This is a genomic window from Staphylococcus sp. HMSC055C03 (assembly GCF_001809385.1).
GTDB classification, from domain to species: domain Bacteria; phylum Bacillota; class Bacilli; order Staphylococcales; family Staphylococcaceae; genus Staphylococcus; species Staphylococcus simulans.
Genome location: NZ_KV797493.1, coordinates 57,672 through 115,342, shown reverse-complemented (window position 1 = coordinate 115,342; position 57,671 = coordinate 57,672). Strand labels below are relative to the sequence as shown.

Below are 57,671 nucleotides of genomic sequence, written 5' to 3'. Positions count from 1 at the left end.
GTTGTTTGATATCAATTTTTTCAATAGGTTTATCAAAGAAAGAACTTAAAGCTTTAAAAGGTGCTTCAATACGCTCTCGAATATCCTTTTCGAAATAATCTTTAGTCAAATTCGTAATTAAGTAAGATAACAAGTCATATTTATCGTAAAAGTGTTTATAGAATGTCGTACGGTGAACCAATGCTTTATCACATATCATATTGACTGTAATGGCAGAGAATAATTTTTCGCTTAATAAGTTGAATAAGGATTCGGATAAAGCACGTTTTGTTTTAATCACACGTAAATCATTGGGATTCATGTTTGGCACATCTCCTTTTGTTAAATATATATGATAACAACTCGATTTCAGTATAGAACTATCAGCATAAATAAACTACTATGTAGATTAAAGTATACTGTATGTTTGGTGGAAAGGCAAATATTTTAACTTGAGTATGAATAAATTTAATTTTTCTGTTTTACTTATTGTTTAAAGTGTAAATATAGAAATGATATAATTTTTTCTAACAAATTTTATGAAATGGGGTTTAGGGTTGATTTATACTGTTACATCAACTTTGCCTCCGAATCATGGAGGAAGAACGAAAGCATTGTTGAAGCGAATTCAATTTATTGACGACACATTAGGTATTAAACAAACTATTTTAACGACCAACTACAATATTGAGTATCCAGAAGTACTGGCTGATTTTAGAGAAAAGGGTATCTTAAACGAAGGTACACAAGTCATTAATCTCTATGATTGGCTTTCTGGCTATAATTTATTTAACATTCCAAAGTCGACTTTTAAGAAAGAAAAGAAATATAAAGCACAACCTGTGGCACTTTCTGATTACACAACACGTACGAATAAAAAAGGGGACGTTGTACGTTATTATGACAAGACTGATGAAACATATTTACTGTATCGTAAATTTTATGAGGATTCAGAAGTAGTCCATTTTGAAGATGTGATGACGCCTGGAGTTAAACATAAAGTCATCCGTTATGAATACAACACTTATGGTTATCTGCATAAGAAGACTTACTATGCAGCACGTAAAAACATGAAGTTGAGTGAGACGATGTATGATTTAGACGGAAATGTGTATTGTCAAAAATGGTTTGAAGAAAATAAGCAAGGCAAACCAGAAGCGACGTCCATTTTGATATACCGCGAGGGACGTATGGTAAGAAGTTTTACGCACGATAAAGCATTGTTTGCGTATTTTTATAATGAGATATTTAAAGATGGAGATATTGTGTTTAATGATGCACGTTTATTAGATGAACCATTAATTGACAATCAACATGCGATTAAACCTGTCATTGTCTTCCATAGTTCTCACTTATCCGGTGATAATATTAAAGGTTCATATCGCTTTGCGATAGATCATCACAAGCAAGTTTCAGCGTATATTGTGCTGACAACTCAACAAAAACAAGATATTTTAGCGCAATCAGATATTCCAGAACAAAAAGTTCAAGTCATTCCGCATTTCATTGAACCCAGTACGTTACCTGAACAAGAACGTAAAAATCAGTTTGTGTATTTAGGCAGGTTCTCAAAAGAGAAACGTATTGATCACATTGTGAAGGCATTTAAGTTATTTAAAGCTAAAGATTATGAGACGAAACTGAAATTATATGGCGGTGTTTCTGACTCACAAGAAGATGAACTTAAAGATTTAATTTCTAAAGAAGGTCTGTCAGAAGATGTAGACATCGAATCCTTTACTAATCATCCACAAGAAGTTTTCCGTGAATCACGTGCTTCTATTTTAGCAAGTACACATGAAGGATTCGGATTATCTATGATGGAAAGTATCAATGAAGGTTGTCCGGTTCTTGCGTATGATATTCGTTATGGGCCAAATGAAATCATTGAAGCGGGTGAGAATGGGTATTTAATACCTACAGGTGATATCGAGGCTTTAGCACAGGCGATGGAGCGTATCATCAACCATCCATTGAAGCATGTGCACACACGTCAATCATTAACACCAAAAGCCGCACAACATCATTTCGAACAGTTATTTAAAACGTTAATATAAATAGAGTAATACACCTTTTATTATTTTTCCAAATTAGTAAGACGATGATAAAAAAGTAGATTTAGTATATAATTGTTACGGTTTCTTATTTGGTTTGCTGAGAAATTAGCAGTACAATAAGAAAATGTGGAAAACAGAGATATAAAAAGTAAGGAGATCACAATCATGAATGAATTAACAGTCATTATCACATACTACAACTCAGAAGATTATATTCAAGCTTGTATCGAAAGCTTGAAGCAACAACGCAATCAAGATTTTAATGTGATTATAGTCAATGATGGATCAACAGATGGTTCTCAAGCACTTTTAGAAGACACCTTAAAAAACTATGATAAAAAGGTTGAAGTGATTAACTTTGAACAAAACCAAGGGCATGCGCATGCGCGTAACGTCGCAATGTCACATGTAGAAACACCGTATTTTATGTTTTTAGATGCGGATGATGAATTAGCTTCTTATGCGATTCAATTCTATTTAAAAACAGTGAATGGTCTAGATGCCTTAATTGCACCGATTAATAAGTTTACACTCAATCAACCGCAATACATCGATCAGAATAAAATTAGATTGGAATATATGAACGCTGAGACAAACCCTAATTCATTCTTAAGAAAAAATACGGCTTGTAACATTTTATTTAAAACAGCAATCGTACACGCGCATCAACTTCAATTCGATGAGGCATTGAAAACGTATGTCGACAATTCTTTTGTAGTGGATTATCTGACATATGCAGAACGCTTTGTGCGTATTTTAGGTTTCCCGTTCTATTTCAGAGGAGAGGTTTATGATCCTTTTGAAACAGAACAACTGACACAACAAGCGTTCGACCAATTATTTGAAGATTACGCTGATGCTTATCTGCATACCGTGCAGAAAGTGAAAAATAAAAAAGTCCGTCAATTTATGACGCATAAAATGGCAAGTATGATTCGTAACGGCTTTGACCCTGCGAATAAACAAAATGCTTACCACTATGCACAACATCAAGACACACTTATTCAATTAGCTCAAAAATTGAAATGGCATCTCTTACAAGAAACAGATGGCGGTTCATTGTTTAAAGTAGAAATGTTGGCGTTAATGTTTAATCAACCTGACGCCGCAATTGCGATCAACAAATACAGAGGCATGTTACGTCATGTGAAGAATGTTGTGATGCGTAATAAAAATAAAAACCGTTCTATGTATCAGTTAACAGATGCGCCAGAAAATGTTTCTAACAAAACAATTGTTTTTGAGACATTCGGCGGTAAAAACTATAGTGATAGTCCAAAATACATTTATGAATATATGCAGAAATATTATCCGTACTATAACTATATCTGGGTATTAAAGAACCCGGCTAAAACTTATGTTCCAGGTAATGCGACTAAAGTGAAAAAAGGTTCGAAAGCTTATTATGAAGCTTATTCAAAAGCACATTACTGGGTTACGAACGCTCGCACGCCGCTTTATATCAATAAGAAAGAGAATCAAACGTATATTCAAACATGGCATGGTACGCCGTTGAAACGTTTGGCGAATGATATGAAAGTGGTACGTATGCCAGGGACAACAACGCCCGCATATAAACGTAATTTCAGAGAAGAGACAGAACGTTGGGATTATTTAGTATCACCGAACCGTTATTCTACTGAAATTTTTGAATCGGCCTTTTGGATGGATAGAGACCGTGTCTTAGAAATCGGTTATCCAAGAAATGATGTGCTTGTTAATCGTCAAAATGATACTGAGTATCTTAAAGATATTCGAGAGAAGCTTAATATTCCTAAAGATAAGAAAGTCATTACTTACGCACCGACATGGCGTGATGATGAGTTTATTAAAAAAGGACAATACTTATTCAATCTTAAAATCGACTTAGATAATTTATATAAACAATTAGGTGATGACTATGTCATTTTATTACGTATGCATTATCTGATTGCGAATGCTTTAGATTTATCTGGTTATGAAAACTTTGCGATAGATGTATCTGATTATGATGATGTCTCAGAAATCTTCTTGATTTCAGATGCATTGATTACAGATTATTCATCTGTGATGTTCGACTATGGTATTTTAAAACGTCCACAGTTCTTCTTTGCGTATGATATTGAGAAATACGGTAAAGGTTTACGTGGCTTCTATATGGATTACCATAATGATTTACCAGGACCTATTTTCACAGATGCGCACAAACTTGCTGAAAGCTTAAAAGACTTACCGAAAGTACAAGCAGAATATCAAGATAAGATTGATGCATTCTACAATCGTTTCTGCAGCATTGAAAACGGTAAAGCATCAGAATATATCGGTGAATTGATTCATCAAGGTATTGAAGAAAAAGAATAATACGTTAACACGCAAAAGTAGCCTTTAAAGAGACTGTTTTTGCGTGTTTTTCTTTTAACAGGCTATAGTAAGAGAGAGGTGAACATTATGGGACAAACCAAACAAAAGGTGATTTATACTATCGGTCATTCTGATCATGATAAAGAAACATTTCTTGAAATGTTGAAACAATATCATGTTGAAGTCTTAATGGATATCAGAGCCTTTACGAAGAGCCGTAAACATCCGCAATTTAAAGACGACAATATGAAGTCATGGTTGAAAGAAGCGGGGATTGAGTATCAAACTGACCAATTTCTAGGTGGACGCAGACAACCCAGTGAAACAGTGGGACGCAGTTTGAATAGTGGTTGGCAAAATGAATCTTTCCATAACTATGCGGACTATACTTTAACAGACGACTTCAAAGAAGGGATTAAAAGATTAACAGAAACAGCCCAAAACCAAACGACAGCCTACATGTGTTCAGAACATCATCCAGCACGTTGTCATCGTCTGATTGTCAGTAATTATTTAGCTGCACATGGTTGGGACGTGTATCATATTATGCAAAATAATAAAGGTGACATTATTGCACAACCACATAAGTTAGGACAATGGGGTGCGATGCCAATTATTGAAGATGATGGGGAAATAGTATATCCGAAAAAACAGATTGACATATATAAATGAATGAGGTGTTTCTTTTATGAATCAGAACAACATATTGAATCAGCAACAAGTTAGAAGAAAATGAACAGACAGGCCGCGCCTGTCTATTTTTTATGAAAAAAATAAAAAATTGCTGCAATTGTGTGGCAATCTTTTATAAAAAATGAGATCCTGCTTATAAGTAATGAAATATTGATATGAGCGGAGGATACATATGAAAAAGTTAGTAAGAGTCGTAGGTGCAGTGATTGAACATCAAGGTAACATTTTATGTGCACAACGCAGTGAACAAATGAGCTTACCGTTATTATGGGAATTTCCGGGCGGTAAAATTGAACAAGGTGAAACAGATATTGAAGCGTTAAAACGTGAAATTCAAGAAGAAATGAAATGTGATTTAGCAGTGGGTGAGAAAGTCACGACGACTACACATGAATATGATTTTGCGATTATCGAGCTGACAACGTATCGTTGTACTTTACAAGAAACGATGCCGACATTAACTGAACATAGTCAAATTAAATGGTTAGCCCCTAAAGCGTTACACCAATTAGAGTGGGCACCGGCAGATATTCCGGCAGTCGACTTGCTTGTTGAACAAGGGTAATGCCTATGGAACATTTAATTGAAGACTTAACCCAGTCGCTTCATAAAGGCTTTATTGATCGTTCTATTGTGCATCAAGGGCACCATGTGCCGAAATTGTTGCTGAATAATCAAGAAGAAAATGTGCTCGCAACGCTCATCGATGAACTAGAGAAATGTCAGTCCTTTATGATTTCGGTCGCCTTTATTACGCCGAGCGGTCTCCAAAGTCTGAAGTCACATTTATATGATATGGCACAACGTGGTGTTAAAGGCAAAATATTAACTTCCAATTATTTAGGTTTCAACTCTCCAAAAGTGTATGAAGAGCTGATGAAGTTAGACAATGTTGAAGTCCGTGTAACAGATGTCTCAGGCTTTCATGCGAAAGGTTATATTTTTGATCATGACGCCTATTCTACGTTAGTTGTGGGGAGTTCGAATTTAACTTCTAATGCTTTGAAAGTTAATTATGAACATAATATTTTATTATCTTCTCATCAAAATGGTGATTTAGTCCATAAAGTGAAAGACCAATTCAATGGGTTATGGGAAGAGAGCACTCCTTTAACAGAAGCTTGGATTGAGGCGTATCGTGAGATTTATCAACCACAAATGACACAACGGTTGTTTGAAGAAAGTCAGAAACAAACGTTGTTGGAAAATAAAATACATGAAGCGGTTAAAATTGAACCGAATTTAATGCAGGTAGAAGCGTTAAAAGGTTTGGCAGAGATGCGTGCACAAGGTGAAAATAAAGCGTTGATTATTTCTGCGACAGGGACAGGTAAGACGATTATGTCTGCGTTAGATGTCCGTGCATTTAAACCTAAACGTTTTTTATTTGTTGTGCATAGTGAAACCATCTTAAATGATGCATTGGCAGCTTATCGTAAAGTGTTGGCAGATGAAAATGAAGCGGACTTTGCGAAGTTGACGGGGACTGAGAAGAATTTGGATGAGAAGTATCTATTCGCGACTGTACAAACAATGTCGAAGCCTGACATTTATCAACAGTTTGACCCAGCAGCTTTTGATTATATTGTCTTTGATGAAGCACATCGTTCAGCAGCACAAAGTTATCAAAATATCTTCCATTACTTTCAACCGAAATTTATGTTAGGGATGACCGCAACACCTGAACGAAGTGATGATCTCAGTGTCTTCGCGCAATTTAATCATAATGTTGCTTATGAAATTCGACTTCAAAAGGCATTAGAAAGTGATATTTTATGTCCATTCCATTATTTTGGTGTCTCAGATTATATTCAAGAAGGCCAAGTTGTGGATGATAACACACAAGACTTAAAATTCTTAGCGTCTGATGACCGTGTGAAATATATTTTAGAGAAAACGGATTATTATGGTTATTCTGGTGATGAATTAAAAGGGCTAATCTTTGTCAGTCGTAAAAAAGAAGCACAAGCTTTAGCACAAAAGTTAAATGACAAAGGCATACCGACACAAGCTTTAACAGGTTCAGCTTCACAAAAACAACGTAATGAAGTGATTCAACAGTTAAAAGACGGCAGATTAAATTATATTATCACCGTAGATTTGTTTAACGAAGGGATTGATATTCCTGAAATCAATCAAGTGGTGATGTTACGGAGCACACAATCAAGTATTATCTTTGTACAACAATTAGGACGTGGTCTTCGTAAGAGTGCGAATAAAGATTTTGTGACAGTCATTGATTTCATTGGAAACTATAAAAATAACTATATGATTCCGATAGCACTGTCAGGTGACCATTCCCATAATAAAGATAGTTATCGAAAATTCATTTCAGACTATGCACCATTAAAAGGCGTTTCAACAATTAATTTTGAAGAAGTTGCTCAAAAGAGAATTTTTGATTCGATTCAATCTGCGACTTTAAATAAGAAAGCTATGATTTTACAAGCATTCAATGAAGTGAAAGCACGCATTGGTCGCACACCAAGTTTAATGGATTTCATTCATCAACATTCGATTGATCCAGAAGTGATTCTTTCGAAGTATGGGAATTATGAACAATTTCTAGTGGAGAAAACAGATATTACGACAAGAATCTCTGAAAATGCCTCTAAGAATTTGACGTTCATTTCTCAAGAATTAGCGAAAGGTTTGAAGAATACTGATTATTTAGCACTAGAGTTGTTGATGAGCCAAGATGAAAGTTTTGAACGTTTAGTTGAAAAACTTCAACATAGAGATAGTGAAATTGAAGAAGCGGATGTGCGTACCAGTTTGAAGGTATTAGATGAAACTTTCTTCAGCAAGAATATAGATAAAAGATATGGCACACCGATGGTTGAATGGGATAAAGAGACTAATCTTATCGGTCTTACTGCACCGTTTAAAATGAACTTGAAAAATGAAGCCTTTCGTCATCACGTCCATGATTTGATCGAAGTAGCCCAATATAAGCATAAGTATGTCTATCAAAATCAAAATGACTTTATCTTGTATGAACGTTATTCGAGAAAAGATTTTGTGAAAGTGATGAACTGGGATAAAGATGAGTCTGCAGTTATTAACGGTTATAAACAAAAACATCATACATTGCCAATTTTCATTACGTATCACAAAAGTGAAGATATCAGCGACAATACAGCGTATGAAGATCAATTCATTAATCAAAATGAGCTGAAATGGTTCACGCGTTCACCAAGAAAGTTAAGTTCTGATGAAGTTCAAAAAGTAATGCGACACCAAGAACTCAATACACCAATGTATCTTTTCGTGAAGAAAGAAGATGGTGAAGGAACAGACTTCTATTATTTAGGTAAAGCTCGCTTTATGCCGGGTACTGAAGCACAAACGAAGATGCCGGATGGCAAAGATGTAGTCACAATGCATCTTGCTTTAGATACGCCGGTTCGAGATGATATTTACCGCTATTTAGTTGAGAAATAAACTGATTGCCTGACTCGAAAAAGAGTCAGGTTTTTTGTGATATATAGGTCAGAATAGAGATGAATCAGTCTTTTTGACCATAGATTTGCTTGTATGCGCATAGATGCATATAATCTTGATTAAACACATGACAACGATTCACTATTAAGAGGAATGAGGCGGATAATATGGCGGAAAGGATTCTGGTGATTGGCAGCCCTGGCACAGGAAAATCAACATTTGCTAAACAGTTAAGCCAGAAAATGAATATTCCAGTTTTTCATTTAGATAAACTGTTTTGGAAAAATGATCATGAAACAATTAATCAAGAAGAGTTTATAAAACAAATCGAAAAAGTAATTACTGAAAATGAATCTTGGATTATAGATGGGAATTATAGAGACACTTTACCTTTGAGATTAGAACAAGCAGAACTTGTCATTTGGTTGAAAGCACCACGTTGGAAATGTATTTTGAATATGGTTAAACGTTATTTTAGATTATTAAAGAATGAGGATACTGGCGGCAATCCGAAGTCACTGCGATTCGAATTTGTAAAATATATTTGGGACTTTCCAAGCAATCATTTTCCTTCTATGATTCAAGCTAAAACAAATAGTTTGAATCGGATAAAATGGATAGAATTAAATGGTTTTAAAGAAATGAAGCATTTTATGCGAGAAAGTGAATTTAAAATAAAACACTAGCCCAAATGATTATTTTGGACTAGTGGTCATAGACAATGAAAATAAACTTTAAGTGCTTACTGATGTATAGCAATACTTGCACGTGTCAGTTTACGTTTATTTTTATAATAAACAAGTGCGATGGTTGAATTGACCATAGCGGACGAAATAATCAAGACATCGTCGTATTGGACGAAGGTGATACTGATGATATAACCAGTAATAATCAACGATACGGATATGATGAATAAACGCAATTTTCGATAGTAATCATGGAAATAGGACATATTCATCCATAATCCGAAGAAGAATAAGAAAATGCTGGCATACATAAAGTGTACTTCAAATAATCGATTGATTTTACCACTGTTGCTGAAGATAATAGCCGCATTCACGCCGCCTAATGCAATATTAATGATAAGGTGTGAATAATTTAATTTAAACCCGATGGTGCGATGACGATGGTTAATATAAAACTCTGTAATTGCCCAATAAGCTAAGAATAATCCAATTAAAATCATGAATTGGAAAATATAAAGATAATCAAATGTCGTAATACTGAAGATACTTGCGATACCTACTAATAATTCTCCAAATACAATGATAGTCAAAAGAGCATAACGTTCTACTAAATGCATCATATTGACAGGAGATTCTTTTAAATATTTACGAAATGGTACTAAACCTATTGCAGCAATCATCAACCCTAAGTTCCCTGGCACAAAGCGATAAGGTGGCGGTGTAAATGAACCAATGATTGAAAAGATTGCAACAAAAGATGTGACAATGACATAAGCAATACATGTCATTCTATCGCCTTTTGATTTTGTATGGCGTATTTGTAATAAATATTGTAGACAAATACTTAAATAAAGTAATGACATATAAGTCATAAAGGGTACAAAGGTTTTATTGAAATCTGGATAGAAACTGTTGGATAAGAAAATCAAAAGAAAAATATTCACAATAGTGAAGCCTACATCTTTTGGTAATAGCTCACCAAAGCGGTTAGTGAAGACTGTTTGATGTGCCCATAATAGCCATAAAAATAGACTCATTAAAATATAAATAATAAAGGTATTTAAGGTTAAAGTGCCGTTACCTGTAAGTTGAAGTAATACATGTGCAATTTTCTGCAAAGCATATACGAAAATCAAGTCATAAAAGAGTTCATGAAAGTTAGCACGTTTATCTTGTAAGTAACGTGGTGTTAAATTAGACGCCATTTGTGTCATCTCCTGTTGTATTTAGTAGGCGACTTGTATTCTCTTTTTTTAAGTCTCTTGTATTTGAGTATGAATGGAATCAAAATAAAAGTGATTACATTTAGTGTTAACATGTAATCATTTAGATGATTAAATCAATATTAAGGCATAAAAAAAGCGAACCTCTTAGTAGAGATTCGCCTCAATAATTGAATGATTATTATGCTTTGTTTACTGATGCGTCGTAGATTGTATCAATCGCATCTTGTAATTTATTGTTAAATTCTTCATCTGATTGGTTAACGTTCAAGTCAGTTACTAATGCACGAGAGAAGCTTGCGATTAAGCCATCGTTTTCTTTTAAGATTTTGTTTGCTTCTTCACGGCTGTAACCACCAGATAATGCAACAACACGTACCACTTGAGGGTGTTCGATAAGTTCTTTATAAGTGTTTGCTTTTGTTGGAATTGTTAATTTCAACATAACATTTTGATCTTTATTTAAGTTGTCTAACTCAGCTTTGATTGCTGCTGCTAAGTTTTCTTCGATTGCTTCTTTATCTTCTGCGTGAATGTTAACTTCTGGTTCGATAATTGGTACTAAACCAGCCGCAATGATTTCTTTAGCAACTTCGAATTGTTGTTTAACAACTTTTTCGATACCTTCTTTGTTGTTTTCTAAAATGTTAGAACGCATTTTTGTACCGAAGATATGACGTTCGTTTGCGCGTTTCAATAATTCATCTAAATCTGGAATAGGTTTCATTAATTGAACGCCTTCATTTTGGTCAGCTAATCCTTTGTCGACTTTCAAGAATGGTACGACACCTTTGCTTGCTAGGAAGTCACCAGTGTATTGTCCTTCAATTTCACGATCCATTGTTTGCTCGAATAGGATAGCTCCTAGGATTTTATCTCCGTTGAAAGCAGGTGAAGTAATGATGCGTGTACGCATTTCGTGTACAAGGTCAAACATTTCATCATCGTTTGAGTATTCATTTTCTTCAATTCCGTAAGCTTTAAGCGCTTTAGGAGTACTACCACCGCTTTGGTCTAATGCTGCGATAAATCCTTTACCATTTTTAATTTTGTCAAATTGTTCTTGGTTCATTTATTGACACTCCTCTTTCCGCATTTTGCTATATCTCTTTCATCTCTAGTATGGTAAAAATGAAGTGATTTCGCAAATAGTTTAACTCATAAATGTAAAATAAATCACAAACGGAATTTTAGATGGATTATTGGCTTGAAACTAGGACATTAAACGTCTTGTTAGTATTCATTTGAAACTAAAATACGTTACAATAGTGTGAAAGGGATTTGTTGAAAGGGTGAAGACGGTGAGCAGAATAGAAACGTTATTTGTAGGCGGTGTGGAAACAGTAGGGCATCCGCACGCCGTTAATAAACTGGATCAGCAGTGGATGACTGCTGCGTATAAGAAAGCCATGCCGATACCTGTTTTTCTGACTAAAAGCGGTTTGGAAGGTGATGATGTGGGAGATAAGAAACATCACGGCGGACCAGAAAAAGCATTATTTGCGTATAGTGTCATTCATTATGATAAATGGGCAGAAGAATATCCAGATGCAGAATTCAAAGCCGGGACAAATGGTGAAAATGTATCTGTGACAGATATGGATGAAACGACTGTATGTATCGGAGATATTTATCGAGTCGGTGAAGCGTTAGTACAAGTCTCACAACCACGCAGACCTTGTTGGAAACCAGGCAGACGGGTGAAATGGATTGACTTCGGACAACGTATTCAAGATACAGGACGTACAGGTTGGTACTTCAGAGTGCTTGAGGAAGGTCGTATTCAACAAGGCGATGTGTTTGAGTTAGTAGAACGCCCATGTGAAACATGGACAATTGCGAAGATGAATGATGTATTATATCATCATACAGACCATCCGCAACTGATGCGTCAGCTAATGGATAATGACTATACACCGCCGTCTTGGAAAGAAGAGTTAAGTCAATTGCTTGAAGGAGAAGCGGTGGATCATACACCAAGACTCTATGGCCCGAACATTTAAAAAATACTTATTGTAATAAAAATAAAAGACACATGCACCGAAATGGCGACATGTGTCTTTCTTATTCATCTTATCTTATTGTCTGTCAGCCTCATGGCTGCGAAGGGGAGAAAACAGCCATGAGTGATTTATGACAGATTAACCTTTTACTTTTGTGGCAATGATTGGATAGGATTATTTAATCCAGTGTCGTTGCACGTTAACATCTTCAATATCGGTTTATTATTTTTATTATGTGCAACATTTCATATGCCAAGTGTTTGTATGGACATCAAGCATCATTCATTGAGGAGGGTATAACTCAACGTAGATGGATGTGCCTGGTTTAATTTTCAGTTGTAGGTTTATCGATCGCATGCAAATGGGCTGTATGTTTGTATGCGAATTTTATCATTTGTATGATGGGTATTCGATTTTTTTAGTATTGATTAGACCATCCAAGGACGGTTATGCGTATTTTGTTGTTTCGGTTTGTTTGGGAGTTTATCGTGCGAAACAACTTTTGGTTCTTGACCAGATTCAATTCTTCTTTTTAATTTTGAATCAATCTTTGAAGTATTGAATGGGACGAAGACGCGTTTTGCGTCTTGATTGCAGTCAGGGCAAACTGCATAATCATGATTTTTATTCATAGATTGATTTAGCGTAAATTCACCGTGTTTTGCGCATGCATAAGTGTAATTGGGCATTACTCATCAGGCTCCAAATTCGGAATGATATCATCTCTGAAGATTTCACGAGGTATTGCAATTGTACAACAAGCGTTTGGAACATCCACGATACCAGCAACTGTACCTTGGACGGGCGCTGTTCCAAGTAACATATAAGCTTGTTCACCTGTAAAGCCTCGTGTTTTTAAGAATTCAATCGCGTTTAAACAAGCGTTGCGATAAGCGGTATTCGCATTTAAATACTCTTGTTTTCCGCTGAACTCATCTACTGAAATACCTTCGAATACAATATAATCTGTATAGTTCGGCATTACAGGTCCTGGTTTGAAGGCTGGGTTCTTTTTAATTTGATATTTTTCCATGCCATTTTTAATCACATTGACGCGTAAATCAATCCAACCAGGCATTTCGATACCGCCGCAGAATGTAATTTCACCATCACCTTGTGAGAAATGCAGATCGCCGACAGATAACTTTGCACCGTCGACAAAGACTGGGAAATAAATGCGGGAACCTTTCGATAAGTTTTTGATATCGCAGTTACCGCCGTTTTCTCTAGGAGGAACGGTTCTGGCACCTTCTTTAGCGACGCGGTCGAAATCTTTTCCTTCTAAAGTGCCAAGCACTACAGCATCCGTATCAGGTAAATTTGCTAATACCGGCTCTCTGTTCGGATCTGTATCTACCAATGCTTGTTCACGTCGGTTCCATTCATCCAACATTTCTTGGGAAGGCGCAACCCCAATCAATCCTGGGTGAATCAATCCGACAAATTCTACACCAGGTACATGACGACTTGTCGCATAAATACCATTGAAATCCCAAATCGATTTTTGGGCATTCGGATAATGGTCGACGAGGAAACTGCCACCGTTTGTCACGTCGAAAATTCCGTTAAAGCCCCATTCGTGTTCTGGGAATGCGCCGATATCTAAGATGTCGACGACGAGTAAGTCGCCAGGCTCAACACTGTTGACATATACGGGACCACTCAGTACATGTACACGGTTCAAGTTGACATACTTGATATCGCTTGGGTCGTCATTGTTTGAGACTTGACCATCGGTCCAGTCTAAACATTCCATCCTAAATGATTCCCCGGGTTTAACTGAAAATGCAGCCGGAATGTCCGGGTGCCATCGGTTGTGTCCGGGATGTGCTTGCTGATCCATTTTCTTATTCAAATCCACACTAAATAATTTCTTAGGCATATGCCTACCCCCTTGCCGAAATAATTTGTGACTGAAGATTCTGACTAGAAATATTATTCCTCAAAAAGTTACATTTTAAACTTGTTTTCTGAATTTTTGTGAAAAATATTGATTTTTTGTTAAAAAGTTACAATTTGTGAAATAATAGAAAGGATGACTATAAAAAGAAGGTGACGAAATGCGTAAAGGATTACGTTTGGTTTTAGGAGCTCTATTCAGCCTAGCTGGAGTCATGCACTTTGTGCGTTCTGATGCTTTTACTCGCATCGTTCCGAAGTATTTACCCTTACGTAAAACAGCAGTAATTGTAACAGGTATTGTTGAACTAATCATTGGTGGCGTTCTATTCTGGAAACGCCCAAGCCAAGCATTTAAACGAGGTATCAATGCTTTTTTAATTTCGGTATTTCCAGCTAATATTTATATGGCACGCAAACAATTACCGTTAGGCGATTATCAACCACCTAAGTGGGCTTTATACAGCCGCTTGCCATTACAATTTGTCTTAATGGCATTTATTCGCAAACTATAAATAATATAAAAATAAAGCTTCTCCTTGTTTTGAAAATTAAACAAGAAGAAGCTTTTTTTAGTCTTTAATGATTCAATTAAAGAAGTCGACTGACTGCTTGTGCCACTTGTTTAGGTGACTGTGGATTTTGGCCTGTTACAAGTCGTCCATCTGTTTCAACTTCAGGTGTGAAAGGTAGCATGGCTTTTTGATAATCTGCACCACGACGTTTAATTTCATCTTCTAACATGAATGGAACAAGTTTTTTACGATTTGCGAGCAATTCTTCTGTATTAGAAAAGCCTGTCATTTGTTTTTGGTCAATGAAGTATCTGCCATTATTGTCTTTAACGTTTAATAACGCTGCGATACCATGACATACAGCTGCCACAATACCGTTGTGACCATAAACTTTATTAATCGCATTTTGAATGTATTTATTATTAGGGAAATCAAACATTACCCCATGGCCGCCAGTGAAGTAGATAACATCGTATTTTGATGGATCTGCTTCTTTAATCGATTTAGAGTATTTTAATTGTGCCATAAATTTTTCATCATCATAATAACGTTTTGTCACTTTATCTAAAAAGACAGGGTTCAAGCTAACTGGGTCTATTGGCGTTTCGCCGCCTTCAACACTGAAAATGTCGATTTCGTAATTGCCGTCGTTAAAATAATCATAAAAGTGAACAAGTTCTCCTAACCAAAGTCCTGTTGGTTTTGAAAATTCACCGAAATGATCTGTACTTGTGTTGACTATCATAATTTTTTTCATACTTTAACCTTCTTTCTATGGAAAAACCCACTTCTTCTTAAATACCCTGTTTAAGCATTAAATACTGTTTTAATTCCTTCATCGTAAGAAGTGATGTGGAATTCTGGGAAACGTTGTTTAAATTTATCTGAATTGAAAATATTATTGTATTTATATCTTGGCAGTAATTCCATCAGTTCTTTGACTTGATCATTGAATAAGCTGCCAATTTTAAAGCCCCACATTGGTAAGACATGGTAGCCGATTTTTTGATTGAGTACTGCTTCTGTTTTTTTGATGAGCTTCTCATAAGTCAGACTGCCGGCTACTGGTAAATGCCATGTTTGGCCATAAGCGTCTGGTGTATTGCCAAGTAACGCTAGCGCACGACTTGCATCTGGTGTCCAAATTAAAGTACGCAACACTGAAGCACTGACAGGAATAATCGCTTTTTTGCCAGCTTTAATACGATTGAATACTAAAGTATTGGTAATACTTTGTGTTTTATCAGGACCATAGAATTCAGGTGCACGACCAATTACCACTTGTAAATTTTGTTCATTCATCGCTTTGAGGACCATTTCAGCCATCTGTGCACGGACCACTGATTTGCGTCCTACAGGTACAAATGGGCTAGATTCTGTTTGTACATTTGCGTTTTTTTCATACATGTATGTGTTATCGAAGAAAGCCAGTTTAGCATTGGTTTCAAGGCAAGCTTTAATAACATTTTTCATCATGACAGGGAAGCGTTGTTCCCACATTTCAGAATTGGCAGGCAAGCCGACTGCGAAATAAACAACATCACTGCCTTCAATCGCATGGTATGCTTCTGCGTAGTTCATTAAATCTGCGGCAACGAGTTCATCACTATCATGAATTTTTTTAGGTTTTCTGCCGACTAAACGAATGTCTTTTGTGTAATTTTTATAAAGTTCTCTTGCAATTTCGTGGCCGATTTGGCCATTACTTCCTAGAACAGTTTGCATGCTTTATCACTCCAAATTTGTGTGTTTATTTTACTTTTTCCTTATGTTCAAGTTCGTAAACATAGTTGGTAAAAAATTAAGCAGTGACTTCTAAAATATCAACTGCTCCTTAAATGATCATCTAAGTAAAATTTATTTTACCTTGCTCAATGTGAAATAGGAATTGATATGCTCACAACAACTTAATTTTTTTCAGAACAATTAACAAGGGTAATGTAAGCGCTTAACTAATTGCGGTTCTAAGTCTTATATGAATTTGTTTAATTATGATGTTCACACAATCGTAACGAAATAAAATAAAAATATGTGTTTTTCATTTACTCCAAGTAAAAAATAGGATATTCTGTTTGTGAAATAATTCACAAAGTAATTCAGAAGCATTCATGTCGAGGAGGAAATAGAAATGACTACATCTACTCAAAATGAGAAACAACCAACAGAAGTACAACCTGAAATTAATCCCACGCAACAAATGATTGATGCACTTGCAGAAAATGGACAACATGCATTACGTGAATTAGCAAAGCTTGATCAAACACAAATTGATCACATTGTTCATGCGATGGCAATGGCAGCTGTAGACAAACATATGGAACTTGCGAAAGCTGCCTATGAAGAAACAGGCCGTGGTATTTATGAAGATAAAGCTATCAAGAATCTATATGCATCAGAATATATCTGGCAATCTATCAAATACAATAAAACGATTGGTGTCATTGATGAAGATGAACAACGTGGTTTGACGTATGTAGCTTCACCTGTCGGTGTAGTATGTGGTGTAACACCGACAACGAACCCGACTTCTACAACAATTTTTAAAGCAATTATCGCAATTAAAACAGGTAACCCGATTATCTTCGCTTTCCATCCAAGTGCACAACAATCTTCTGCACTTGCGGCGAAAGTCATTTATGAAGCAGCACTCAAAGCAGGAGCACCAGAACATATTATTCAATGGATTGAATATCCGTCATTAGAAGCAACTAAATTATTAATGAACCATGACAAAGTGGCATTAGTACTTGCGACAGGTGGTGCAGGTATGGTGAAATCTGCGTATTCAACAGGTAAGCCAGCATTAGGTGTAGGACCAGGTAACGTACCGGCATATATCGAAAAGTCTGCGAAAATCAAACGTGCAGTCAATGATGTCATTGTATCTAAGACTTTTGATAACGGCATGATTTGTGCTTCTGAACAAGGTGTCATTGTAGATAAAGAAATCTATGATGAAGTGAAAAAAGAATTTGAAGCACATCAATGTTATGTAGTGAAGAAAAAAGAATTATCTAAATTAGAAAGTATCGTGATGCGTGAAGACCGTTGTGCAGTCAATGCAGATATCGTAGGTAAACCAGCCACTGAAATTGCGGCATCAGTCGGAATCAAAGTGCCTGAAGGTACGAAAATGTTAATTGCGGAACTTGAAGGTGTAGGACCAGATTATCCGTTATCTCGTGAAAAATTATCTCCAGTACTCGCAATGGTGAAAGCAGAAAACCATGAACATGGCTTAGAATTATGTGAAGGTATGCTTAATTTAGGCGGCTTAGGTCATACTGCAGTCGTGCATACAGAAGATGAAGCTTTACAAAGAGAATTCGGTATTCGCATGAATGCTTGTCGTGTGTTAGTCAACTCTCCATCAGCTGAAGGTGGTATCGGTAATATCTATAATGAAATGATTCCATCATTGACGTTAGGTTGCGGCTCTTATGGACATAACTCAGTTTCTCATAACGTTTCAGCTGTCGATTTAATTAATATAAAAACAATCGCTAAAAGGAGAAATAATATGCAATGGTTCAAACTTCCACCTAAAATTTTCTTTGAGAAAAAATCACTTATGTATTTAACGCAAATGAAAGAAGTTGAACGCGTTGTAATCGTGACAGACGAAGGCATGGTAAATCTTGGTTATGCGAAACGTGTACAAGAAGTACTAGCACGACGTAATGATGCACCTGATGTGCGTATCTTTAGCGATGTTGAACCCAACCCATCAACTAACACTGTCTATAAAGGTTTAGAGTTAATGGTTGAATTCCAACCGGATATAATTATCGCAATCGGCGGCGGATCTGTTATGGACGCGGCGAAAGGTATGTGGGCATTCTTCGAACACCCAGATTTATCATTCTTTGGTGCGAAACAAAAATTCTTAGACATTCGTAAACGTGCTTATAAAATTATGCCAGCACAACGTGCGAAAATGGTTTGTATTCCAACCACTTCAGGTACAGGTTCAGAAGTTACACCATTTGCGGTTATCACAGATAGTGATACGCATGTCAAATATCCATTAGCAGATTATGCCTTGACGCCAGATGTAGCTATCGTAGATTCACAATTTGTATTAAGTGTGCCGAGAGGGGTCACTGCTGATACAGGTATGGATGTGTTAACACACGCAATTGAATCTTATGTATCCGTAATGGCGAGTGATTATACACGTGGCTTGAGCTTACAAGCGATTAAAATTGTTTTCGATGATTTAAAAGCTTCAGCGAATGATGGAGATCCAGATGCAAGAGAACGTATGCATAATGCTTCAACACTTGCAGGTATGGCGTTTGCTAATGCATTCTTAGGAATCAGTCACTCAATCGCACATAAAATCGGTGGAGAATACAACATTCCGCATGGTCGTACGAATGCGATTTTATTACCGCATGTCATCAGATATAATGCGAAAGATCCGCAAAAACATGCGATGTTCCCTAAATATGATTACTTCAGAGCGGATCAAGATTATGCAGATATTGCAAAATTCTTAGGCTTAAAAGGTAAAACAACAGAAGATTTAGTGGAAGCTTTGGCAGATGCTGTTTATGAATTAGGTCAAAGCGTAGGTATCGAAATGAATCTTAAAGCACAAGGTTTAACACAAGAAGTATTAGATAAAACAGTAGACCGTATGGCTGAACTTGCATACGAAGACCAATGTACAACTGCTAACCCGAAAGAACCATTAATCAGTGAACTAAAAGATATTATCATCACTGCTTATGATTATCAAAAATAAGTCGCTATGACCTTTCCAAATGACTAAAATTCAATCATCCATTCAAAACACGTCCTTGATATAAGGGGCGTGTTTTTTGATACATAGAAAAAGACCGATGCTTTTGACATCGGTCTTAAAGTGAATACTTTATTGTTCGTTTTGTTTGTTAATCCAATCTGTAGATAAATCCATTGCTGCACGTGTCGCATTTGTTTTGTCTAAATCGTTAACCATCACAAAGTCATGGATTGTACCTTGCATACGTGCGTGTGTTACATCATTACCAGCTTCTCTTAATTTGTGCGCATAAGCTTCGCCTTCATCGCGTAAGACATCTGCTTCAGCGTTAATAATCATCGCTTTTGGTAAGTCTTTTAGTTCTTCTAATGATGCACGTAATGGTGAAGCAGTAATTTCTGCGCGTTCATTTTCATCTGTTGTATATTGATCCCAGAACCACTGCATACCTTCTTTAGTTAAATAGTAACCTTCCGCAAATTCATTATAAGAATCTGTGTCAAACGAAGCATTTGTTACAGGGTAATAAAGTAATTGTTGATGAATTGGTAAGCCATTACGTTGTTTTGTCATTAAAGTCATTACAGCTGACATATTACCGCCGACTGAATCACCCGCAACTGTTAAACGGTTTAAGTCTAAGTTTTTATCCTCTGCGACATCTTTTAATTGTTGTAAGACATCGTAGTTTTGTTCAATTGCTGTCGGATATTTCGCTTCAGGTGATAAATCATAATCAGGGAATACAACGACTGAATTTGTACGTACCGCAAGTTCTCTGACAAGTTTATCATGTGTATGCGGGCTTCCGAATACCCAACCTGCACCATGAATATAATAAATCACTGGTAATTTTTCTTGGTTTCCTTTTGGACGAATGAATCGAACAGGAACTTCGCCATAAGATTTTGTTTCAAATGTTGTATCTTCAATATCTACATCATATTTTTTAATATCTGATGATTGTACATCTTCTAATAATTTTCGACCTTCTTCTGGAGGTAACTCATATATACGTGGATGTGGGTCATTGGCTTTCGCAAAGTCAAGTGCTGCTTGTTCTAAAATAATTTTTTGAGTCATAATCAAGCTCCTTCATATATAGAATGTCTCTTTCTCTGGTAAAAGTATACCACTATGTTTACGAACTTAAACATAGATATGCTCAAAAAATGTTATTTTTGTAAATCATCTTCAAGAGAAGCAGTTAAAGCCTTTAACCAATCCAGTGTCGGACCTAGGTCAGAGCGATAGTAACGTTTAAGTCCTTTTTGTTCAACAGAAAGTATTCCTGCATCTAACATCAACTTTAAATGATGTGAAACTGCAGGGCGTGAGATGGTTACTAGTTCAGTTAATTGATTTACAGTTAAAGGTCCTTTTTTACATAACAGTACTAATAGTTCTTGGCGTCGTCCATCTTGTAAGATGTTTAAAATCGGTGTGCCTTCATTAAAAAGTTGAAGTGTTTCTTTAATCATAGTCGGCCTCTTTTCTAGCATTAATGTGATATTACTGCCTATTGTAGCACGTCTATAAGGTGTAGTGGAGGTTTGAAAATAAAATTATTTTTGAACTTTCGTTACAAAAATACATATATTCAAGATTGATATTGTAATAGTATTACAACTATGTGATAATGTAAGCGATTACACATAATTGATTGCTTAATTTGATTCTCAGTCTTACATACTAAAAAGCAGTTGATTTAAATGAAAATAAAACTTTTAAAAGAGGTGGTTGGATTGGACTTAGGGTTTTCTGTCTATTTAGGAGAAGTGTTTGACGAAACATATATCGACAAAATGTTGAATCATGGATTTCGATATATATTTACATCACTTCAAATTCCAGAAGATGACCAAGATACGTATTTGACGCGGTTAAAACAGTTAGCCGTAATAAATGGGAATCGTGCCCAAATTATTGCTGATGTGAATGGACAAACACTGCGTCAACTAGGTTTGTCTTTGAGTGCACCAGAATCGATTCGTGATGTGGGCATTGATATTGTTCGTTTGGATGAAGCGGTCGATATAAATAGTTTGGCAGAGTATGTAGAAGCAAAATATTCAGTGATGTTGAATGCGAGCACAGATGCATTTCAAATTCTACGTGAGCTGAGTGATCGCGCAATTTCTCAAGAGAATATCTTAGTTGCACATAATTATTATCCTAGACCTGATACAGGCTTGGAATGTACTTTCTTTCAACATATAAACGAGCGATTAAAAGGAGCATTTCCTGAAATTCAAATCATGGCGTTTGTCCCTGGTACTCAATTAAGAGGACCTATCTATCGCGGTTTACCAACACTAGAAGACCATCGTCAGTATCATCCATTAGCCGCAGCAGTCGAGCTGGAAGAGGATTTGTGTGATATTGCTTGTGTGGGAGACAGTCAAATTGACGATTTTATGATTCATCAATTCGATACGTATTTCAGATTAAACCGTGTTGTTTTACGAACAAATTTAAGCTCAGACAGTAAATATTTAGGGACTTATCATAATCGACCAGATGTCGCACGTGATGTTGTGAGAGCCATTGAAGCACGAAAAACATTTACTGAAGAAGTATCGCCGCATAATGTAGTAGAACGTCGTAAAGGTGCTGTGACGATAGACAATGCATTATATGGTCGTTATATGAATGAACTTCAAATTGTAAGGTGTGATTTACCTAAGGATAAAGCGGTCAATGTATTAGGTTATGTCGACGCCCGTGATTTAAATTGTATAAATATGATTGGGTCGAATACCGCATTTGAATTCGTTTCAGTTGAGGAGGAAAGTCATGGACATTAATAAAATGACAACTGAGCAACGTAATGAGAAAACGATGCATCTAGATGAATTAAGCACTGAAGATTTTGTTGCTTTGATGAACCAAGAAGATCAAACCGTAGCACAAGCGATTGCGAAAGAAAATACGTCTATTGCACGTGTGATTGATATTGTTATTGAAGGATTTAAGCAAGGCGGCAGATTGATTTATATGGGTGCAGGTACGAGCGGTAGGCTAGGTGTGTTAGATGCTGCTGAGTGTGTACCGACTTTCGGTGTGACTCGAAATGATGTGATTGGTTTAATCGCGGGTGGTGCTAAAGCAATGACTGAAGCTGTAGAAGGTGCTGAAGATAGTAAAACACTTGGCAAACAAGATTTAAAGCACCTTAAACTTAATGAAACTGATACAGTGATCGGATTAGCAGCGAGTGGCAGAACGCCTTATGTCATTGGCGGTCTAGAGTACGCGAATACGATAGGTGCGAACACAGCAGCGATTGCTTGTAATAAAAATACAGCGATTGGTGCAGTTGTGGATATTGCGATTGAAATAGAGGTGGGTCCTGAAATTCTGACAGGTTCTACACGCTTGAAGTCTGGAACAGCACAAAAGTTAGTGTTGAATATGATATCAACTGGCGCAATGGTCGGTATTGGTAAAGTTTATGAAAACTTAATGGTAGATGTTCAACCGACAAATGAAAAATTGAGAAGACGTGCGTTAAATATCATTTCAGAAGTGGCTAATACTTCAGAATCTGAGAGTAAAAAGTTATTTCATGACAGTAGCGGTCATGTGAAAGCGGCAATTGTTATGGGATTACATGATATTACGTATGAAGAAGCTGTTGAACGTTTAGAAAAAGCGAATGGTTTTATCAGAAAAACATGAGGAGCTGAACAACAATGTCAAAAGAAAAAAAGATTGCCCAGGAAATATTAAATAATGTTGGCGGCAAAGCAAATTTAGAATGTGTGATTCATTGTATGACACGTGTACGTATGGATATTATTGATTACTCTAAAGTGAATCTAGAAGGACTCAAAGCAATAGACGGTGTCATGGGAGTAGTAGAAGACGAAACACTACAAGTTATTGTAGGTCCAGGTACTGTCAATAAGGTCGCAAATGAAATGAGCGAAATGATTGGCACACCATTAGGTGAAAAAATCGTTCATCATGAACCTTCGCAACAAACAGATAAAGAACATGTAGAATCAGAAGCACAACTCTTTAAAAGTCAGATGAAGGAAAAACAGAAAAAGTCTAAATGGAAAAAAGTACTGAGAGTAATCGCAAATATTTTTGTACCTTTAATTCCGGCATTTGTTGGTGCAGGATTAATCGGTGGTATAGCGGCAGTGCTGACGAACCTATTGTCTGCTGGTTATATTGAAGGTGCGATGTGGAAGCAGTTGACTTTAGTCTTTGATATTATCAAAAGTGGTTTGCTAGCATACTTAGTCATCTATGTAGGGATTAATGCGGCTAGAGAATTTGGCGCAACTCCAGGACTCGGCGGTGTGATTGGTGGTACTACCATGTTGACAGGCATGACACCTGAACAACCATTGCATAATATCTTTAACGGTGAAGCATTAGCGCCTGGACAAGGTGGGGTTATTGGTGTCATCTTTGCGGTTTGGTTACTATCAATTGTTGAAAAACGTCTGCATAAAATTATTCCGAATGCGGTGGATATTATTGTGACACCTACGATTACCTTATTAATTATGGGACTTGCGACGATATTCTTAATTATGCCGATAGCGGGTGTAATCTCAGAAGGTCTATTAGGTATTATTAACTGGGTGCTAGATATTGGCGGTGCATTTAGCGGATTTATCCTTGGTGCGACATTCTTGCCATTAGTTATGTTTGGTTTACATCAAGTTTTAACACCGATTCATATAGAAATGATCAACCAAGATCATGCAACTTTCTTATTACCGATTCTTGCGATGGCTGGTGCAGGTCAAGTTGGTGCGGCATTAGCACTTTGGGTAAGATGCCGTAAGAACAAAAAGATTATTCGCTTATTAAAAGGTGCATTACCTGCAGGAATATTAGGTATTGGAGAACCTTTAATTTATGGTGTGACTTTACCATTAGGCCGTCCATTCATTACAGCATGTATTGGTGGAGGTATCGGCGGTGCTGTTATCGGTGGTATCGGACACATTGGTGCTGTTGCGATTGGTCCGAGTGGTTTATCATTGATTCCTTTAATTTATGACAATATGTATTTAGGCTACATTGCAGGAATATTAGCTGCATATGCGGGAGGATTTATCGCAACATACTTCTTCGGAACAACAAAAGAAATGACTGCACCTCAAGATGTTGAAGAAGAGGTGTAAAACATATGGGAAATGAACAACTATTAATTTATATTGAAGAACAGATGGAACAACTGACTAAAAACGAACAACAAGTAGCACGATATTTGATTGAAGCCCCGGAAGCGATTTTAGAAATGAGTGCGCAAGCCTTAGGTAAAGAAACGCAAACAAGTTCAGCTACTGTTATCCGCTGTGTGCATAAATTAGGATTCAAAGGGCTAGTGGATTTGAAGTTAGCCATTTCGAGTTATTTACCTAATCATCAGGCTAGTGTGTATCAAGAAATGGAGCAAGATGAACCTGCTAATGAAATTAAAAGTAAACTGTTCAATCGAGCAGCGTATACTCTGAAAACAACAGAAACTTTATTAGATGATCAAACGTTAGAAACGATTGCTGAAAAATTAAGACAATGTAAGAAGTTAGTTGTGTTTGGAGTAGGCGCAAGTCATATTGTGGCAGAAGATATCTTTCAAAAATTTACAAGAGCTGGTATGAATGTTGTTCATAGTTCGGATGCACACATTATCGCTACAACGCTAGCTGGAAGTAACAATGAAGGTACTTTAATGATAGGTATCTCAAATTCAGGCCAAAACCGAGAAACATTAAAGTTAGCGCAAGTCGCGCGCCATTATCATGTTCCGGTTATCGGTATGACCAGTCGAAAAGATTCAGAACTCGCCAATGAAGCGGATGAGTGTTTGTTCCATGACGCAAGTTCAGATCGTAGTTTGCGATTAGCCGCAACAAGTTCGTTAATCGCACAGCTCATCACTGTTGATACTTTGTTTTACACATATCTTGCGAAAGACTATACAAATCATATCGCACATTTAAGTCAGACAAGAGATGCAGTTGATTTATATGTTGATGGAGATTAAGGTATGATGATAGTAATGATGGAGTTAAAGGAATGAGAGAAATGTATGCTTTAGAAACAAATAATGCAATCATTCGTTATGACATGATGGGACATGGACCGATTTTGTTATGTATTCCTGGCGCTAGCGGAATCAATGATAGTTATTTGGATTTAGCACATAAGCTAGAAGATTATTTTACTGTTGTCTTACCTGATAGACGAGGTTATGGAGCAAGTGAATTGTTAACGGCTTTACCAAGTTCTATCGCAAACACCAAAGATACGTATTGTTTAACCATGGATGTTGAAGATATTAAAACATTAATACAAACGCTTAGTAATCATCCTGTTTATCTTTTTGCGACAGACACAGGTGCTGTTCCTGCATTAGAATTTGCGTGTATGTATCCAGAATTGGTTAAGACATTACTTGTTCATGAGCCTTTAAATACTTCTGTACTTCCAAACAGAGAAGATTATGTGCCGCAAACTGAACAAATCGCACGTACTGCAATGATTGAAGGAGTGCCGGCTGCAATGCGTCAGTATGAACGTTTGATTAATCCTTCGCACTCAGATATGCAGGTGTTAGTAGAGAATACGATTGCTCCTTGCGCGGTTTGTTCACCGAGTACTTCACAAATACGCAGTAGTGAATCAACAAACATTTGGCTTCAATATGAACTCCGGCAATATTTGAATTATCAAATTGATATAGAAGCTTTGAAGGCCAAAAATGTTTCAATCAAGTTCTTGCAAGGTGAACAATCGAAAGAATCGCTAGGGTATGAAGCGGCTAAATATTTTGCGCATAGCTTAAATGCAAATCTGTTTCAAGTTACAGGTGGACATTACGGTTATGCACAACAACCTAAACAATTTGCGAAAGCTGTTAAAAAGATACTGCGTTCATAATGATAGAGTTCAAGACCTTCGTTATATGAAGGTCTTTTTATTATGACCTGTGATTTTAACTTTTAGAGTGTTATAATACATTCAAATTTATTTTTGAATGAGGTGACAAAGTGATACAGACCGCTTTGACTGCAGTCATACTTTATACAGCGACTGCTTTAGATTTATTAGTGATTTTGTTAATTTATTTCGCACGTGCACAAACCAAACGTGAGTATCGTGATATTTATATTGGACAGTTTTTAGGTTCAGGTGCCTTAATTGTCATCAGTTTGTTTTTTGCGTTTGTCTTACACTATGTACCTGAGAAATGGATGTTAGGTTTATTAGGTATCATCCCTCTATATTTAGGAATCAAAGTTGCATTATTTGATGACTGTGAAGGGGAAGCACGTGCAAAGAGAGAACTGGATAAAAAAGGATTGTCCAAATTAGTCGGCATTGTTGCGCTTGTTACCCTAGCAAGCTGTGGAGCAGATAATATCGGTTTATTTGTACCGTACTTTGTCAGTTTGACTTTAGCGCAAGTTATTGTGACATTAATTGTATTTGTAATCATGATTTTCTTATTGGTATTCTCTGCACAAAAATTAGCAAAAGTTCCGGGTATTGGTGAAACTGTGGAGAAATATAATCGATGGATTATGGCAATTATCTATATTGGCTTAGGTTTATACATTTTGATTGAAAACAAAACTATACAAACATTGTTAAGCTTTGTTTCATAGAAAGGATGGGAGATAGGTGTCTAATGAACAATGTGACATCATGTATGTGCATGAAGATAAAGTGAAAAATGCTTCTGACTTTTTAAGTGAAACACACACTATTAAGGCAATGAATACTTTAAACGCAATAGGTGATAAAAAGAAATTAACGATTTTATTTGCGTTGCTTGAAGAAGAGAAACTGTGTGTTTGCGACATTGCGAAATTGCTTCAAATGAGTATTGCCTCTACTTCTCATCATTTACGCATACTCTATAAAAAAGAAGTTATAGATTTCCGAAAAGAAGGGAAAATGGCGTATTATTTCATCAAAGATCCTCAAGTTGATAAATTGCTGCGCTTTATGCTGACAGAAGTAGAAAACGAAAATAGTTAAATATATAAATAACTGTTGTGAATCAATTTTGCAGAATGATAGCACAACAGTTATTTAAAAATATACAACGCTATTTGTTTTGTCTTTTACGATTAGTGTTATAAATGATAGAAGCAATTGCCACATAAATTAATGGACCGACAATTAAAATAATAGAAGCCATGTTTGCTTGGATATAAAATTTAAATAATAGTAAACCTAAAAAGGCAACCATTAAATACACAGGTATCATGAAAGGTTTCCAGAACATTGAGTCATTCATATTTAATGTACACACCTTTCTATTAGGGAGTATGTAGAAAAAAGAGGCGGATTTAACTCTGCCTCTTGTTTATGTTTTCAAGTTATAGCCCTAATTGCAACCAACGTTTTCGCGCAAAGAAAAGTACGACGAAGTTGATCGCAAAGAGTAAAAAGAAATAAACAATCAGTAATGTAATATCGTAAGAAGTCAGTGCTAAGGTATCTCCATTTAATGTAGCATCGACGTTAGGGTACATGACATTGCTTGCTTCAAAAGGCGCAAGGATGCCGAAGATGGTTGGATTAAGCATTACTAAGACAATAGAAATAACCCAATAGATTAGGCTGACAATAACACTGATTAAAATTTTGGAAATTAAAATACTGATTGTTCCAATGATTAAGATATACTGCAAGATTAATAAAGAAAACATGATGATTAAAAAGAAATAATGCGAGAAATTACCAAACATCAAAGAAATGGCAGTGATGCCAATACATACAAATACAAAGCATTCTAAGAAAATGACAAACATCTTTTTGTAAAAGAAGGTGAAGTCTGTATTTCCTAATAACTTATAAAATAAGATGTTTTGATCTGCATACTCTTTATTGAAGTAATAAGCGATGATGAATGAAAAGAGTATGAATCCAGTTTCTACCGCAATCGTATATGTGTTGAAGAAATATTCACCATATGACAAGCTTTGACCATCATTCATAAAGGTGGTAAAGCCATAACCTAAAACGAATAGTAATAAAAAAAGCGAACCAAGAATCAGTGTTATTTTGTTAAACGCTGTTTTTCTTAACTCTAACCTCATTTTGTACACCTCAAGTTTTTAGAAACAAATGTATTCATCGACAACTGCTTCTTTAGAATCATATTCTTCAATCGTCAGGTCTTTAAATAAAAAGTACTTACCAGGTAGGTATGTTAAATCTTTTGCGCTATGTGTAATATTGATAATTACTTTTTCAGGATTATCCGAAATATAGTTATTAAAGAAAGTATAGAAGTCGTGAACTGTTGTTTCGTCTAAGTCTTTTGTGATCTCATCTAAAATGATGATAGGTTTGTCTTCTGATAGAAAACTTAATAGCTTCAGCTTTTCTTGTTGTCCTTTGTTTAATTTTCGAATAGGGATGTGATCAGGAATAGTTTCAATCCCTAACAAGTCACCCAAGTAATCGATTTTGACGGTACAAATAAAATAACTCTTGAGTAATTGAATGAGAAAATCTTTAGTGATATCTCTTGGAATACATGATGCATTACTAATCAAAGTTGTGTTTTCTGTAATCTCTGGGCGCATATGACCGCTGTGATTAAGTACGAAATCTTTAGCTAATTGAGACTTGCCAACTTCATTTCTGCCAATAATATGATTGATTTCACCTTTGTGAAATACCAAGTCAGTCGGCTGTAATAGGATTTTGCTTTTGATACGCAATACATACTGTTTGATTTCCATTTAACTCGGCTCCCTCGCTAAAATTGTAAAGTTTTCGAGTGATACTATTTAACAAGTTTTAACAAAATTTTTAGGAATTCTTAAATATAGCGTATCATAAATATCAAATCATTATAATTTGTCTTTTGGTAATAATTTGTGAATTTTTTGTCATGCGTAAGAAAATTACAAAAAATAATTCGCTTACAAGACATACTGCTTATTTCATTTGATACTTAATTGGAGGTTAAAGCGTTTTGTATAGAAGTATTGATTTTAAGCGGTTTTAAGAGGTTCGGATGTCTGAACGCAGACAACCGTTAGGCTACCGTATGGGGTATAAGTAAATAAAAAAAGAAACCAAGATGTCATTGCATCTTGATTTCAATAGTTAGTTATTATCAGAACGTTCTTTGATTAGGGCTTTTCTCATTTGTTGTCTAGAACCATACGTACTTTCTCGTACCAGTTCTTCGTTACGCATACCTGCACCAATGGCACCCGCAATTGTTGAAAGAGAAGCTGCGAACCATGCGATAGACAGATAAAGAGTAAATGTGGCAGGATGTCCGAGTTCTAAAGTCTTTCCTAAGAAGGGCGCTGGTAATAATACAGAAGCCGCAATCAAATATATTGTAAAGAGTGTTACATAATAAATAATGACTGACGTTGTCAGTGTGGTCAGAGTTGTTAAATTATACAACCGCGTAATACGTTTATTAATACTGAAGCGTTCACTTTCCCATAAGTTATGCGCTAAGATAATCCATAAAATCATACCGAAAATCGCAAAGAGGGACATGACTGTTAATCTCCATGTGGTAAAGGTATTACTTAAAGACCACATGGTGGAGAAGATTAAACCGGATGCGCCGGTTGTAAATGCGATTGCGATTACACTATTCATACTTTGCATTAATCTTAATGGGTTATTCGCAAAGGTCATTCCACTGAGTAAACGGAAGTAACCAGATGTTTTAGATGCGACAATATAACGGATATGCATCGTATGTGTATCATCAGTGTAAGTACGGATTTTTCTTAGTTTTGAGAAAGGGAATATTTCTCGATAGGTTGCTTGATGATTTTCATCTTCATTGTTTTGATTTGGGTTGTCACTGAAAAATAGATTGATTTCATGAATAATCGTCAGCACTGTTCTTTCTAGACGTTTGGTAACAGGACGCCAACCATAAGCGGGAATTGAAATAATACTAGCCCCGTTTTCTTCGTTGATATCAACAGCGATGACTGACTCATTATCATGAAGTAATGGTAAGTCAGTTAAACTGATAATATAGTTCCAGTTATAACGATCTAAGTAGTCTTCGGTTTTTTGATAGGCTTGGTCTGCATCTTCTGCAGATCCTGTTAACGCATCAACAATGACTTCAATTTTCCATTCGTATTGAGATGAAATGTAGTCATTTAATAAACCGGGTAATGTGTCTACTAATTTATGCGAAAGTTTATTCGCAATACCAGGTGAAGCGATAATGCCTACGACAAGTTGTTCCATAAATTTACATCCTCCTTTCTTTAATTGTTTTGATCGTTATCATCATTATCTTTTTGGTGTGATTCTGATGAATAGTAATTGGAAGCTTCCCATTCTTTTGCTTCTTCATAGCGTGCACGTTGACGATAAGAGTAAGTCATAGCACGAATTTTCTTTTCGTTTTCGACAGATGCGCCTAAAGCACCTGCTAAGAAACCAAGTGATGTCACAAACCATACAAGGTACAAGAACTGTCCGAGGGTACGCTGACCTTCATTAATCGTCTGCATGTTATATAAATCATTCGGCACGAATAAAGCGACACTGATTGTAAGCAGTAAGAATAAGATGAGATAGCTGAATACAATAATAATCAATAGAGTTAAGACAGTTGTTACATTGTAAACTGTTCGATAAGTTTTAGTTGTTAACGAAGTTTCATGTTCCAATAACGAGTGTGCATACATAATCCAAAGGGTCATTCCGCCAATGGCTAGTGTCGTCATAAAGATAAATCTTAAGTTAGTATATTCAATACTTAATTGCCATGGGGTAGAGAAAATGGTTAAGTATGTAGCTGTCGCAAAGGAAATAGAAATAATCTTTTTGAAGTTTGGAATTTCTTTAAGTGGTTGATTGGCTCTGGTCATTCCAGCTAATAATAAAATCCAACTTATAATAAGTGGGTTTAAAATAAACTTGGTTGTTGTTTTGGAGTGTGAGGTATCATCTCCGGCTTCTTGATCATCTTGCGTTTCCATATCATTCTCTTGTTTATCATCGAATATATTTCTAATGGGCTTTACACGTGTAAATAATGAAAGATTTAATTTTTTCGTTTGATAATCCTCATTCGATTGATGTAAATATATAATTTCCGCAAAATAAAGCAGACATTGTTTCAATTTACGTTTCACACCAAATAAACCTAAAGCCGGAATTGAGATTAATCCAGTAGCCATAGGTTCATCTAAATTACCTACTATTACTTTACGTTGTTCGACAATGGGTAAGTCTGTCACAACAATCGCATAGTCCCATTTATGATGGGTTTTAAGAGATTGAGCTGCGTCTAAACTTTTGTTGACGTCTTCCGCAGAACCAATTAATGGGTCAGAAACACATTCGAAGGTCCATTTGATATCTTCTTTTAATTTACTATTTAGTGAAGTAGGCATTTGTTCAGCTAGTGTCTCTGATAAATCCATAGGAAACCCTGGAGCAGCAATGATTCCTACTTTAATCTCACTCATAAATTGCCTCCTTTCTCTCTACAAAGTTATGAACAAAATTAATTTTGAATTCATTTATAATTACATAATTAATAAGTTCCCGCAATGACAAGAAACAAAACTTATTAAAAAGACGAATTTGATAAGGATTACATAGTGGAAAAGTAGCTTCTAATGTATAATATATATAAAGAATAAAGTATCGGGAGGTATACATCATGAAACGACATCATTTATTGCTTGGACTGCTTTGTTCAACTCTACTTTTAGCAAGTTGTGGCCATAAAGACAACAATGAAAAACAAGCAGACCAAAAACAAGAAGAAACAACCGACACTCAATCACAAGACCAATCACCTAAAGAGAAAAAACAAACACATACGACGTACCACACTAAACAAGATATAAAAATAGAAGTGCATGAAGCGGAGAAAAAAGATAAAGCGCATGCTGACACTGATACAAATAAGAATGTACAAGCTAAACAAACGCAACAAGAAGCTGATAAAGCAACAACTGAAAAAGATGCTCAATCCTCAGATTCATCAAAGAAAAATGAAGAACCAAATTTAGAAAGAGATGGCGGTAAAGTTAAAGGGCCTGAGGATCTTGCGCCTGGTCCTGAAGCAGATATGGATAGAAAACATATCGCGATGATGTTGTTAGACCCTAAATTAAACAAAACTTACGTTAATGCTAAAGATTTAAAACAAAAAACTTATAAAACAGATGACGGTCAACAAGTGCGCATTCCAAACTATGTACTTTTCCAATCTCTAGAAGTACCGCAAGTTGAAAATGGTCCTGAAGGCATGCAGTATTATTTTGTAACACATACAAAAGATCCTGACAAGAAAACAGTAATCGGTGTATCTGATAATGAAATCGTTATTGGTAAATCAACAATCAGTTCTGAAGATGCAGTATCTCAAAAAGTAAAATTAGATTATAATCAATTCATTCAAGAAGAAGAGACACAAGTCTTTAAAGTGAAAGAACTTGAACAGTTGAAACTCGATTCAAATGAAATCAATGCGCTAACACGACATATCTATCAAGCAACACCGCACACATTACAGTTTGTCCCTGAGAATTGAGGCGTAAAAGATGAAACAACTTAGAATGATACTCACAATGATCTTGAGTCTACTTTTATTAGCCGCATGTGGAACACAATCACAAGAAGATAAACAAACTTCTAAGTCATCAGAACAGAAAACAGAGACAAAAGAAACAAACGCTAAACAAGACAAAGTAACATCAGAAACAAAAAATAATAATCAAACCAATACTTCAAAAGAAAGTACAGAGAATCAAAAAGAAGAACCGCAAACACAAAAAGGACCTTTAACAGAACAAGAGATTAAACACAATGTAGCATTGATGATATTGAACCTGAATTTTGATCAAAAATATATCACAGGGCAAGAAGTGTTAGAAGGTAAATATTCGGCTATAGTTCAAGATCAAATACACCACTTCAAAGTAAATGAAGTGCGCTTATTACAAGGGAGATTTGAACCTACTGTGATTCAAGCACCTGAAGGCATGAAGTTTTATACATTTGACCCGCAATCGGGTCCATATGCAGTTTATATTGGTGTGTCTCATGATAAAGTTGCGGTTTGGCGTTCACAAGCAGCCTATGAAAATTATCCTGAAAAATTAGCTGATGGCAGTATTACTGAATATAATATTTCTGATTTAAAGAAAATGAACATATCATCAGCACAAATACAAGCAGTCGCAAATAAAATCGTAATTGGGAATAATGAAAATCAAAAACCTATTCGATTGGATTAATAGTAAGAAGTGAGCTTTGGCTCGCTTCTTTTTAATGGAAATAATTAATAAAAGTTTAAAAGAATGATACGGTGAAGTTAAGAGGAATAAGAACTGTGACAATTAATGGTAAAGGATTTTAAAACGTCTATCAGATTTGGAGGTCTAAGTATGAGCCGTTTTGGTTATGCGATAAGAATAGGGTTAATCGCATTTTTAGTCTATTGTACAATGCAATACATAATTCCAATGCCAAATGAAAAGTTATATATCCTCATTTATTCAGCCTTATTAGGCATATTAGTCATTTTATTTTCATATTTCTTAGTAGGGAAACCTCCAAAAGTAATGAAGCATTCTAAGAAGGATAAAGAATTTTAGCGCGATTTGTGATATTAAAAATTAATACAAGTTAAAGGAAGTGAGCTTTGGCTCGCTTCTTTTTATGCTTTTTAACAAATAAACGATTTTAATTTTTTTGAAAAAATGAGACTTCGTTGCTTTAATGTTACTTAAATATGAATTATAATGATTAAGTATCATTAATTTAATGTGGCAATATTTTGTTAATTAGAAAGGAGTGGTCTTTTCATGGAATGTGTGTTACCGATTAAAGATAAATCGGACATTGAAGCGATGTATGAAACGTTACGTGAACATAACCAGCGTGATTATTTGTTGTTTCGTTTAGCGATACATACAGGTTTAAGAATTAGTACGTTAATTCATCTAAAAGGACTAGATGTTTTAACACAAGATGAGCATTGTCAGGCTGTGATTAATGTTTGGCGACAACCTGGGATATCTGAAATTAATGTGCCATTGCCTCAATCGTTATGTGAGGAATTGGATGAATTTATGAAAGATAAAGGAATTGGTCATGACGATTATCTATTTCGTTCTATGAAAACAAAGCGTCCGCTCTCTCGCCAACAAGCGTATCGTATTATTCATGATGCTGCTGTTCAAAATGGACTCTCTCAAATCGGTCTTCAATCTTTACGAAAAACTTTTGCTTATCATGCGTACCAATCGGGTACACCGCTTACAGTGATACAAAAATACCTCGGTCATCAGACTTTATCTGAGACCCTCAAATTTATAGATGTTCCGCAACAAAACCGCACGATTACGATTCAATTAGATCTTTAATTTTTATTTTTTAGATATGACTTTAACTCAACTATAGAAAGGAGTCTCACTTCTTATGAGCCTTATTTGGCTGTTTGTCTTTATTATTGTTGTGATGTTGTTCGTACTCATGACAAACCTGCCGAATCGTTCTGCACGACCAGCGTCAGCATCAGAACAAGCACAACAAGAAATTACGCATAACACAGGTCGGTACAGAACAACTATAAGCAGACAAGCTGGATGGATAGCGTTAAGTGCGCCCGTTATCAGCGCAATTTATTTTATAACCATGATTCCACGTATCGCCGCCAATCAACTGGTTATGGTTTCATTGCCGTGGATGCCGTCAATCGATGTAAATTTTGCGTTCAGATTAGATGGCTTGTCTTTAATCTTTGCCTTGTTAATCACTTTAATTGGTACAGGTGTTGTATTATATGCGAATGCATACCTATCAAAAGCACATGATGATTTGCCAAGGTTCTACGTGTATTTATTAATGTTCATGTTTGCGATGTTAGGCGTTGTGCTAGCAAATAATACCATACTGCTGTACGTATTTTGGGAGTTAACGAGTATTGCGTCTTTCTTATTAATTGCTTATTGGTATAACCGACCAACAAGTCAGGCAGGCGCAATGAAATCATTCTTAATCACTGTCTTTGGCGGCATGTTTATGATGGTTGGGTTTGTTATTTTATTTAACATTACCGGTACAAATACTATTTCTGAATTAGTGCAAATTCCCGTTCGCCAAACGATGTATGAATCTCCTTGGTTCCCACTTGCGGTTGTCTTTATTTTATTAGGTGCCTTTACGAAATCGGCACAATTTCCATTTCATATCTGGTTGCCAGATGCGATGGAAGCACCGACACCTGTCAGTGCTTACCTGCACTCTGCGACAATGGTTAAAGCCGGATTATACTTACTATTTCGTTTTACACCGATATTAGGTTATGAGCCATGGGTAGCTTATATTGTTATCACAATTGGTATTATCACTTTAATGGTCGGTTCCTTTGTGGCAGTTGGACAACGTGACTTAAAAGGATTGCTTGCTTATTCCACAATCAGTCAACTCGGCATGATTATGTCGATGGTCGGCTTTGGATTTTTAGCATATAGTCACCAAGCACAAGGGTTCCAAGCCTTTTATGTTGCGAGTTTATTTGCGGGACTGTTTCATTTAATCAACCATGCGCTCTTTAAGAGTGTGCTCTTTATGGGTGTTGGTATTGTAGATCATGAAACAGGCACACGTGATTTATCGCGTTTAGGCGGTTTACGTAAACTATTGCCAGTCACAACTGTGATGATGACCATCAGCGCAATGGCGATGGCAGGTCTCCCGTTATTTAATGGTTTCTTATCAAAGGAAATGTTCTTTGCGACATTGGTCAGCGCGAAAAAACTTACGATGTATGACCAAGTCTTTGTTTCTGTGATGTTGATTGTTGGTGTGGTTGCCAGTCTCTTTACGTTCATTTACAGCTTACGTTTAGTCAAAGATACTTTCTTTGGCCCGTTACACAAAGAGGGCTTACCGCAAGTACCTGAACATGAGCCAGTAGGACTGTATATTGCGCCGGCAGTGATTACACTCGGTATGCCATTATTCTTTATTATCCCGAACGTCTTAGGGCGATATTTAATCGGTCCTGCCTTACGTGATATCGGACATTCAGATAAAGTGGCACCATTTATTCCGCACATTGCCGCATGGCACGGTTTAAGCCCTGAGTTATGGATTACCTTAACGATTTATGTCGTGGGTATTTTACTCTTATGGCGTTCACGTTGGATGAATGTTTACAACAAGTTACCAGAGTTTCTATCCATCAACAGTATCTATCGGGGTATGTTAAGCGGAAGTGAGCGTTTTAGTAGAAGCGGGATGCAGTTGATGATGAATAACCGATTAAATCAATACTTACATGTGATTTATTTCTTATTCTTCGGTATGTTGGCTTATGGTTTTATTCGCGTCGGTTGGATACCTGTTGAAGGTTTCAAAGTGAAGCCGATTACGTGGTTTGAAATTTTAGTCACTGCCAATATTGCTTTCTTATCTGTTGCATTAGTGTTCTTACGTGAACGTATGGCGATGATTATTATTAACGGTGTTATCGGTTATACGATTGCGATTGTCTTTGTCTTAATGAGAGCGCCAGACTTGGCGATGACACAGTTAGTGATTGAAACGATTACGACTATCTTATTCTTATTAGTCTTTTACCATTTACCAAACGTACGACGAGATAAAGTACATGTCGGGAAAGAAGCGGTCAAGCTATCTATTGCTTTATTAATGTCGCTCTTTGTCGTGACATTTGTGATTATTGCACAACAAGAACAAGCGTTTAATAAGATTTCAAGTTTCTATGAACATAGTGATAAATTGGCAGGTTCTAAAAATATTGTCAACGCAATTCTCGGAGACTTCAGAGCACTAGATACCATGTTAGAAGGCATTGTCATTATGATAGTGGGTCTCGGTATCTATTCCTTAATTAAATTCAAAATCAGAAAGGGTGATTCAGATGCACGAAAATGACATTGTATTAGAAACGATTTCTAAAGTAGCAGTTTTCATTATTTTGACCTTCGGTTCTTATATTTTCTTAGCGGGTCATGATAATCCAGGTGGCGGCTTTATCGGCGGTTTAGTTTTCAGTTCAGCGTTTATCCTGATGTTTCTAGCCTTTGATGTTGAAAAGGTCATTCGTTCACTGCCGCTTGATTTCAGAGCAGTTACGATTACAGGTTCTTTATTATCCATTGCTACCGCAATCGTACCAATGTTTTTTGGACACCCTTTATTGTCACATGAGGATGTTTACGTCACATTGCCTTACTTAGAGAAAGTGCATCTTTCAAGTGTGACATTGTTTGAATTCGGTATTTTATTAACAGTCGTCGGTTCAGTGACGACAATTATGCTTGCGATAAGTGGTGATAAAAGTTGAACGTCATACTTATTATAATTATTGGTATTTTAACTTTTGCAGGTACGTATATGATTTTATCGAAAAACTTAATTCGGATTGTTTTAGGTACTGCCATTTATACACACGTCGCAAACTTAGTCATTTTAGCGATGAGCGGCTTTGATGGTACAAAAGTACCGATTATTAACGATGAAGGCAGTAATTATGTAGATCCCTTACCACAAGCGTTGATTTTAACCGCAATTGTCATCGGATTTGCGGTTTCCGCATTCTTACTTGTCTTAGTCTATCGTACTTATAAAGTGACACGGGTAAACCGAATTGAAGCGTTACGCGGTGAGGATGATGATGTCGATGAATAATATGATGTTAATCCCACTGTTGTTGCCTTTAGTCACAGGATTAATTTTATTCTTCTTTAAAGAACGTTTAATGGTTACGAGACGTATCGCGATTACGATTCAAATCATCAACACAGCAGTTTCAGCTTATTTATTAGCGTATGTCTATCAACATCAACCGCTAGTAATCAATTTTGGTGATTGGCAGCCGCCATTCGGCATTCAATTTGTCGGCGATACTTTAAGTATTTTCTTTGTCACAATTGCCAACTTAGTGGTTACTTGTGTTATTTATTTTGGTTTTGGTAAGCGTGAACATCTTGCGAACCGTTATTTCTTACCATCCTTTATTTTATTTATGCTGACAGGTGTCAACGGCAGTTTCTTAACTGCTGATATTTTCAACTTGTACGTGATGTTTGAAATTATGTTGATTGCGTCGTTCGTCTTATTAACACTTGGTCAAACACTAGAACAATTACGTGCGAGTGTCATTTATGTCGTAATGAACGTTGTCAGTTCTTGGTTCTTCCTTATCGGTGTCGCTTATTTATATGGCACACTCGGCACATTGAACTTCGGTCATTTAGCGATGCGGATAAGTGAAAGTGACCAACCGCCGATGATGACAATGATTGCGATTATTATGATCTTCGTGTTCGGCGGTAAAGCAGCTTTAGTCATGTTTATGTGGCTGCCTAAAGCCTATGCCGCATTAAATACTGAATTAGCTGCGTTATTTGCGGGATTGATGACAAAGGTCGGTGTGTATGCGTTAATCCGTGTCATGGTGTTGTTATTTGATCAACAGCCTGATATTACACATCAACTCATGTACTATATGGCAATCATTACGATGATTATTGGTGCTATCGGTGTACTGGGTTATGAAGATGTGAAGAAAATAGCCGCTTATCAAGTTATCTTGTCTATCGGCTTCTCAGTCATGGGTATCAGTACCTTGAATCAAGCAGGTGTGACAGGTGCGATTTTCTATGCCGGTCATGACATGATTATTAAGACCTTATTATTCTTAGTCATGGGTGTCTTTGTTGTCTTAACAGGTTACCGAAGTTATAAACAAATGGGCGGTTTGATTCATACGCATCCGTCATTAGGTATTATTTTATTTATTGTCACATTATCTATTGGCGGCGTACCGCCATTCAGTGGATTTCCTGGGAAATTACTGATTATACAAGGTGCACTCGCTGAAGGATATGTGGTCGGTGTCGCACTGATGATTATCACCAGCTTGATTGCGATGTATAGTTTATTGAAAGTCTTTTTCTATATGTATTTCGGTAGAGAAGAGATGCCTGTAGTCCAACGACAACCAATCTTGCCGCATAAGTTGATTGCGATGATTTTATTAACAGTTGCGACTATCCTGATGGGGCTTTGTGCCGAATGGATTTTAGATGTCGCACATCATGCGGCTGAATTTAATATAAACCCTAGTGACTATATCAAATCAGTTATCCCAAATGTGGAGGTGGAATAATGTTAGCCCAACTAACCCTGAATATTTTAATTGCTGTATTATGGACGCTCTTTCAAGACGAAGATAAATTCCACTTGTCTACATTTATTGCTGGATATCTGATTGGTATTGCGATTGTATATTTAATCCATCGATTCTTCTTTAAACGTGTCTTCTACTTAAAGAAAGTCTGGATTATTTCTAAATTCATTTTGATTTATAATATGCAGCTGTTGATATCGAGTTTATCAACCATCAACTATATCTTATTTAAATCACATGACATGAACCCAGGTTTATTAATTTATGAAACGTCATTGAAAAGAGACTGGGCGATTACTTTATTGACCTTGTTAATCATGTTGACACCAGGCTCGCTTGTACTCAGGGTATCACCTGATGGCAGTCGTTTCTTTATTCATGCGATCGATGTTTCTGAAAAAGATAAAGCCGTTTTAACCAAGCAGATTAAGAAATATGAACGTTTGATATGGGAGGTGCTCAAATGATTGAAATGGTCATAGATTGGATGATACGGAGTGCTTTAGTCATTTACGGTATTGCGGTGATTATCGCTTTGATACGTGTGATTAAAGGACCGACAACACCTAACAGGGTGGTCGCATTTGATAGTATTGGTGCGATGATTATCTCTATTGTAGGCTTACTCAGTATCGTCTTAAACACCTTAACTTTCTTAGATGCGAGCTTAATTATCGCTATCCTCGCATTCTTGAGTACCATTGGTATCTCACGCTTCGTAGAAGGAGGACGAATCTTTGATAATAAACGAAATCGTTAGTTTATTCGCAGCTGTCCTTATCTTGTTGGGATCTATTGTCGCTCTCATTAGTGCCATCGGTATTTTAAAGTTTGATGATATCTTCTTGCGTGCACACGCCGCAACGAAAAGTTCAACCTTATCTGTGTTGTTTTCATTAATTGGTGTATTTATTTATTTCTGGTTTACACGTGATTATTTCAGTGTCAGAACGCTATTAACGATCTTATTCTTATACATGACGTCACCAGTCGCTGGGCAAATGATTGTACGTACGGCTTATAACGTTGGTTCATATATGTATATGAAAGACAACACCCAAAAAGGGGCTTCTTTGAATATTGCTTATAATAAAAGAGAAGCTAAGAAAAACAGAAAGTTACGGGCTGAACGCAGACGAAAAGCAACAGAAGCGTTCACAAAAGGTGAGCATCAGCCGACAATTCGTTATAAAAAGAAAGATGACTAATCTAATACGCACGCTATAGTGAATTTCTAAACTATGGCGTGCGTATTTTTAGTTCAGCCAACCTCAATACTGTTTTGTCGTAGAGTTCCAAAATAGAAAGTGTCTAGATGTTTATAATCCAATAATTGTTCCAGAATCATGGTATATAGACACCGCTTTGTACAATGTTATTTAAAATTTTAAAAGTATTGAACAATCATATATGCAAACGTACGCAAATGGAGTATAATCAGTTTGACAGATTATTCAGATTAATTTATAACCTATTGACTTTGTGAATGTATTCACATAATATATTAGATAGGATATGAATTACTCTACTATACAACTTTTAGAATTGAGGGAGTAATTATGACAAAAATTAAATTTTTTGGTACACGTGATTATGAAAAAGATGTAGCTTTGAACTGGGCTAAAGAGAATGATGTTGAAGTTTCATTCTCAAATGACTTCTTAAGCTATGATACTTTGGATCAGCTTGAAGGGTTTGACGGCGTTACAACAATGCAATTCGGCAAACTTGAAAAAGAAGCTTACCCTAAATTAGAAGCAATGGGCATCAAACAAGTCGCACAACGTACTGCAGGTTTTGACATGTATGATTTAGAATTAGCGAAAAAACACGGTATTATTATCTCAAACGTGCCTAGCTATTCTCCTGAAACAATTGCGGAATACTCAGTAGCTGCTGCATTAAATCTTGTACGTAGATTCCCACGTATTGAAAAACGTGTTCAAGACTATGACTTTACTTGGGATGCGACAATTATGGCAAGACCAGTAAAAGACATGACAGTCGCAATTATCGGTACAGGACGTATCGGCGCATTAACTGGTAACCTTTTCGCAGGCTTCGGTGCTAAAATTGTAGGTTATGATTTATATCCAAATGATTCATTAGATTTCTTAGAATATAAAGATACGATTGAAGAAGCAGTTAAAGATGCGGACATCGTTTCTTTACACATGCCAGGTTCTGCAGACAACCACCACATTTTCAATAAAGAAATGTTTGCGAAATTCAAAGATGGCGCAATCTTAGTTAACGCAGCACGTGGTGCAGTTGTAGATACAGAAGCATTAATCGATGCGGTCAATGAAGGCAAATTAACAGGCGCAGCTGTCGACACTTACGAGTTCGAAATGCCTTACTTCACATTTGACTTTACTGGTAAAGAACTTGAAGATGAAACATTCAAAAAATTAATCGAAAATGACAGAATTCAATTAACACCACATATCGCATTCTTCTCTGATGAAGCGGTACGTAACTTAGTTGAAGGCGGATTAAACGCTGCACTTAATGTCATCAAAACAGGCGATACACCAACACGCTTGAACTAATTATTGTGAGTCGAAGTTATTTTATATAAAGGAAGTCGGATCAGCTCAACTGATCCGGCTTTTTAATTTGTTTCATTTACACAAAAACAGGTGAAGACTTCAAATCTCCACCTGTTTGATGTGTTGTGTATTAATGTTTAATGCGATTTAAGCCACGGTTTTTAAAGCCGCCGACTTTATATGCGATAAATAATAAGATTAACCAGAATGGTGAGAAGTATAAGGCTACTCTTGTATCTTCAGCTAAGAATAAAATCGCGATGACAATAACGAAGAAGATAAGGGTACTATATGAACCAACTACACCAAAGAAGTTTTTAAATTTTGAAGCAGCATGTAATTCAGGATGTGCTTTACGATATTTGATATAACAAACTAAAATGATTGTCCAAATAAAGATAAAGAAAATTGTTGCGACTGTAGTTACGACTGTGAATACAGTATCTGGAATAACATAGTTCAATAATGCTGCTAAGAATAAGACAACCCCTGAGAAAATCAATGCATTGTATGGTACCCCGTGACGATTGGCTTTACCTAAAGCTTTAGGTGCGCTGTCTGAAACAGCTAAACCATAAACCATACGACTGTTACTGAATAATCCGCTGTTTGCGGCACTAGATGCTGAAGTTAATACCACAAAGTTAACGATACCCGCAGCAGCTGGAATACCGGCTAATACGAATAAGTTAACGAATGGACTTTCTTTAGGATCTAATTTATCCCATGGTGTGATACTCATAATAACCATTAAGCTTAAAACATAAAAGATGATGATACGAATACCGACGCTGTTGATGGCTTTCGGTAAGTTCTTTTCTGGATCTTTTGTTTCACGTGCAGTAACACCGACTAATTCAATCCCTACGAAACTAAATACTGCCATTTGGAAAGCGAGTAAAAAGCCCATAACCCCATTAGGGAAGAATCCGCCGTGAGAGTAAAGGTTGCTGAAACCACTTTGAATGTGGTTAGGTGATGAGAATCCAGTAAAGATTAAATAAAGGCCAATGACAATTAAGAATAAAATCGCAATAACTTTAATGATCGCAAACCAGAATTCGATTTCCCCATAAGCTTTAACTGTCATTAAGTTTAGTGCGAGTAGTAAGATAACTGTGATAATCGCTGTTAAGTAAGGTGGGAAAGACGGCCACCAGAAATTAATATATTTGGTTACAGCTGTGATGTCCGCAATACCTGTAGCTACCCAACAAAACCAGTACGTCCAACCTGTAAAGAAACCAGCCATATGGCCTAAATAATCTTCCGCAATATCAATAAATGAATTGTATTGACTGTTTGATAAAAGAAGTTCACCTAATGCACGCATCATAATGAACAAGAAGAACCCGATAATGATGTAGGCCAAAAGAATGGATGGCCCAGCTAACGCAATACTTTTCCCTGCCCCCAAGAAAAGCCCCGTACCGATAGCGCCCCCGATGGCGATCAGCTGAATGTGACGATTGGTCATACTGCGTTTTAAATCATTGTTTTCCATGATGTTACACCTCTTTGTAGTTTTTATATAGAGAACGGATGGCGTGCAGAGTGAAACTGTGCATATCATCTATTTTCTTTTTATGTTGTACGGAATAGAATATGTGTATGGAAGTATTATACACTAACTTTAATGAGTTGCGTGACTAATTTTTAAATTTTCTAAATCAAATTTCAATGAAAGCGTTTTATATATGATTTTAGAAGATAACATCATACATTATGAGATTTAGGGTAAAAAATGACTGAGCGAGTGAATTATTAAAAAGATAAAATAAGGCGCAGAATCAAAGGAGAAGGTAACAGTGAAAAAATTAATAACGGGATTGCTTTTTGCGTCTATGACATTGATATTATCAGGATGTGCTTCTTCAGAAGTGAAAGAAGTCAAACAAGAGGCCAAACAAGAACCGACGCAAAAAGCACCGCCACAACAAGAACACAAGAAAGATACTGGATCTGCGAAATCAGAAGGACAACAAGTGGATTTAAATCCGTCTATCTTTGACAAGAAGAAAAAGAATCAAAAATTGACTAAAGCAGAATTAAAACAAGATATCCAAACGTATTTGAATGCTGATCATGATATCACACGTATTTATGAACACTATCAACAAAAGCTGCATTCAAAAGAAGGGCTTTCTAAACGCGATGCAAAACATATTGAAAAAAGCCAGTGAGCTAGCAAGTACGAATGATAATAACTTTGCGCAGTATATTAATGAAAATCGTTTACCGAAAGGTTATGACGGACATGCGCATAAAATTAATCGCTACATTACAAACTCTAACCAATACCTCAGAGATATCGATGAAAAAATAGATACTGCAATTGCTTCTTCAAAAAATGGACGTGTTTCTGTAAAAGAAGTCGGTGCGATTGAAAAAGGAAACGATAAACCTAACAAACGTGAACAAAAGAAAATTGAAAAAATATTGGAAGAAGAAAATATAGATACACGAGCATTCAAATAATCATGAGGGCATTCTTTTTGGAATGTCCTTATTTATTTGTGAGCCTTTACTTGAGTGAAATAAGTGTATAATGGAGTCAAGTTCTTAAAGTATAGATGAATAATAGAAATAAGAAGGTGATCTATATGACATCAGTTCTAGAAATTAATAATCTCACAAAACGCTTTGGTAAATTCAAAGCACTCTCTAAATTAAATATGAGGGTTGAAGAAGGAGAAATCTTCGGCTTTATTGGTCCGAACGGTTCAGGTAAATCAACAACAATTAAGACGATGTTAGGCCAATTAAAACCAAGTTCCGGCAGTGTTACGTTATTTGGTAAGGATGCTTTTAAAGAAGCAGTAGCCATACATGAACGCATTGCGTATGTCCCGGGTGATGTGAATTTGTGGCCGAATTTAACTGGAGAAGAAGTTATTGAGTTCTTATTAAGTTTACAAAAGTCAGTGAACCATGAACGTAAACAAATGTTAATTCGAGATTTTGAGTTGGATATTCACAAGAAATGCAGTACGTATTCTAAAGGGAATCGACAAAAAGTTGCTTTGATTGCCGCACTAAGTATGGAAGTAGATTTGTATATTTTTGATGAACCAACGTCTGGTTTAGACCCTTTAATGGAACGTGTCTTCCAGCATCATGTAAAAGCGTGCCGTAAGCGTGGAAAAACAGTACTATTATCAAGCCATATTCTTTCTGAAGTAGAACAACTATGTGACCGTGTAGGAATTATACGTAAAGGTGAATTAATAGAAACAGGCACATTAGATGAAATGCGTCATTTAACACGTATGCGCTTTACCGTCATGACACAAGAGATACTAACACATTTAGAAGCGCAACCAGGTGTACATGATGTAACCAAACAAGATGAAACGTATCAATTTCAAGTGGATACTGATCAAACCAGTACAGTGATTCAATATTTAAGTCGCTTCAACATTAAAAAGTTAGAAAGCCAACCGATGACTTTAGAAGATTTATTCTTACGACACTATGGCGAGCAGCTAAAAGAAGGTGAGTAAGATGACACAAAAGCGACTGACACTTTCTAAGATAATGTTGTTTTATTTGAAGCGAAATAAATGGTCTATCATCTTTTGGTTAGTAGGATTAATCGCATTAACCTTAATGATTCCGCAATCATTTGCGAATTTGTATCCTGATAAACAAGCATTAGTACCACTGTTTGAAATGTTTAAAAATCCTGCGATGCAAGCGATGCTTGGTAAATTCTCTTTAGACCAAATGACTATAGCGACGATGTTCAACTATGAGATGTTGATGTTTACTGTGATTCTCGTCAGTATTATGAATATCTTATTTGTTTCGAAAGATTCAAGAGGGGATGAAGAAGCGGGACGTTTAGCGATGTTATCTGCTTTACCGATAGGACGTGCGACATTGATTTTGAGTGCGATAATTCAACAAGGAATCATTAATGTCATTTTAGGTATATCAATCAGTATAGGCTTGATGTATACAGGTATTGATCATTTTACTGTTGAAGGCGCATGGCTATACGGCATGCTTATTGCGGTATCAGGTTTTATGATAAGTATGTTTACATTACTTGTCGCGCAATTAACCACGACACAAAGTCAGACAACAGGCATCAGTATCAGTTTGTTATTGATAATGTATTTAATCCGTGCCATAGGCGATGTGTCAGCTTCTTGGCTTTCTTACATTGTTCCGCTTGGCTGGATCACACGCGCCGATATTTATAGTTATAACCATTGGTGGCCGGTTGCTGCGTTATTTGGAATGTCTCTCATATTATTAATTATTGCGGTGATATTGAATAGACACCGTGATATGGAGTCTGGGTTATTGCCAACGTTTAAAGGGCATTCGCGTGCATCATCTTTATTAAAATCACCTTTAGGACTACAACTACATTTACAGCGTACTGGAATAATCGTTTGGGCTATAGGTATGTTGATGCTAGGTTTGTCGTATGGTTCGGTATTTGGAGATTTAGAAAATTTCTTTAAAGAAAATCCGCTGTTACAAAGAATGTTGACTGGCAAAGGAAATAACTATGCTGAACAATTTGTGCCGATATTGATGGCAATTATGGACATGATTTCAACGATACCTGTTTTAATGGCAATCTTTAAAATCCAAAAGGAAATCAGATTAAGCCATACAGAAAGTATACTGGCTTTGCCCATACATCGCATACGTTATTTAATGAGCTTTATTTGGATTGGATTGATCAACAGTGTCTTGATGATTAGTTTAGCTGCGTTAGGAATGTATATGGGTGCTGTCTCAAGTATGGATAAACCTATTGCTTTTAATAAAATCTTCACTGCAGGGTTAGTTTTTATTCCAGCAATATTAGTCTTTGCGGGGTTGGCTGTCTGTATTATCGGTTGGTTTAAGAAAGGGAGTTTAATTGTCTATCTCTATTTAGCTTACTCTTTCTTAGTCGTATATCTAGGACAATTATTAAATATAAAGCAATGGTTGAAAAAAGTGACGCCTTTTGGGCATGTACCACGTCTGCCGATTGCAGATATGGATTGGTCTGCGACTATAGTTATGCTTGTGATAGCAACGATACTATTTATTTTGGGCATTGTTGGTTTTAAATATAAAGATATTTCTTAGACATGAATATAGAAAACAATTCAAAAAAATTAAATTCTAATCGCTGATATATCTTTTTCTATGGAAATATGGTAGATTTAGAGGGTCATTACAGAGCATGGAGGAGAACATGGAACAAACATTACCTAATTGCCCGAGCTGTGGTTCGGAATATACGTATTTAGATGGTGCGTTATTTGTCTGTCCGATGTGCGGACATGAATGGACACAAGATTCAGTAGAAGAAGCTGAGGAAGCGTTAAAAGTACGAGATGCCAATGGTCAAGAATTACAAGATGGTGACACTGTGACAGTGATTAAGGACTTGAAAATCAAAGGTGCTTCATCTGTGATTAAGCAAGGTACGAAAGTTAAAGGTATCCGTCTAGTAGATCCTGAAGACGGTCATGACATCGATTGTAAAATTCCAGGTGTCGGTCAAATCGGTTTAAAATCGATTTATGTTAAGAAAATCAAATAGTCTTGTATCGATGTAAACAGATATCAGCGTTGGAAAGCCCTCCTATTCAAACCGAGTAGGAGGGCTTTTTGTTAATGTTAGTAGTGCTTTCGATTTTGAACCCTGCTGAAAAACCATTTGTTTGCATATTAAAATAGAAGTTAATGGACAATAAAACTAATAAAGCAATAAAGCTGACAATCGTGATAATATCGGCAACACGCTTAGCAAAAGAAAGATTCATAGTAGACACACCTTCTTTGTATGTGATTTATATTGCTTTTCTTAATTGTAATATAACATATTTTTTAATTGAATGATTGTAGGATCTAACCTCTTATCACATGAATAATCATTAGTCAGACTATATAATAGAGGTGTATCTAAAATATGAATTGATGATTGAACACAAAAAGGGGTTGTGCACATATGAAAAAATTAATTCAAGATAAAACTACAATACTTTCAGATATGTTAGAGGGTTTAGCACTTTCAAATCCCGAGCAAACTGTCATTTCTGAGACGGTTGTTGTTAGAAAAGAGAAAAAGCAACAAGGTGTTGCGTTAGTTTCTGGCGGAGGAAGCGGACATGAACCTGCACATGCAGGCTATGTTGCACAGGGAATGTTAGATGCGGCAGTATGCGGTGAAATCTTTACATCACCGACACCGGATAAAATTTTAGAAGCGATTAAAGCTGTTGATAATGGTGACGGTGTCTTATTGATTATCAAAAATTATGCCGGAGATGTTATGAACTTTGAAATGGCGCAAGAAATGGCTGAAATGGAAGGTATCAAAGTCGGTAAAGTGATTGTCAGAGATGATATTGCGGTAGAAGATAAAGAGATGCGCCGTGGTGTAGCAGGCACAGTTTTTGTGCATAAGTTTGCAGGTTACCTTGCTGAACAAGGTGAATCGCTAGAAACGATTGTAGAACAAACTGAAGCATTATTAGCTGATATGCGTACAATAGGCATGGCACTTACACCGCCATTTGTACCATCCACTGGTAAGTATGGCTTTGATTTAGAATCTGGAGATATGGAAATCGGTATCGGTATTCATGGGGAACGTGGATTGAAGAGAGAAGCGGTTAAACCTATCCAAGATATTGCAACTGAATTAGTTCAAGCTTTGAACGAAGAAGTCCAAGCGAAAGAAGTCATAGTGATGGTAAACGGCATGGGTGGCACACCGCTTTCAGAATTAAATATCGCAGTGAAGTATATCAAAGCAGCACTTGAAGCAGAAAATGTTTCAGTCAAAGACTGGTTTGTCGGTGATTATATGACATCGTTAGATATGCAAGGTTTCTCATTAACATTATTAGAAAGTACTGAGGAACGTTTGAATGCATTAAACGCACCGACAACAAGCCGTTATTTCGGATAACGCACAAGGAGGAAATGAACTATGAATGCAGAAACATTAAAACAACGTTTAATTCATTTACAAGAAATTTTTCAAGAACGTGAAGATACATTAACAGAACTTGATCGTGCCATTGGTGATGGTGACCATGGTGTCAACATGGTCAGAGGCTTTAATGCCTTACCACAAGCATTAGAAAATGCGGACACAGTCCAAGATGTTTTGAAAACAACGGGAATGACTTTAATGTCTAAAGTTGGTGGTGCTTCAGGTCCATTATACGGTTTCAGTTTTGTCAAAATGGCACAAGTTGCGGAAGATGAGATTACAGAAGACAACTTACCTAAGTTGTTAGAGGCATTTTCACAAGCGGTACATCAACGCGGTAAAGTTGAACTAGATGAAAAAACAATGTACGACGTGATTGAAAGAGCGAGAGAAGCGGTAGAAAATGGAGAGACTGTTGATATCGCATACCTTCAAACACTCGCAGATAATACAGAAGATTTAGTTGCGACAAAAGGACGTGCAGCTTACTTCAAAGAAGAGTCAAGAGGTCACACAGATCCAGGTGCACAAAGTAGTGTTTATATCTTAAACGCATTGATAGGAGATGAGTAAATCAATGACAGCGATTATTGTAGTCAGTCATAGTGAAGAAATCGCAAACGGCATCAAAAAACTTATTAGCCAAATGGCTGAAGGCGTGCAAGTGATTCCAGTCGGCGGCAGTGACGGTACTATTGGAACATCCTTTGAACCTATACAACAAGCAATTGAAGGTTTAAAAGACGATGCGATTTGTTTCTATGATTTAGGTTCAGCAGAAATGAACTTAGATATGGCTATTGAAATGTACGATGGACAATATAGAGTAGAGAAAGTAGAAGCACCTATTGTAGAAGGCAGCTTTCTAGCAAGTGTCAACATCTCTACTGGTATGAGTTATGAACAAGTTGTAGAATCAGTTGAAAGTGAATATAGATAAAAACAACGGCGCATTTGTGTAAGCAAGTGCGTCGTTATTTTATTTAGTATAGAGTAGAAATGCGTTAAATGATATAATTTTATAAAGGAATTGTGCGAAGTAGAAAAGCATCAAAATATAGATGCTTTATTTTTAAATACTACATCAACAGAAAATACGAAAGAGTGAAGACTATGAAAAGAGTGATTACATACGGTACATATGATTTACTGCATTACGGCCATATTGAATTGTTGAGAAGAGCAAGAGAAATGGGAGATTATTTAATAGTTGCCCTTTCAACTGACGAGTTTAATAAATTAAAAAATAAGAAGTCTTATTATAATTATGAACAAAGAAAGATGATGCTGGAGTCAATTCGTTATGTTGATCTAGTAATTCCCGAAAGTAATTGGGATCAAAAAACGAAAGATGTTGACCGTTATGAAGTAGATACTTTTATTATGGGACATGATTGGGAAGGCGAATTTGATTTTCTCAAGGACAAATGTGAAGTGATTTACCTAAAACGTACGGAAGGCATATCTACTACTCAGATAAAAAAAGAGTTATACGGAAAAGATGCGAAGTAAAAAAGAAAAACACCAGAATTAACTAAAATTTTTATTACAGGCAACAGGAGTGTTCAAATTGAAAAATTTAAAGCAATTAGCAAGAAATCAATTTAAAAGAAAATATAAATTTCTAAGTGATCCGATTAAATCTAAATTTAGAAGTCGCGGTGTGAATATAGCTACGAAATATGCATGGTTTTATAAACATTTAAAGGTAAATAATACATCCATTTTATATGAATCTCGAGATGGTCAAAGCATGACTGATAGTCCTTATGCAGTTTTTGAATATCTATTCACTTCGGCATCACATAAGAATTTCACACATATTTGGGTGGCAGATTCTAAAGAAAAAATTCGAGAATTTAAGAAAAAATATATTAATAAAAAACAGGTTCGTTTTGTAGTGAAAGGTTCTGAACAGTATTTAAAAGCTTTAGCAGAATCAAAATATTTAATTAATAACTCTACATTTCCGAATTATTTTTCAAAAAAACCTGATCAAGTGTATGTAAATACATGGCATGGCACACCTATAAAAGCTATGGGGTTAGACATGGAAGATAACTTATTAGCATCACAAAATGTTATTAAAAACTTTTTGAGTTCAGATATATTAGTGAGCCCTAATGCTTATACAACAGAAATTTTTCAAAGAGCATATAAACTAAAAGGGTTATATGAAGGTGAAATTGCTGAAATAGGTTACCCTAGAATCGATTTGACCATTCATGCTAATAAGGATGAAATTTTGAAAGAATTAAAACGTACAGGTTTAAAAATAAATAATAACAAACTTTTGGTTTTTGCCCCAACATGGAGAGGAGAAGATAATAAAAATCCAGAGGATAGTTTAGATGATTTATATAAAATTATAGAACAATTAAACAATAACACTGACTATGCTACGCTTATCAAAGTACATCCCTTTGTTTATAAAAAGGCCGAAAATATGCATATGCTACGTAAATACCTAATTCCTGATACTTTTGACACAAATAAACTATTGGGAGTTACTGATTTATTGATAACAGATTATTCTAGTATCTTTTTTGATTATCTCATAACAGGAAATCCGATTATTTTCTATACCCCTGACTTTGATTCATATAAAAATAGTAGAGGCTTATATATTGATACAAAGTTACTACCCGGACCTACACTTTTCAATGTAGATCAGTTGATTGAAGCAGTACAAAACAGTCAAAAACTTATGAGACAGTATAAAGAAAATTATAAACACTTTCAATCTTTGTATGTATGCAATGATGATGGTAATGTAACACAAAAATTAGTACAAAGAATGTTTAATCACAACAATTTTAAAAGCAAACACAAGAAGACAAAAATACTAATGTATCCTGGCGGGATGATTAATAATGGGATAACATCTTCTGCAATTAACTTATTGGATAATATTGATTATGACCAATATGATGTAACAATTTTTTTGGGTTATACTCGTAATCTAGAAGTTTTAAATAATATTAAAACAGTGAACCCTAATGTCAGAATCATGTTTAGATATGGACCTTTATTAGCAACAACTATTGAGAAATATCAAGATACCTTTATAAAGAATAGGGGTATACAATCCAAAATTGAAAAAGAACTTTATCCAACTGAACTTTATGAAAGAGAGTTTAGAAAGATATTTGGTATTTCTGAATTTGATGTTGTTATTGATTTCAGTGGATATTCAATGTTTTGGTCTAAGATTTTATTGGGAACAAATTCTAAAAAGAAACTGATATATCTGCATAGTGATATGGCTAGTGACATGAATAGAACGATAAATGGAGTAAAGCCACATCATCAAAATCTCAAAGGTGTTATGAGCATGTATGATAGATATGACTATTTGGTAAGCGTATCTAACGAGACAGAGAAGGTAAACAAAAGCAAAATAAGTAATGCAAATACAATTGAAAAATTTACATCAGCTATGAATACTATTAATATTGATAAAATAAATGAATTTTCAAAAGACGATTCTGAAGTATTTATTCGTCATGAAGAAACTGTTTTAGCATATGTTGAAAATAATATGATTAAAAACGTTCCTTTTAATCAGAATGATTTTAAAGTGATGGCAATGGGAAGACTCTCACCAGAAAAAGGTTTTGATATATTAATAAAATCTTTTAAAACGATAGTCGAATTGAATGTACATGCTAAGCTTTATATTTTAGGTGAAGGCCCAATAAGATATTCTTTGGAAAATTTAATTCATCAATTAAACCTTCAAAACAATGTGTTTTTAATCGGCCAAAAAAGAAATCCATTTAGTATCATGAAACAATGTAATTTATTTGCATTAACCTCGCATTATGAAGGCCAATCTATGGTGTTGCTAGAAGCTTTAACACTTGGGATGAACGTTATAGCATCCAATATTCCAGCTAATCGATATGTTTTGCAAGAAGGTAAATACGGTATGCTAACAGAAAACACTCCAGAACAAGTTGCTGCTAGTATTGTAAGATTTATGGATAATAAAATTCCGGAATTCGAAAAGTTTGATAGTGAAGCTTATAATAAAATAGCAATCAGTCAGTTTTATAAATTGATTAAATAAAACTATTTTGAAAAGGCACTAGATTTGTACATTATCTACAAATTTTAGTGCCTTGTTTTTATCATGTTAAATGTAAAATTCCCTTACAAGTGTTATACTTTTGTAAAGATTCATTAAACTCTATTAAATATATTAAGTTTATACTAATGAGTAAATGTATTTATGAACGTATTTTCGGAATAAATGCATGATTGTTTGCAAAATACATAGTAGAGTATGTGTTTCATCATAAATAAAGAAAAACGAATGAAAGAGTGGACAGTATGAAGAGAGTAATTACTTATGGAACTTATGATTTATTACATTATGGACATATTGAATTATTAAGACGTGCAAGAGAAATGGGAGATTATCTTATTGTGGCATTGTCTAGTGATGAGTTTAATAAAATTAAGAATAAAAAATCTTACTATAGCTATGAACAAAGAAAGATGATGTTAGAATCAATTCGTTATGTAGATTTAGTAATCCCTGAAAATGATTGGGGCCAAAAACAAAAAGACGTTGATCGATATGAAGTAGATACATTCGTGATGGGGCACGATTGGGAAGGTGAATTTGATTTCTTGAAAGAACAGTGTGAAGTCATTTATTTAAAACGTACGGAAGGTATTTCTACGACACAAATCAAGAAAGAGTTATACGGTAAAAAATAAAGCTTTTGTTTTAATGTTGATAAAAAAGATAAATAGGAGTGTCTACATTGAATAAAGTAAGCGGATTTATACTGAATCAAGCGAAAAGAAAATATAAGTTTATTGAGCAACCTGTCAAATCGAAGTTTAAGAGCAAGTATGTCTTAAAAACAACTAAATATGCGAACTTTTATAAAAAGAACAAAGTTAACGATAGACAAATAGTTTATCAAGCACGAGATGGTAAGAGTATGACAGACAGCCCTTATGCAGTTTTTAAATATCTATTAAGAGATAAGAAATATAAAAAATTAGAACATATCTGGGTTGTAGATTCTGAGAAAAAACGTAAAGCATATACTAAACAATATAAATCATTTAAAAATGTGCGATTCATTGTAAAAGAAAGTGACGATTATTTAAGTGTACTTACAACCGCTAAGTATATTATCAATAACTCAACTTTCCCCGCTTATTTTACAAAGAAACCAGAACAAGTGTATGTAAATACTTGGCATGGCACACCTATTAAAGCTATGGGCCTAGATGTAGAAGATAACTTAGTCGGCTCTCAAAATATTATTAAAAACTTTTTAAGTGCAGATATATTAGTCAGTCCGAACCCTCATACAACAGAAGTGTTCAAAAGAGCGTTTAGTTTAGATGGTATTTATAATGGTGTTTTAGCTGAAATTGGTTATCCAAGAATTGATTTAACGTTGAATAGTGATAAAAAAGATGTACGTAAACATTTAAAACAAAATGGTCTTAAATTAAAGAAACGTAAAACACTTTTATTTGCGCCAACATGGCGTGGGACTGATGTTAATAACCCCGAAGATAGTGTGGCTGACATTCATGAAATGGTCTTAGAACTTGAAAAGAAAACAGACTATCAGGTTATTGTTAAAGTACATCCTTTTGTTTATAAAACAGCATTAAATTATAAAGAACTAAAGCCATATCTTGTTCCTGATTCATTTGATACGAATGAATTGTTAGCAGCTGTAGATTTGTTAGTAACTGATTACTCTAGTATTTTCTTTGATTATCTTGTAACAGATCAACCTATTGTTTTTTATGCGCCTGATTATGAGGATTACAATAGTGACCGCGGACTTTATATTAATACAGATCTACTTCCTGGACCGTCGGTCTATGACATAGATGAGCTTGTATCAGCTGTTAATGAAGCGGAAACAAACCAAGATGTATATCAAACTAAATATGAGCGTTTTAAAGATTTATATGTTTCTTATGAAGATGGACATGTAACTGAACGTCTTGTTAACAAAATGTTCCAACCAGTAGTTAGTAATCAAGAAAACACTAAGAGGAAAATATTGATGTATCCAGGCGGAATGAAAAATAATGGTATTACTACATCTGCAATTAATTTATTAGAAAATATTGATTACGATAAATATGATGTAACGATTTTCTTGGGAGATACAAAGAATCGTGAAATCTTAGATAATTTGAAAGAAGTTAATAAAAATGTACGTATTATCTTAAGAAAAGGACCTTTATTAGGTACTACTTTAGAGAAATACAGAGATATTTTTGTTAAAAATAGAGGTGTTAAATCTGTATTGGAAGAATCAGTTTATCCAACAGAAGTATTTGAACGCGAATTTAGAAAGATTTTTGGAATTTCAAAATTTGACGTTGTAGTAGACTTCAGTGGTTATTCTATGTTCTGGTCAAAAATTCTATTAGGAACAGAATCTAAACGTAAACTAATGTACCTTCATAGTGACATTAAGAGTGATATGAATCGTAACGTAAATGGTATACGTCCGCATTACCAAAACTTAAAAGGTGTCATCAGTTTATATAATCGTTTTGACTATTTAGTCAGCGTTTCAGAAGAAACATGTAGAATTAATAAAGAAAACTTAGCAACGTCTAAAACAAAAGATAAATTTACATCAGCTATGAATACAATTAATTTAACACGTATTAATAAATTAAAGGACGAAGATACAGATTTCTTTATGCATCGCGGACAAAAAGTATTAGCATACTTAAATAATGGAGAAATCGTGAGTGTTCCGTTTAATGATCAAGATTTCAAAGTTATGGCGATGGGCAGGCTTTCTCCAGAAAAAGGCTTTGATATTTTAATTGAAGGCTTCAAAGATGCAGTTAAAGAAAATCCAACTGCGAAATTGTACATTTTAGGTGAGGGGCCGTTACGCTCTAACTTAGAACAATTGATTCGCAAACTGCAATTAGAGGACAATGTTTTCTTGGTGGGTCAAAAACGAAACCCATTTAACATTATGAAGCAATGTGATGTCTTTGCGTTAACTTCTCATTATGAAGGGCAGTCTATGGTGTTGCTTGAAGCGTTAACAGTTGGTGTTAATGTACTTGCCTCAAACATCCCGGCTAACAGATATGTTTTACGTTATGGTGACTTCGGAATTCTTACAGAAAATGAACCAGAAAAAGTCGGTGAAAACATTAAGAGTTTCATGAATGGTCAGATTCCTGTCTTTGAAACATTTAAAGGACAAAACCATAATGAAACTGCACTAAATGAGTTTTATTCATTATTAGATTAATAAAACGATTAAAGATAGGCTTGCGCGCCATGCGTAAGTCTATTTATTTTTGAAAATAACTTTTGATAGAACTAAATAGTGTTCTTAACTCTATTGCGTAAATAATGTAAGTTACATATAATTAATGATGATGAACGTATTTGTGAAAACATATCTCTTTTAAATATCGCTTGCTGATATTTAAAAGAATTTTTTATGTATTCATTGAAAGCGTTTTAACACTAGGGATAAATATTAAAGGAGTACGCAAAATGAAAAAGAAAGTAGAACTGACATATGCGCGTGCTATTTTTTGTATCATTATTGTTATTGTTCATGCAATGACAGGTTTTGTGAATGATCCGCATATCACAGAGTTCCAAAAACGAAGCGCAAGTTACATTCAAGTCTTATTATTTAGTGCGACACCGTGCTTTATTATGTTATCTGAAATGTTGTTAGGTATGAGGTATTCTAAACATATACCTAATAACTTTTTAACTAAACGCGTGAAGTTTATTTTAATACCATACATTTGCTTTGCATTATTTGTGATTGTCGAGATATATTTTGATCCAAGTAAAAATTTCTCAATGAGTCACTTATTGATTAATATTTTGTTAGAAGGTAAATTCTTTGGATGGTTTGTACTGGTTATTTTCCAATTCTTTGTATTACATATGTTGTTTTATAAAGTGCTAGATCGCATGAAACCACTTATACCTATCGTTGTGTCATTAGTTATTAGTTTTGGACATGCTTTTTTAATGTACTATAGTACAACTTATTTAGAGTTTTGGAATACGTATTATCCATTATTTAACCGTACAATTATTTTGAATTGGTTGTTTTACTTTGTTATCGGTTTCTATATTGGTAAGAACTTTGATGCAGTGATGCAGTATGTGCAACAAAAAGTACTATATGTACTTGGGGCACTTTTACTAAGTGGACTAGTTATAGCATTCGATTTCTTTGTGTTGAACGTTACATGGAGAGAATCAAATCGTTTTGACCTATTCATCTTCACAGTAGCATTCTTTGTTTTAGCTATTTATGTCGCAAAACAATTAAGCCGATACCACTTAACAGCTTTATATATGATTAGTGAAATCTCGTTCTTTATCTATTTATCACATC

At 35.5% G+C, this 57,671-nt stretch carries 56 protein-coding genes (2 of these 56 cut by a window edge); 41 read left to right on the top strand and 15 right to left on the bottom strand.

Annotation, left to right across the window (positions count from 1 at the left end):
• Nucleotides 1-301, bottom strand: the 5' portion of a protein-coding gene (locus tag HMPREF2603_RS07345; RefSeq protein WP_002479998.1) for a TetR/AcrR family transcriptional regulator. 272 nt of this gene lie to the left of the window's left edge; the window shows 301 of its 573 coding nt (coding positions 1-301); the start codon lies at nt 299-301; its stop codon lies beyond the left edge, outside the window.
• Nucleotides 302-518: 217 nt separating this feature from the next.
• Here HMPREF2603_RS07345 and HMPREF2603_RS07340 point away from each other — a divergent pair, with 217 nt between their 5' ends.
• The 6 genes from HMPREF2603_RS07340 to HMPREF2603_RS07315 all read left to right on the top strand — a co-directional run bounded on the left by HMPREF2603_RS07340 (nt 519) and on the right by HMPREF2603_RS07315 (nt 9,199).
• The gene (locus HMPREF2603_RS07340) at nt 519-2,036 is read left to right on the top strand and encodes a glycosyltransferase (RefSeq protein ID WP_060804463.1); all 1,518 of its coding nucleotides are present in this window, start codon (nt 519-521) and stop codon (nt 2,034-2,036) included.
• Between the two features lie 165 nt (nt 2,037-2,201).
• A complete protein-coding gene (locus tag HMPREF2603_RS13020) occupies nt 2,202-4,376 on the top strand; it encodes a bifunctional glycosyltransferase/CDP-glycerol:glycerophosphate glycerophosphotransferase (RefSeq protein WP_002479996.1) in 2,175 nt (724 codons plus the stop codon).
• Between the two features lie 87 nt (nt 4,377-4,463).
• Complete coding sequence (locus tag HMPREF2603_RS07330) at nt 4,464-5,048, top strand: DUF488 domain-containing protein (protein ID WP_060804461.1); 585 nt, start codon at nt 4,464-4,466, stop codon at nt 5,046-5,048.
• Nucleotides 5,049-5,241: 193 nt separating this feature from the next.
• A complete protein-coding gene (locus HMPREF2603_RS07325) occupies nt 5,242-5,634 on the top strand; it encodes a (deoxy)nucleoside triphosphate pyrophosphohydrolase (RefSeq protein WP_002479994.1) in 393 nt (130 codons plus the stop codon).
• 5 nt (nt 5,635-5,639) lie between these two features.
• The gene (locus HMPREF2603_RS07320; RefSeq protein ID WP_060804459.1) at nt 5,640-8,513 is read left to right on the top strand and encodes a DEAD/DEAH box helicase; all 2,874 of its coding nucleotides are present in this window, start codon (nt 5,640-5,642) and stop codon (nt 8,511-8,513) included.
• Nucleotides 8,514-8,680: 167 nt separating this feature from the next.
• Entirely contained in the window at nt 8,681-9,199 is a 519-nt protein-coding gene (locus tag HMPREF2603_RS07315; RefSeq protein WP_060804457.1) for an AAA family ATPase, read from the top strand.
• Between the two features lie 56 nt (nt 9,200-9,255).
• Here the strand turns inward: HMPREF2603_RS07315 and HMPREF2603_RS07310 are convergent, their stop codons facing one another.
• Together HMPREF2603_RS07310 and HMPREF2603_RS07305 are read right to left on the bottom strand one after the other, a co-directional pair.
• Nucleotides 9,256-10,404, bottom strand: a complete 1,149-nt coding sequence (locus HMPREF2603_RS07310) for a low temperature requirement protein A (protein WP_060804456.1) — start codon at nt 10,402-10,404, stop codon at nt 9,256-9,258.
• 199 nt (nt 10,405-10,603) lie between these two features.
• Complete coding sequence (locus HMPREF2603_RS07305) at nt 10,604-11,494, bottom strand: fructose bisphosphate aldolase (protein WP_002479991.1); 891 nt, start codon at nt 11,492-11,494, stop codon at nt 10,604-10,606.
• 229 nt (nt 11,495-11,723) lie between these two features.
• Here HMPREF2603_RS07305 and HMPREF2603_RS07300 point away from each other — a divergent pair, with 229 nt between their 5' ends.
• Nucleotides 11,724-12,425, top strand: coding sequence for an MOSC domain-containing protein (locus HMPREF2603_RS07300; protein ID WP_023015593.1), 702 nt, complete (start codon nt 11,724-11,726; stop codon nt 12,423-12,425).
• A gap of 428 nt (nt 12,426-12,853) precedes the next feature.
• Here HMPREF2603_RS07300 and HMPREF2603_RS07295 read toward each other — a convergent pair whose 3' ends face one another.
• Together HMPREF2603_RS07295 and fmdA are read right to left on the bottom strand one after the other, a co-directional pair.
• Nucleotides 12,854-13,114: a zinc ribbon domain-containing protein gene (locus HMPREF2603_RS07295; protein ID WP_060804454.1), complete on the bottom strand. Its 261-nt coding sequence runs from the start codon at nt 13,112-13,114 to the stop codon at nt 12,854-12,856.
• The gene (gene fmdA, locus HMPREF2603_RS07290) at nt 13,114-14,307 is read right to left on the bottom strand and encodes a formamidase (RefSeq protein WP_070502029.1); all 1,194 of its coding nucleotides are present in this window, start codon (nt 14,305-14,307) and stop codon (nt 13,114-13,116) included. The genes HMPREF2603_RS07295 and fmdA overlap by 1 nt, the downstream gene beginning before the upstream one ends.
• A gap of 178 nt (nt 14,308-14,485) precedes the next feature.
• Between fmdA and HMPREF2603_RS07285 the strand changes: the two genes are divergently transcribed.
• Entirely contained in the window at nt 14,486-14,839 is a 354-nt protein-coding gene (locus HMPREF2603_RS07285; RefSeq protein ID WP_002479987.1) for a DoxX family protein, read from the top strand.
• A 76-nt stretch (nt 14,840-14,915) separates the two neighbouring features.
• On the opposite strand, the gene HMPREF2603_RS07280 is transcribed toward HMPREF2603_RS07285, so the two are convergent.
• Together HMPREF2603_RS07280 and HMPREF2603_RS07275 are read right to left on the bottom strand one after the other, a co-directional pair.
• Complete coding sequence (locus HMPREF2603_RS07280) at nt 14,916-15,596, bottom strand: type 1 glutamine amidotransferase domain-containing protein (RefSeq protein WP_060804450.1); 681 nt, start codon at nt 15,594-15,596, stop codon at nt 14,916-14,918.
• Nucleotides 15,597-15,646: 50 nt separating this feature from the next.
• Nucleotides 15,647-16,564, bottom strand: coding sequence for an NAD-dependent epimerase/dehydratase family protein (locus tag HMPREF2603_RS07275; RefSeq protein ID WP_002479985.1), 918 nt, complete (start codon nt 16,562-16,564; stop codon nt 15,647-15,649).
• A 403-nt stretch (nt 16,565-16,967) separates the two neighbouring features.
• Between HMPREF2603_RS07275 and adhE the strand changes: the two genes are divergently transcribed.
• A complete protein-coding gene (adhE, locus tag HMPREF2603_RS07270; protein WP_083297514.1) occupies nt 16,968-19,589 on the top strand; it encodes a bifunctional acetaldehyde-CoA/alcohol dehydrogenase in 2,622 nt (873 codons plus the stop codon).
• A gap of 129 nt (nt 19,590-19,718) precedes the next feature.
• Here adhE and HMPREF2603_RS07265 read toward each other — a convergent pair whose 3' ends face one another.
• Both HMPREF2603_RS07265 and HMPREF2603_RS07260 read right to left on the bottom strand, forming a co-directional pair.
• Nucleotides 19,719-20,672 (bottom strand): alpha/beta hydrolase, encoded by a 954-nt coding sequence (locus tag HMPREF2603_RS07265; protein ID WP_002479983.1) that lies wholly within the window; start codon nt 20,670-20,672, stop codon nt 19,719-19,721.
• 92 nt (nt 20,673-20,764) lie between these two features.
• Entirely contained in the window at nt 20,765-21,070 is a 306-nt protein-coding gene (locus tag HMPREF2603_RS07260; RefSeq protein ID WP_060804448.1) for an ArsR/SmtB family transcription factor, read from the bottom strand.
• A gap of 231 nt (nt 21,071-21,301) precedes the next feature.
• Between HMPREF2603_RS07260 and HMPREF2603_RS07255 the strand changes: the two genes are divergently transcribed.
• From HMPREF2603_RS07255 to HMPREF2603_RS07225, 7 genes are all read left to right on the top strand, one after another.
• Nucleotides 21,302-22,396 carry a MupG family TIM beta-alpha barrel fold protein gene (locus HMPREF2603_RS07255; RefSeq protein ID WP_231724112.1) on the top strand — a complete coding sequence of 365 codons (1,095 nt, stop codon included), beginning with the start codon at nt 21,302-21,304 and terminating at the stop codon, nt 22,394-22,396.
• Nucleotides 22,386-23,270, top strand: a complete 885-nt coding sequence (gene murQ / locus HMPREF2603_RS07250; protein WP_060804444.1) for an N-acetylmuramic acid 6-phosphate etherase — start codon at nt 22,386-22,388, stop codon at nt 23,268-23,270. The genes HMPREF2603_RS07255 and murQ overlap by 11 nt, the downstream gene beginning before the upstream one ends.
• A 14-nt stretch (nt 23,271-23,284) precedes the next feature.
• Entirely contained in the window at nt 23,285-24,739 is a 1,455-nt protein-coding gene (locus HMPREF2603_RS07245; RefSeq protein WP_060804442.1) for a PTS transporter subunit EIIC, read from the top strand.
• 5 nt (nt 24,740-24,744) lie between these two features.
• Nucleotides 24,745-25,605: a MurR/RpiR family transcriptional regulator gene (locus HMPREF2603_RS07240; RefSeq protein WP_060804440.1), complete on the top strand. Its 861-nt coding sequence runs from the start codon at nt 24,745-24,747 to the stop codon at nt 25,603-25,605.
• Nucleotides 25,606-25,637: 32 nt separating this feature from the next.
• Nucleotides 25,638-26,501 (top strand): alpha/beta fold hydrolase, encoded by an 864-nt coding sequence (locus HMPREF2603_RS07235; RefSeq protein WP_060804438.1) that lies wholly within the window; start codon nt 25,638-25,640, stop codon nt 26,499-26,501.
• A gap of 110 nt (nt 26,502-26,611) precedes the next feature.
• Entirely contained in the window at nt 26,612-27,229 is a 618-nt protein-coding gene (locus tag HMPREF2603_RS07230) for a CadD family cadmium resistance transporter (RefSeq protein WP_002479976.1), read from the top strand.
• 40 nt (nt 27,230-27,269) lie between these two features.
• Nucleotides 27,270-27,605: an ArsR/SmtB family transcription factor gene (locus HMPREF2603_RS07225; protein WP_242543498.1), complete on the top strand. Its 336-nt coding sequence runs from the start codon at nt 27,270-27,272 to the stop codon at nt 27,603-27,605.
• A gap of 70 nt (nt 27,606-27,675) precedes the next feature.
• Here the strand turns inward: HMPREF2603_RS07225 and HMPREF2603_RS07220 are convergent, their stop codons facing one another.
• From HMPREF2603_RS07220 to HMPREF2603_RS07200, 5 genes are all read right to left on the bottom strand, one after another.
• Nucleotides 27,676-27,867, bottom strand: a complete 192-nt coding sequence (locus tag HMPREF2603_RS07220) for a hypothetical protein (protein WP_060804436.1) — start codon at nt 27,865-27,867, stop codon at nt 27,676-27,678.
• Nucleotides 27,868-27,949: 82 nt separating this feature from the next.
• Nucleotides 27,950-28,672: a hypothetical protein gene (locus tag HMPREF2603_RS07215; protein ID WP_023015581.1), complete on the bottom strand. Its 723-nt coding sequence runs from the start codon at nt 28,670-28,672 to the stop codon at nt 27,950-27,952.
• 18 nt (nt 28,673-28,690) lie between these two features.
• Entirely contained in the window at nt 28,691-29,323 is a 633-nt protein-coding gene (locus HMPREF2603_RS07210) for an ATP-binding cassette domain-containing protein (protein ID WP_060804433.1), read from the bottom strand.
• Between the two features lie 370 nt (nt 29,324-29,693).
• The gene (locus HMPREF2603_RS07205; protein WP_060804432.1) at nt 29,694-30,821 is read right to left on the bottom strand and encodes a hypothetical protein; all 1,128 of its coding nucleotides are present in this window, start codon (nt 30,819-30,821) and stop codon (nt 29,694-29,696) included.
• A gap of 20 nt (nt 30,822-30,841) precedes the next feature.
• Entirely contained in the window at nt 30,842-32,053 is a 1,212-nt protein-coding gene (locus HMPREF2603_RS07200) for a hypothetical protein (protein WP_060804431.1), read from the bottom strand.
• Nucleotides 32,054-32,250: 197 nt separating this feature from the next.
• On the opposite strand from HMPREF2603_RS07200, the gene HMPREF2603_RS07195 reads away from it, so the two are divergent.
• The 12 genes from HMPREF2603_RS07195 (at nt 32,251) to HMPREF2603_RS07140 (ending at nt 42,317) form a co-directional block, all read left to right on the top strand.
• Nucleotides 32,251-33,129 (top strand): hypothetical protein, encoded by an 879-nt coding sequence (locus HMPREF2603_RS07195; protein WP_060804430.1) that lies wholly within the window; start codon nt 32,251-32,253, stop codon nt 33,127-33,129.
• Between the two features lie 10 nt (nt 33,130-33,139).
• Nucleotides 33,140-33,835, top strand: a complete 696-nt coding sequence (locus HMPREF2603_RS07190; RefSeq protein WP_060804429.1) for a hypothetical protein — start codon at nt 33,140-33,142, stop codon at nt 33,833-33,835.
• 150 nt (nt 33,836-33,985) lie between these two features.
• Entirely contained in the window at nt 33,986-34,195 is a 210-nt protein-coding gene (locus HMPREF2603_RS07185) for a hypothetical protein (RefSeq protein ID WP_023015575.1), read from the top strand.
• A 210-nt stretch (nt 34,196-34,405) separates the two neighbouring features.
• A complete protein-coding gene (locus tag HMPREF2603_RS07180; RefSeq protein WP_023015574.1) occupies nt 34,406-34,966 on the top strand; it encodes a tyrosine-type recombinase/integrase in 561 nt (186 codons plus the stop codon).
• A 55-nt stretch (nt 34,967-35,021) separates the two neighbouring features.
• Nucleotides 35,022-37,505, top strand: coding sequence for a DUF4040 family protein (locus tag HMPREF2603_RS07175; RefSeq protein ID WP_060804428.1), 2,484 nt, complete (start codon nt 35,022-35,024; stop codon nt 37,503-37,505).
• Nucleotides 37,492-37,917, top strand: coding sequence for a monovalent cation/H+ antiporter subunit B (locus HMPREF2603_RS07170; RefSeq protein ID WP_002479965.1), 426 nt, complete (start codon nt 37,492-37,494; stop codon nt 37,915-37,917). The genes HMPREF2603_RS07175 and HMPREF2603_RS07170 overlap by 14 nt, the downstream gene beginning before the upstream one ends.
• Nucleotides 37,914-38,261: a Na(+)/H(+) antiporter subunit C gene (locus HMPREF2603_RS07165; RefSeq protein ID WP_023015572.1), complete on the top strand. Its 348-nt coding sequence runs from the start codon at nt 37,914-37,916 to the stop codon at nt 38,259-38,261. Before HMPREF2603_RS07170 ends, HMPREF2603_RS07165 begins: the two co-directional genes overlap by 4 nt.
• Nucleotides 38,248-39,744: a Na+/H+ antiporter subunit D gene (locus tag HMPREF2603_RS07160; protein ID WP_002479963.1), complete on the top strand. Its 1,497-nt coding sequence runs from the start codon at nt 38,248-38,250 to the stop codon at nt 39,742-39,744. Before HMPREF2603_RS07165 ends, HMPREF2603_RS07160 begins: the two co-directional genes overlap by 14 nt.
• Nucleotides 39,744-40,232, top strand: a complete 489-nt coding sequence (locus tag HMPREF2603_RS07155) for a Na+/H+ antiporter subunit E (protein ID WP_002479962.1) — start codon at nt 39,744-39,746, stop codon at nt 40,230-40,232. Before HMPREF2603_RS07160 ends, HMPREF2603_RS07155 begins: the two co-directional genes overlap by 1 nt.
• Complete coding sequence (locus HMPREF2603_RS07150) at nt 40,229-40,525, top strand: Na(+)/H(+) antiporter subunit F1 (protein WP_023015570.1); 297 nt, start codon at nt 40,229-40,231, stop codon at nt 40,523-40,525. The genes HMPREF2603_RS07155 and HMPREF2603_RS07150 overlap by 4 nt, the downstream gene beginning before the upstream one ends.
• Complete coding sequence (locus HMPREF2603_RS07145) at nt 40,503-40,973, top strand: Na+/H+ antiporter subunit G (RefSeq protein ID WP_002479960.1); 471 nt, start codon at nt 40,503-40,505, stop codon at nt 40,971-40,973. The genes HMPREF2603_RS07150 and HMPREF2603_RS07145 overlap by 23 nt, the downstream gene beginning before the upstream one ends.
• Nucleotides 40,974-41,324: 351 nt before the next feature.
• On the top strand, nt 41,325-42,317 hold the full coding sequence (locus HMPREF2603_RS07140) for a D-lactate dehydrogenase (RefSeq protein ID WP_002479959.1): 993 nt from the start codon (nt 41,325-41,327) through the stop codon (nt 42,315-42,317).
• A 130-nt stretch (nt 42,318-42,447) separates the two neighbouring features.
• Here HMPREF2603_RS07140 and HMPREF2603_RS07135 read toward each other — a convergent pair whose 3' ends face one another.
• Nucleotides 42,448-43,821, bottom strand: coding sequence for an amino acid permease (locus HMPREF2603_RS07135; RefSeq protein WP_060804427.1), 1,374 nt, complete (start codon nt 43,819-43,821; stop codon nt 42,448-42,450).
• A 304-nt stretch (nt 43,822-44,125) separates the two neighbouring features.
• Between HMPREF2603_RS07135 and HMPREF2603_RS07130 the strand changes: the two genes are divergently transcribed.
• From HMPREF2603_RS07130 to HMPREF2603_RS07070, 13 genes are all read left to right on the top strand, one after another.
• Nucleotides 44,126-44,500 (top strand): hypothetical protein, encoded by a 375-nt coding sequence (locus HMPREF2603_RS07130; RefSeq protein WP_060804426.1) that lies wholly within the window; start codon nt 44,126-44,128, stop codon nt 44,498-44,500.
• On the top strand, nt 44,472-44,795 hold the full coding sequence (locus tag HMPREF2603_RS07125) for an NDxxF motif lipoprotein (protein ID WP_060804425.1): 324 nt from the start codon (nt 44,472-44,474) through the stop codon (nt 44,793-44,795). Before HMPREF2603_RS07130 ends, HMPREF2603_RS07125 begins: the two co-directional genes overlap by 29 nt.
• Nucleotides 44,796-44,920: 125 nt before the next feature.
• The gene (locus HMPREF2603_RS07120; protein ID WP_070468966.1) at nt 44,921-45,820 is read left to right on the top strand and encodes an ABC transporter ATP-binding protein; all 900 of its coding nucleotides are present in this window, start codon (nt 44,921-44,923) and stop codon (nt 45,818-45,820) included.
• 1 nt (nt 45,821) lies between these two features.
• Complete coding sequence (locus tag HMPREF2603_RS07115) at nt 45,822-47,414, top strand: ABC transporter permease (RefSeq protein WP_060804423.1); 1,593 nt, start codon at nt 45,822-45,824, stop codon at nt 47,412-47,414.
• A gap of 109 nt (nt 47,415-47,523) precedes the next feature.
• Nucleotides 47,524-47,874 (top strand): zinc ribbon domain-containing protein YjdM, encoded by a 351-nt coding sequence (locus HMPREF2603_RS07110; protein WP_002479954.1) that lies wholly within the window; start codon nt 47,524-47,526, stop codon nt 47,872-47,874.
• Between the two features lie 408 nt (nt 47,875-48,282).
• Nucleotides 48,283-49,248 carry a dihydroxyacetone kinase subunit DhaK gene (dhaK, locus tag HMPREF2603_RS07105; protein ID WP_060804422.1) on the top strand — a complete coding sequence of 322 codons (966 nt, stop codon included), beginning with the start codon at nt 48,283-48,285 and terminating at the stop codon, nt 49,246-49,248.
• A 21-nt stretch (nt 49,249-49,269) separates the two neighbouring features.
• A complete protein-coding gene (dhaL, locus tag HMPREF2603_RS07100) occupies nt 49,270-49,848 on the top strand; it encodes a dihydroxyacetone kinase subunit DhaL (protein WP_060804421.1) in 579 nt (192 codons plus the stop codon).
• A 4-nt stretch (nt 49,849-49,852) separates the two neighbouring features.
• Complete coding sequence (gene dhaM, locus HMPREF2603_RS07095) at nt 49,853-50,215, top strand: dihydroxyacetone kinase phosphoryl donor subunit DhaM (RefSeq protein WP_002479950.1); 363 nt, start codon at nt 49,853-49,855, stop codon at nt 50,213-50,215.
• Between the two features lie 173 nt (nt 50,216-50,388).
• Complete coding sequence (tagD, locus tag HMPREF2603_RS07090; RefSeq protein WP_002479949.1) at nt 50,389-50,787, top strand: glycerol-3-phosphate cytidylyltransferase; 399 nt, start codon at nt 50,389-50,391, stop codon at nt 50,785-50,787.
• Between the two features lie 58 nt (nt 50,788-50,845).
• Nucleotides 50,846-53,347, top strand: coding sequence for a glycosyltransferase (locus tag HMPREF2603_RS07085; protein WP_070468969.1), 2,502 nt, complete (start codon nt 50,846-50,848; stop codon nt 53,345-53,347).
• A 263-nt stretch (nt 53,348-53,610) separates the two neighbouring features.
• Nucleotides 53,611-54,003: a glycerol-3-phosphate cytidylyltransferase gene (gene tagD / locus HMPREF2603_RS07080; RefSeq protein WP_060804419.1), complete on the top strand. Its 393-nt coding sequence runs from the start codon at nt 53,611-53,613 to the stop codon at nt 54,001-54,003.
• A 47-nt stretch (nt 54,004-54,050) separates the two neighbouring features.
• On the top strand, nt 54,051-56,552 hold the full coding sequence (locus HMPREF2603_RS07075; protein WP_082709478.1) for a glycosyltransferase: 2,502 nt from the start codon (nt 54,051-54,053) through the stop codon (nt 56,550-56,552).
• 251 nt (nt 56,553-56,803) lie between these two features.
• Nucleotides 56,804-57,671, top strand: the 5' portion of a protein-coding gene (locus tag HMPREF2603_RS07070; protein WP_060804418.1) for an acyltransferase family protein. Its footprint extends 233 nt past the window's final position; 868 of the gene's 1,101 nt are visible here — the first part of the coding sequence; the start codon lies at nt 56,804-56,806; its stop codon lies beyond the right edge, outside the window.

What these genes read in the sequence shown, in the direction of transcription:
- HMPREF2603_RS07340 (WP_060804463.1), top strand. Translation starts at nt 519, where the DNA reads ATGAAATGGGGTTTAGGGTTGATTTATACTGTTACATCAACTTTGCCT.
- HMPREF2603_RS13020 (WP_002479996.1), top strand. Translation starts at nt 2,202, where the DNA reads ATGAATGAATTAACAGTCATTATCACATACTACAACTCAGAAGATTAT.
- HMPREF2603_RS07330 (WP_060804461.1), top strand. Translation starts at nt 4,464, where the DNA reads ATGGGACAAACCAAACAAAAGGTGATTTATACTATCGGTCATTCTGAT.
- HMPREF2603_RS07325 (WP_002479994.1), top strand. Translation starts at nt 5,242, where the DNA reads ATGAAAAAGTTAGTAAGAGTCGTAGGTGCAGTGATTGAACATCAAGGT.
- HMPREF2603_RS07320 (WP_060804459.1), top strand. Translation starts at nt 5,640, where the DNA reads ATGGAACATTTAATTGAAGACTTAACCCAGTCGCTTCATAAAGGCTTT.
- HMPREF2603_RS07315 (WP_060804457.1), top strand. Translation starts at nt 8,681, where the DNA reads ATGGCGGAAAGGATTCTGGTGATTGGCAGCCCTGGCACAGGAAAATCA.
- HMPREF2603_RS07310 (WP_060804456.1), bottom strand. Translation starts at nt 10,404, where the DNA reads ATGGCGTCTAATTTAACACCACGTTACTTACAAGATAAACGTGCTAAC.
- HMPREF2603_RS07305 (WP_002479991.1), bottom strand. Translation starts at nt 11,494, where the DNA reads ATGAACCAAGAACAATTTGACAAAATTAAAAATGGTAAAGGATTTATC.
- HMPREF2603_RS07295 (WP_060804454.1), bottom strand. Translation starts at nt 13,114, where the DNA reads ATGCCCAATTACACTTATGCATGCGCAAAACACGGTGAATTTACGCTA.
- fmdA (WP_070502029.1), bottom strand. Translation starts at nt 14,307, where the DNA reads ATGCCTAAGAAATTATTTAGTGTGGATTTGAATAAGAAAATGGATCAG.
- HMPREF2603_RS07285 (WP_002479987.1), top strand. Translation starts at nt 14,486, where the DNA reads ATGCGTAAAGGATTACGTTTGGTTTTAGGAGCTCTATTCAGCCTAGCT.
- HMPREF2603_RS07280 (WP_060804450.1), bottom strand. Translation starts at nt 15,596, where the DNA reads ATGAAAAAAATTATGATAGTCAACACAAGTACAGATCATTTCGGTGAA.
- HMPREF2603_RS07275 (WP_002479985.1), bottom strand. Translation starts at nt 16,564, where the DNA reads ATGCAAACTGTTCTAGGAAGTAATGGCCAAATCGGCCACGAAATTGCA.
- adhE (WP_083297514.1), top strand. Translation starts at nt 16,968, where the DNA reads ATGACTACATCTACTCAAAATGAGAAACAACCAACAGAAGTACAACCT.
- HMPREF2603_RS07265 (WP_002479983.1), bottom strand. Translation starts at nt 20,672, where the DNA reads ATGACTCAAAAAATTATTTTAGAACAAGCAGCACTTGACTTTGCGAAA.
- HMPREF2603_RS07260 (WP_060804448.1), bottom strand. Translation starts at nt 21,070, where the DNA reads ATGATTAAAGAAACACTTCAACTTTTTAATGAAGGCACACCGATTTTA.
- HMPREF2603_RS07255 (WP_231724112.1), top strand. Translation starts at nt 21,302, where the DNA reads ATGAAAATAAAACTTTTAAAAGAGGTGGTTGGATTGGACTTAGGGTTT.
- murQ (WP_060804444.1), top strand. Translation starts at nt 22,386, where the DNA reads ATGGACATTAATAAAATGACAACTGAGCAACGTAATGAGAAAACGATG.
- HMPREF2603_RS07245 (WP_060804442.1), top strand. Translation starts at nt 23,285, where the DNA reads ATGTCAAAAGAAAAAAAGATTGCCCAGGAAATATTAAATAATGTTGGC.
- HMPREF2603_RS07240 (WP_060804440.1), top strand. Translation starts at nt 24,745, where the DNA reads ATGGGAAATGAACAACTATTAATTTATATTGAAGAACAGATGGAACAA.
- HMPREF2603_RS07235 (WP_060804438.1), top strand. Translation starts at nt 25,638, where the DNA reads ATGAGAGAAATGTATGCTTTAGAAACAAATAATGCAATCATTCGTTAT.
- HMPREF2603_RS07225 (WP_242543498.1), top strand. Translation starts at nt 27,270, where the DNA reads ATGTATGTGCATGAAGATAAAGTGAAAAATGCTTCTGACTTTTTAAGT.
- HMPREF2603_RS07220 (WP_060804436.1), bottom strand. Translation starts at nt 27,867, where the DNA reads ATGAATGACTCAATGTTCTGGAAACCTTTCATGATACCTGTGTATTTA.
- HMPREF2603_RS07215 (WP_023015581.1), bottom strand. Translation starts at nt 28,672, where the DNA reads ATGAGGTTAGAGTTAAGAAAAACAGCGTTTAACAAAATAACACTGATT.
- HMPREF2603_RS07210 (WP_060804433.1), bottom strand. Translation starts at nt 29,323, where the DNA reads ATGGAAATCAAACAGTATGTATTGCGTATCAAAAGCAAAATCCTATTA.
- HMPREF2603_RS07205 (WP_060804432.1), bottom strand. Translation starts at nt 30,821, where the DNA reads ATGGAACAACTTGTCGTAGGCATTATCGCTTCACCTGGTATTGCGAAT.
- HMPREF2603_RS07200 (WP_060804431.1), bottom strand. Translation starts at nt 32,053, where the DNA reads ATGAGTGAGATTAAAGTAGGAATCATTGCTGCTCCAGGGTTTCCTATG.
- HMPREF2603_RS07195 (WP_060804430.1), top strand. Translation starts at nt 32,251, where the DNA reads ATGAAACGACATCATTTATTGCTTGGACTGCTTTGTTCAACTCTACTT.
- HMPREF2603_RS07190 (WP_060804429.1), top strand. Translation starts at nt 33,140, where the DNA reads ATGAAACAACTTAGAATGATACTCACAATGATCTTGAGTCTACTTTTA.
- HMPREF2603_RS07185 (WP_023015575.1), top strand. Translation starts at nt 33,986, where the DNA reads ATGAGCCGTTTTGGTTATGCGATAAGAATAGGGTTAATCGCATTTTTA.
- HMPREF2603_RS07180 (WP_023015574.1), top strand. Translation starts at nt 34,406, where the DNA reads ATGGAATGTGTGTTACCGATTAAAGATAAATCGGACATTGAAGCGATG.
- HMPREF2603_RS07175 (WP_060804428.1), top strand. Translation starts at nt 35,022, where the DNA reads ATGAGCCTTATTTGGCTGTTTGTCTTTATTATTGTTGTGATGTTGTTC.
- HMPREF2603_RS07170 (WP_002479965.1), top strand. Translation starts at nt 37,492, where the DNA reads ATGCACGAAAATGACATTGTATTAGAAACGATTTCTAAAGTAGCAGTT.
- HMPREF2603_RS07160 (WP_002479963.1), top strand. Translation starts at nt 38,248, where the DNA reads ATGTCGATGAATAATATGATGTTAATCCCACTGTTGTTGCCTTTAGTC.
- HMPREF2603_RS07155 (WP_002479962.1), top strand. Translation starts at nt 39,744, where the DNA reads ATGTTAGCCCAACTAACCCTGAATATTTTAATTGCTGTATTATGGACG.
- HMPREF2603_RS07150 (WP_023015570.1), top strand. Translation starts at nt 40,229, where the DNA reads ATGATTGAAATGGTCATAGATTGGATGATACGGAGTGCTTTAGTCATT.
- HMPREF2603_RS07140 (WP_002479959.1), top strand. Translation starts at nt 41,325, where the DNA reads ATGACAAAAATTAAATTTTTTGGTACACGTGATTATGAAAAAGATGTA.
- HMPREF2603_RS07135 (WP_060804427.1), bottom strand. Translation starts at nt 43,821, where the DNA reads ATGGAAAACAATGATTTAAAACGCAGTATGACCAATCGTCACATTCAG.
- HMPREF2603_RS07125 (WP_060804425.1), top strand. Translation starts at nt 44,472, where the DNA reads ATGCAAAACATATTGAAAAAAGCCAGTGAGCTAGCAAGTACGAATGAT.
- HMPREF2603_RS07120 (WP_070468966.1), top strand. Translation starts at nt 44,921, where the DNA reads ATGACATCAGTTCTAGAAATTAATAATCTCACAAAACGCTTTGGTAAA.
- HMPREF2603_RS07115 (WP_060804423.1), top strand. Translation starts at nt 45,822, where the DNA reads ATGACACAAAAGCGACTGACACTTTCTAAGATAATGTTGTTTTATTTG.
- HMPREF2603_RS07110 (WP_002479954.1), top strand. Translation starts at nt 47,524, where the DNA reads ATGGAACAAACATTACCTAATTGCCCGAGCTGTGGTTCGGAATATACG.
- dhaK (WP_060804422.1), top strand. Translation starts at nt 48,283, where the DNA reads ATGAAAAAATTAATTCAAGATAAAACTACAATACTTTCAGATATGTTA.
- dhaL (WP_060804421.1), top strand. Translation starts at nt 49,270, where the DNA reads ATGAATGCAGAAACATTAAAACAACGTTTAATTCATTTACAAGAAATT.
- dhaM (WP_002479950.1), top strand. Translation starts at nt 49,853, where the DNA reads ATGACAGCGATTATTGTAGTCAGTCATAGTGAAGAAATCGCAAACGGC.
- tagD (WP_002479949.1), top strand. Translation starts at nt 50,389, where the DNA reads ATGAAAAGAGTGATTACATACGGTACATATGATTTACTGCATTACGGC.
- tagD (WP_060804419.1), top strand. Translation starts at nt 53,611, where the DNA reads ATGAAGAGAGTAATTACTTATGGAACTTATGATTTATTACATTATGGA.